At 61.5% G+C, this 56,285-nt stretch carries 53 protein-coding genes and 2 tRNA genes (2 of these 55 only partly in view); 21 read left to right on the forward strand and 34 right to left on the reverse strand.

Going from position 1 to position 56,285, the window contains the following annotated elements; genetic code table 11:
- Both PH603_RS01570 and PH603_RS01575 read left to right on the forward strand, forming a co-directional pair.
- Positions 1 to 359, forward strand: the final stretch of a protein-coding gene (locus PH603_RS01570; RefSeq protein ID WP_289504165.1) for a 2OG-Fe(II) oxygenase. 388 nt of this gene lie to the left of the window's left edge; 359 of the gene's 747 nt are visible here — the last part of the coding sequence; its start codon lies beyond the left edge, outside the window; it ends in the stop codon at positions 357 to 359.
- An 8-nt stretch (positions 360 to 367) separates the two neighbouring features.
- The gene (locus PH603_RS01575) at positions 368 to 1,666 is read left to right on the forward strand and encodes a hypothetical protein (protein ID WP_289504166.1); all 1,299 of its coding nucleotides are present in this window, start codon (positions 368 to 370) and stop codon (positions 1,664 to 1,666) included.
- Positions 1,667 to 1,670: 4 nt separating this feature from the next.
- Here the strand turns inward: PH603_RS01575 and rlmN are convergent, their stop codons facing one another.
- On the reverse strand, positions 1,671 to 2,897 hold the full coding sequence (gene rlmN / locus PH603_RS01580; RefSeq protein ID WP_353507433.1) for a dual-specificity RNA methyltransferase RlmN: 1,227 nt from the start codon (positions 2,895 to 2,897) through the stop codon (positions 1,671 to 1,673).
- Positions 2,898 to 3,073: 176 nt separating this feature from the next.
- Between rlmN and PH603_RS01585 the strand changes: the two genes are divergently transcribed.
- Positions 3,074 to 3,793: a hypothetical protein gene (locus PH603_RS01585; protein ID WP_289504168.1), complete on the forward strand. Its 720-nt coding sequence runs from the start codon at positions 3,074 to 3,076 to the stop codon at positions 3,791 to 3,793.
- An 83-nt stretch (positions 3,794 to 3,876) separates the two neighbouring features.
- Here the strand turns inward: PH603_RS01585 and PH603_RS01590 are convergent, their stop codons facing one another.
- The gene (locus PH603_RS01590; protein ID WP_289504169.1) at positions 3,877 to 5,073 is read right to left on the reverse strand and encodes an acyltransferase family protein; all 1,197 of its coding nucleotides are present in this window, start codon (positions 5,071 to 5,073) and stop codon (positions 3,877 to 3,879) included.
- Positions 5,074 to 5,280: 207 nt separating this feature from the next.
- Between PH603_RS01590 and PH603_RS01595 the strand changes: the two genes are divergently transcribed.
- Positions 5,281 to 6,108 carry a LytTR family DNA-binding domain-containing protein gene (locus tag PH603_RS01595; protein ID WP_289504170.1) on the forward strand — a complete coding sequence of 276 codons (828 nt, stop codon included), beginning with the start codon at positions 5,281 to 5,283 and terminating at the stop codon, positions 6,106 to 6,108.
- Here PH603_RS01595 and PH603_RS01600 read toward each other — a convergent pair.
- On the reverse strand, positions 6,102 to 6,626 hold the full coding sequence (locus PH603_RS01600) for an invasion associated locus B family protein (protein WP_289504171.1): 525 nt from the start codon (positions 6,624 to 6,626) through the stop codon (positions 6,102 to 6,104). The two genes, PH603_RS01595 and PH603_RS01600, sit on opposite strands and share 7 nt — an antisense overlap.
- An 88-nt stretch (positions 6,627 to 6,714) precedes the next feature.
- Positions 6,715 to 7,305, reverse strand: a complete 591-nt coding sequence (locus PH603_RS01605) for an RNA methyltransferase (RefSeq protein ID WP_289504172.1) — start codon at positions 7,303 to 7,305, stop codon at positions 6,715 to 6,717.
- 180 nt (positions 7,306 to 7,485) lie between these two features.
- Between PH603_RS01605 and PH603_RS01610 the strand changes: the two genes are divergently transcribed.
- Complete coding sequence (locus PH603_RS01610; protein WP_289504173.1) at positions 7,486 to 8,061, forward strand: septation protein A; 576 nt, start codon at positions 7,486 to 7,488, stop codon at positions 8,059 to 8,061.
- A 3-nt stretch (positions 8,062 to 8,064) separates the two neighbouring features.
- On the opposite strand, the gene PH603_RS01615 is transcribed toward PH603_RS01610, so the two are convergent.
- The 11 genes from PH603_RS01615 to ccmA all read right to left on the reverse strand — a co-directional run bounded on the left by PH603_RS01615 (position 8,065) and on the right by ccmA (position 15,921).
- On the reverse strand, positions 8,065 to 8,604 hold the full coding sequence (locus tag PH603_RS01615; RefSeq protein ID WP_289504174.1) for an NUDIX hydrolase: 540 nt from the start codon (positions 8,602 to 8,604) through the stop codon (positions 8,065 to 8,067).
- 8 nt (positions 8,605 to 8,612) lie between these two features.
- Positions 8,613 to 8,942: a hypothetical protein gene (locus PH603_RS01620; RefSeq protein ID WP_289504175.1), complete on the reverse strand. Its 330-nt coding sequence runs from the start codon at positions 8,940 to 8,942 to the stop codon at positions 8,613 to 8,615.
- Positions 8,943 to 9,059: 117 nt separating this feature from the next.
- Positions 9,060 to 10,169 carry a c-type cytochrome biogenesis protein CcmI gene (gene ccmI / locus PH603_RS01625; protein WP_289504176.1) on the reverse strand — a complete coding sequence of 370 codons (1,110 nt, stop codon included), beginning with the start codon at positions 10,167 to 10,169 and terminating at the stop codon, positions 9,060 to 9,062.
- The gene (locus PH603_RS01630; RefSeq protein ID WP_289504177.1) at positions 10,166 to 10,642 is read right to left on the reverse strand and encodes a cytochrome c-type biogenesis protein; all 477 of its coding nucleotides are present in this window, start codon (positions 10,640 to 10,642) and stop codon (positions 10,166 to 10,168) included. The genes ccmI and PH603_RS01630 overlap by 4 nt, the downstream gene beginning before the upstream one ends.
- Positions 10,639 to 11,175 (reverse strand): DsbE family thiol:disulfide interchange protein, encoded by a 537-nt coding sequence (locus PH603_RS01635; RefSeq protein ID WP_289504178.1) that lies wholly within the window; start codon positions 11,173 to 11,175, stop codon positions 10,639 to 10,641. Before PH603_RS01635 ends, PH603_RS01630 begins: the two co-directional genes overlap by 4 nt.
- The gene (locus tag PH603_RS01640) at positions 11,172 to 13,145 is read right to left on the reverse strand and encodes a heme lyase CcmF/NrfE family subunit (protein ID WP_289504179.1); all 1,974 of its coding nucleotides are present in this window, start codon (positions 13,143 to 13,145) and stop codon (positions 11,172 to 11,174) included. The genes PH603_RS01635 and PH603_RS01640 overlap by 4 nt, the downstream gene beginning before the upstream one ends.
- Positions 13,142 to 13,627 (reverse strand): cytochrome c maturation protein CcmE, encoded by a 486-nt coding sequence (ccmE, locus tag PH603_RS01645; RefSeq protein WP_289504180.1) that lies wholly within the window; start codon positions 13,625 to 13,627, stop codon positions 13,142 to 13,144. Before ccmE ends, PH603_RS01640 begins: the two co-directional genes overlap by 4 nt.
- Positions 13,628 to 13,801 carry a heme exporter protein CcmD gene (ccmD, locus tag PH603_RS01650; protein WP_289504181.1) on the reverse strand — a complete coding sequence of 58 codons (174 nt, stop codon included), beginning with the start codon at positions 13,799 to 13,801 and terminating at the stop codon, positions 13,628 to 13,630.
- Between the two features lie 2 nt (positions 13,802 to 13,803).
- Positions 13,804 to 14,523: a heme ABC transporter permease gene (locus tag PH603_RS01655; RefSeq protein ID WP_289504182.1), complete on the reverse strand. Its 720-nt coding sequence runs from the start codon at positions 14,521 to 14,523 to the stop codon at positions 13,804 to 13,806.
- Positions 14,524 to 14,578: 55 nt separating this feature from the next.
- A complete protein-coding gene (gene ccmB / locus PH603_RS01660) occupies positions 14,579 to 15,247 on the reverse strand; it encodes a heme exporter protein CcmB (protein WP_289504183.1) in 669 nt (222 codons plus the stop codon).
- The gene (ccmA, locus tag PH603_RS01665; protein ID WP_289504184.1) at positions 15,244 to 15,921 is read right to left on the reverse strand and encodes a heme ABC exporter ATP-binding protein CcmA; all 678 of its coding nucleotides are present in this window, start codon (positions 15,919 to 15,921) and stop codon (positions 15,244 to 15,246) included. The genes ccmB and ccmA overlap by 4 nt, the downstream gene beginning before the upstream one ends.
- A 134-nt stretch (positions 15,922 to 16,055) precedes the next feature.
- Here ccmA and PH603_RS01670 point away from each other — a divergent pair, with 134 nt between their 5' ends.
- Positions 16,056 to 17,525 (forward strand): phospholipase D-like domain-containing protein, encoded by a 1,470-nt coding sequence (locus tag PH603_RS01670; protein ID WP_289504185.1) that lies wholly within the window; start codon positions 16,056 to 16,058, stop codon positions 17,523 to 17,525.
- Between the two features lie 3 nt (positions 17,526 to 17,528).
- Here the strand turns inward: PH603_RS01670 and PH603_RS01675 are convergent, their stop codons facing one another.
- From PH603_RS01675 to PH603_RS01690, 4 genes are all read right to left on the reverse strand, one after another.
- Positions 17,529 to 18,062, reverse strand: a complete 534-nt coding sequence (locus PH603_RS01675) for an Mpo1 family 2-hydroxy fatty acid dioxygenase (protein WP_289504186.1) — start codon at positions 18,060 to 18,062, stop codon at positions 17,529 to 17,531.
- A gap of 58 nt (positions 18,063 to 18,120) precedes the next feature.
- Positions 18,121 to 19,311, reverse strand: coding sequence for a Na+/H+ antiporter NhaA (gene nhaA, locus PH603_RS01680; RefSeq protein ID WP_289504187.1), 1,191 nt, complete (start codon positions 19,309 to 19,311; stop codon positions 18,121 to 18,123).
- Positions 19,312 to 19,405: 94 nt separating this feature from the next.
- The gene (locus PH603_RS01685; protein ID WP_289504188.1) at positions 19,406 to 21,100 is read right to left on the reverse strand and encodes a diguanylate cyclase; all 1,695 of its coding nucleotides are present in this window, start codon (positions 21,098 to 21,100) and stop codon (positions 19,406 to 19,408) included.
- A 202-nt stretch (positions 21,101 to 21,302) separates the two neighbouring features.
- A tRNA-Arg gene (locus PH603_RS01690) sits at positions 21,303 to 21,379 on the reverse strand.
- Between the two features lie 122 nt (positions 21,380 to 21,501).
- On the opposite strand from PH603_RS01690, the gene PH603_RS01695 reads away from it, so the two are divergent.
- From PH603_RS01695 to PH603_RS01705, 3 genes are read left to right on the forward strand one after another with little or no spacing between them, the layout of a single operon-like run.
- Entirely contained in the window at positions 21,502 to 21,978 is a 477-nt protein-coding gene (locus PH603_RS01695; protein ID WP_289504189.1) for a cupin domain-containing protein, read from the forward strand.
- A gap of 49 nt (positions 21,979 to 22,027) precedes the next feature.
- A complete protein-coding gene (locus tag PH603_RS01700) occupies positions 22,028 to 23,587 on the forward strand; it encodes an ATP-binding protein (protein WP_289504190.1) in 1,560 nt (519 codons plus the stop codon).
- Position 23,588: 1 nt separating this feature from the next.
- The gene (locus tag PH603_RS01705) at positions 23,589 to 24,356 is read left to right on the forward strand and encodes a thermonuclease family protein (RefSeq protein WP_289504191.1); all 768 of its coding nucleotides are present in this window, start codon (positions 23,589 to 23,591) and stop codon (positions 24,354 to 24,356) included.
- A 67-nt stretch (positions 24,357 to 24,423) separates the two neighbouring features.
- Here PH603_RS01705 and PH603_RS01710 read toward each other — a convergent pair whose 3' ends face one another.
- The 4 genes from PH603_RS01710 to PH603_RS01725 form a co-directional block, all read right to left on the reverse strand.
- Positions 24,424 to 24,927: a CarD family transcriptional regulator gene (locus tag PH603_RS01710; RefSeq protein ID WP_289504192.1), complete on the reverse strand. Its 504-nt coding sequence runs from the start codon at positions 24,925 to 24,927 to the stop codon at positions 24,424 to 24,426.
- Positions 24,928 to 25,317: 390 nt separating this feature from the next.
- A complete protein-coding gene (gene fdxA, locus PH603_RS01715; RefSeq protein ID WP_289504193.1) occupies positions 25,318 to 25,653 on the reverse strand; it encodes a ferredoxin FdxA in 336 nt (111 codons plus the stop codon).
- Between the two features lie 98 nt (positions 25,654 to 25,751).
- Positions 25,752 to 26,141 (reverse strand): RNA-binding S4 domain-containing protein, encoded by a 390-nt coding sequence (locus PH603_RS01720; protein ID WP_289504194.1) that lies wholly within the window; start codon positions 26,139 to 26,141, stop codon positions 25,752 to 25,754.
- A gap of 9 nt (positions 26,142 to 26,150) precedes the next feature.
- On the reverse strand, positions 26,151 to 29,006 hold the full coding sequence (locus PH603_RS01725; RefSeq protein WP_289504195.1) for a helicase-related protein: 2,856 nt from the start codon (positions 29,004 to 29,006) through the stop codon (positions 26,151 to 26,153).
- Positions 29,007 to 29,233: 227 nt separating this feature from the next.
- On the opposite strand from PH603_RS01725, the gene rpmB reads away from it, so the two are divergent.
- On the forward strand, positions 29,234 to 29,524 hold the full coding sequence (gene rpmB / locus PH603_RS01730; protein WP_289504196.1) for a 50S ribosomal protein L28: 291 nt from the start codon (positions 29,234 to 29,236) through the stop codon (positions 29,522 to 29,524).
- Between the two features lie 92 nt (positions 29,525 to 29,616).
- Here rpmB and PH603_RS01735 read toward each other — a convergent pair whose 3' ends face one another.
- The 3 genes from PH603_RS01735 to cobS are packed head-to-tail and all read right to left on the reverse strand — an operon-like array spanning position 29,617 to position 33,538.
- Positions 29,617 to 30,657 (reverse strand): esterase-like activity of phytase family protein, encoded by a 1,041-nt coding sequence (locus PH603_RS01735; RefSeq protein ID WP_289504197.1) that lies wholly within the window; start codon positions 30,655 to 30,657, stop codon positions 29,617 to 29,619.
- A complete protein-coding gene (gene cobT, locus PH603_RS01740; protein WP_289504198.1) occupies positions 30,654 to 32,519 on the reverse strand; it encodes a cobaltochelatase subunit CobT in 1,866 nt (621 codons plus the stop codon). Before cobT ends, PH603_RS01735 begins: the two co-directional genes overlap by 4 nt.
- A gap of 20 nt (positions 32,520 to 32,539) precedes the next feature.
- Positions 32,540 to 33,538 carry a cobaltochelatase subunit CobS gene (gene cobS, locus PH603_RS01745; protein ID WP_289504199.1) on the reverse strand — a complete coding sequence of 333 codons (999 nt, stop codon included), beginning with the start codon at positions 33,536 to 33,538 and terminating at the stop codon, positions 32,540 to 32,542.
- A 196-nt stretch (positions 33,539 to 33,734) separates the two neighbouring features.
- Between cobS and PH603_RS01750 the strand changes: the two genes are divergently transcribed.
- The 3 genes from PH603_RS01750 to acnA all read left to right on the forward strand — a co-directional run bounded on the left by PH603_RS01750 (position 33,735) and on the right by acnA (position 37,729).
- Complete coding sequence (locus PH603_RS01750; protein WP_353507360.1) at positions 33,735 to 34,007, forward strand: BolA family protein; 273 nt, start codon at positions 33,735 to 33,737, stop codon at positions 34,005 to 34,007.
- 74 nt (positions 34,008 to 34,081) lie between these two features.
- Entirely contained in the window at positions 34,082 to 34,849 is a 768-nt protein-coding gene (locus PH603_RS01755) for a type 2 periplasmic-binding domain-containing protein (protein ID WP_289504200.1), read from the forward strand.
- Positions 34,850 to 35,047: 198 nt separating this feature from the next.
- Complete coding sequence (gene acnA / locus PH603_RS01760; RefSeq protein ID WP_289504201.1) at positions 35,048 to 37,729, forward strand: aconitate hydratase AcnA; 2,682 nt, start codon at positions 35,048 to 35,050, stop codon at positions 37,727 to 37,729.
- Between the two features lie 55 nt (positions 37,730 to 37,784).
- On the opposite strand, the gene PH603_RS01765 is transcribed toward acnA, so the two are convergent.
- Entirely contained in the window at positions 37,785 to 38,288 is a 504-nt protein-coding gene (locus PH603_RS01765) for a PAS domain-containing protein (protein ID WP_289504202.1), read from the reverse strand.
- 149 nt (positions 38,289 to 38,437) lie between these two features.
- On the opposite strand from PH603_RS01765, the gene PH603_RS01770 reads away from it, so the two are divergent.
- Both PH603_RS01770 and PH603_RS01775 read left to right on the forward strand, forming a co-directional pair.
- Positions 38,438 to 39,211 carry a DUF1223 domain-containing protein gene (locus PH603_RS01770; RefSeq protein WP_289504203.1) on the forward strand — a complete coding sequence of 258 codons (774 nt, stop codon included), beginning with the start codon at positions 38,438 to 38,440 and terminating at the stop codon, positions 39,209 to 39,211.
- Positions 39,212 to 39,462: 251 nt separating this feature from the next.
- Complete coding sequence (locus PH603_RS01775; protein ID WP_289504204.1) at positions 39,463 to 41,463, forward strand: DEAD/DEAH box helicase; 2,001 nt, start codon at positions 39,463 to 39,465, stop codon at positions 41,461 to 41,463.
- A 48-nt stretch (positions 41,464 to 41,511) separates the two neighbouring features.
- On the opposite strand, the gene PH603_RS01780 is transcribed toward PH603_RS01775, so the two are convergent.
- The 5 genes from PH603_RS01780 to PH603_RS01800 form a co-directional block, all read right to left on the reverse strand.
- Positions 41,512 to 41,835 carry a hypothetical protein gene (locus PH603_RS01780; protein WP_289504205.1) on the reverse strand — a complete coding sequence of 108 codons (324 nt, stop codon included), beginning with the start codon at positions 41,833 to 41,835 and terminating at the stop codon, positions 41,512 to 41,514.
- Entirely contained in the window at positions 41,832 to 42,878 is a 1,047-nt protein-coding gene (gene queG, locus PH603_RS01785) for a tRNA epoxyqueuosine(34) reductase QueG (RefSeq protein WP_353507434.1), read from the reverse strand. The genes PH603_RS01780 and queG overlap by 4 nt, the downstream gene beginning before the upstream one ends.
- An 18-nt stretch (positions 42,879 to 42,896) precedes the next feature.
- A complete protein-coding gene (locus PH603_RS01790) occupies positions 42,897 to 43,565 on the reverse strand; it encodes a glutathione S-transferase family protein (RefSeq protein WP_289504207.1) in 669 nt (222 codons plus the stop codon).
- Between the two features lie 86 nt (positions 43,566 to 43,651).
- On the reverse strand, positions 43,652 to 48,166 hold the full coding sequence (gene gltB / locus PH603_RS01795; RefSeq protein ID WP_289504208.1) for a glutamate synthase large subunit: 4,515 nt from the start codon (positions 48,164 to 48,166) through the stop codon (positions 43,652 to 43,654).
- Positions 48,167 to 48,181: 15 nt separating this feature from the next.
- Entirely contained in the window at positions 48,182 to 49,621 is a 1,440-nt protein-coding gene (locus tag PH603_RS01800) for an NAD(P)-dependent oxidoreductase (RefSeq protein WP_289504209.1), read from the reverse strand.
- 311 nt (positions 49,622 to 49,932) lie between these two features.
- On the opposite strand from PH603_RS01800, the gene PH603_RS01805 reads away from it, so the two are divergent.
- Positions 49,933 to 50,763, forward strand: coding sequence for an undecaprenyl-diphosphate phosphatase (locus PH603_RS01805; RefSeq protein ID WP_289504210.1), 831 nt, complete (start codon positions 49,933 to 49,935; stop codon positions 50,761 to 50,763).
- Between the two features lie 72 nt (positions 50,764 to 50,835).
- Positions 50,836 to 51,381 carry a hypothetical protein gene (locus PH603_RS01810; RefSeq protein WP_289504211.1) on the forward strand — a complete coding sequence of 182 codons (546 nt, stop codon included), beginning with the start codon at positions 50,836 to 50,838 and terminating at the stop codon, positions 51,379 to 51,381.
- 4 nt (positions 51,382 to 51,385) lie between these two features.
- Here PH603_RS01810 and PH603_RS01815 read toward each other — a convergent pair whose 3' ends face one another.
- On the reverse strand, positions 51,386 to 52,336 hold the full coding sequence (locus tag PH603_RS01815; RefSeq protein ID WP_289504212.1) for a complex I NDUFA9 subunit family protein: 951 nt from the start codon (positions 52,334 to 52,336) through the stop codon (positions 51,386 to 51,388).
- A 137-nt stretch (positions 52,337 to 52,473) separates the two neighbouring features.
- Here PH603_RS01815 and PH603_RS01820 point away from each other — a divergent pair.
- Together PH603_RS01820 and PH603_RS01825 are read left to right on the forward strand one after the other, a co-directional pair.
- Positions 52,474 to 52,560 (forward strand) — tRNA-Leu (locus tag PH603_RS01820).
- Between the two features lie 142 nt (positions 52,561 to 52,702).
- On the forward strand, positions 52,703 to 53,500 hold the full coding sequence (locus PH603_RS01825) for a hypothetical protein (protein ID WP_289504213.1): 798 nt from the start codon (positions 52,703 to 52,705) through the stop codon (positions 53,498 to 53,500).
- A gap of 126 nt (positions 53,501 to 53,626) precedes the next feature.
- Here the strand turns inward: PH603_RS01825 and PH603_RS01830 are convergent, their stop codons facing one another.
- On the reverse strand, positions 53,627 to 54,220 hold the full coding sequence (locus PH603_RS01830; protein ID WP_289504214.1) for a hypothetical protein: 594 nt from the start codon (positions 54,218 to 54,220) through the stop codon (positions 53,627 to 53,629).
- 158 nt (positions 54,221 to 54,378) lie between these two features.
- On the opposite strand from PH603_RS01830, the gene PH603_RS01835 reads away from it, so the two are divergent.
- On the forward strand, positions 54,379 to 54,735 hold the full coding sequence (locus tag PH603_RS01835; RefSeq protein WP_353507435.1) for a YigZ family protein: 357 nt from the start codon (positions 54,379 to 54,381) through the stop codon (positions 54,733 to 54,735).
- A 243-nt stretch (positions 54,736 to 54,978) separates the two neighbouring features.
- Positions 54,979 to 56,285: the 5' portion of a methyl-accepting chemotaxis protein gene (locus PH603_RS01840; protein ID WP_289504216.1), read on the forward strand. The gene runs 481 nt beyond the window's last position; only the first 1,307 of its 1,788 coding nucleotides appear in the window; it begins with the start codon at positions 54,979 to 54,981; its stop codon lies off the right edge, out of view.

Here is a 56,285-nt window from a genome sequence, read left to right on the forward strand (position 1 = left end):
GCCTGATGCGGCAGATAACCGGCCACAGCGATATCGGCTTCGCGGACGCGCAGGTCACCCGGTTTACCGCTGGTGACTTCCTCACCACCCACGATGATGATGTGGACGGCAAGGACCGCCGTGCGGCCTATGTCCTGAACCTGACGCCCAGCTGGCGGGCGGACTGGGGCGGCATCCTCCAGTTCCTTGATGGTGACGGGCATGTCGAGGCCGGCTTCGTGCCGTCTTTCAATGCCCTCAACCTGTTTTCCGTTCCGAAGCTGCATGCCGTGAGTCAGGTCTCGACCTTCTCGCCGGGCGCGCGGCTTTCGGTCACCGGCTGGCTGCGCGCCGGCAAGGACCCGGGACCTGCCCAATGAGTACCGATATGACTGCACACTTCCCTGCCCCGCCCCGCCTGACACGCCCGAAGCTGAAGCGCGCCTTCGTGCATATCGGCACAACAAAGACGGGAACGAGCAGCATCCAGCAGCGGCTTTTCCGCAACCGCGACAATCTGCAGGGCGCCGGCATCCTCTATCCGGCCAACGAAGCCAACCATGTTTTCTTCGCTTCCGCTTTCCGGCTGGAGCCGACCGAAATTTCCAACAACCTGCGCGAAGGGCTGGGGCAGCCGACGGTGCTTGCCCGCCATATCGAGCGGGAGTTTGAAAAACTGGCGGCGGAGCTTGATGCCTTCACCGGCGACACGCTTGTCATCTCCAGCGAATTCCTGTGCGACACGCCCGAGGAAGGTTGCACCGCCATGGCGGCATGGCTTCATGCGGTGGCTGAGGAAATTACCATCGTTTGCTATATCCGCCATCCGGTTTTCCACGCCATTTCATCGGCACAGCAGGTGATCCGCAGTGGCCTGAGGACACTGGAACAGACGGAAGACGAGCTCTATTTCTACAGCCCGTCGAACATCCTGCCCCGCTTCATCGATGCCTTTGGCCGCCCGCGCGTTCTTGTCCGCCCGTTCGAACGGGAGGCCCTTAAGGACGGCGACGTTGTTACGGACTTTCTGGGGATCGTCGGGGAGGATGCAGCCATCCTCACCAATGACGCCCCCGAGGAAGCAAACCCGGCCATGAGCCTTGAAGCCGCGCTCATTGCCGACGCGCTGATGCAGAAGGAAGCCTACCGTCAGGACGGCGACTGGAACCCCAACCGGGCACGGTCGCATGGGTTCAACCTCATTCCCGGTTCGCCCTTTTCCTTCAGCAAGGCCGCCTACAAGCGCCTGACCCAGAAGGCGGCGCCCGACCTGCGTTACCTGAAGAAGGTGTTCGGGGTCACTTTCGCCAAGCTGCCGCCGAAAAGCATCAAGGACCCGAAGCCGGCATGGGGACCGGAAACCATCGAAGGGCTTGCCGACCATATCAACAAGCTGGCGCTTGAGGGCCAGCACGCGCGGGCCAAGGTGTTTTTCCTGAATGCGCGGGAAGCCATGCGCAACGGCAACCGGCAGAAAGCCATGCTCGGCGTGCAACGGGCGCTGGTCTTAAAGCCCGAATTCCCGCAAGCCGCGATGCTGCTGTGCCGGCTGTTGCGTGCGGCTGGCCGCCTTGATGAAGCCATCACGCAGGCAAAGCGCCAGATCGAGCTTCGCCCCGATTTCGAGCCGATGCAGCTTCTGCTTGCCCGGCTGGAAGCCAATGAGGGCGAGGAGGACGCCGGCTGACCGGTCAGCCGGTAACCCAGCCAAGCGCGCTGTCGGACGCTTCCATATGCGGCACATCGGCAGCAGCCGCTGCTGCCTCGCGGTCACGCTCGGCGCGTGACTTTTTCTCGGATGCGGACTTGAGCTGGCCACATGCCGCCATGATATCGCGCCCACGCGGGGTACGGATCGGCGCCGAGATACCGCCCTCGTAAACGATATCCGAAAAGCGCTGGATCTGCGCCCATTCCGAACATTCATAGTCGCTGCCCGGCCACGGGTTGAACGGAATAAGGTTCACCTTGGCCGGCAGCTTGTATTTGCGGATAAGGCGGACGAGTTCTTTCGCATCCGCATCGCTGTCGTTGATGCCTTTCAGCATCGTATATTCGAACGTGATGCGGCGGGCATTGTGGGCGCCGGGGTAATTGGCGCAGGCGGTGAGCACCTGTTCCAGATTATATTTCTTGTTGATCGGCATGATGTCCGAGCGCACGTCATCGCGCACCGCATGGAGGCTGACGGCGAGGTTCACGCCGATTTCCTGCCCCGCGCGTTCCATGTGCGGCACTACGCCTGAGGTGGAAAGCGTGATGCGGCGGCGGGAAAGCTGGATGCCTTCCTCGTCCATCACGATCTCCAGCGCCTTCTTGACGTTGTCGAAATTATAAAGCGGCTCGCCCATACCCATCATCACGATGTTGGTGACCCGGCGGCCTTCGGTGGGATTTTCCCACTCGCCAAGGTCATCGCGCGCCACCATGAGCTGGGCGACGATCTCGGCAGCTGTCAGGTTGCGCACCAGCTTCATTGTGCCGGTATGGCAGAATTTGCAATTGAGCGTGCAGCCGACCTGGCTGGACACACAAAGCGTGCCGCGGTCTTCCTCGGGGATATAAACCGTCTCGGCTTCGTTGCCGTCGGCGAAACGGATCAGATATTTGCGGGTGCCGTCGTTCGAATACTGGGCTTCCACCACTTGCGGCCGGTCGATCACGAAATGATCCGCCATCAGGGCGCGCACGTCTTTCGACACGTTGGTCATGACCTCGAACGAGGTGACCCCGCGGTGATACAGCCAGTGCCACACCTGCGTGGTGCGCATCTTGATCTGCTTTTCGGGAACGCCGATCTCGGCGAGGGCAAGCTTCAGGTCCTCACGGTCGAAACCGAGGATATTGCGCTTGCCTTCCTTGAGGGCGGGATCGGCACGGTCGGCCACAATGGGCTCGACCCCGGACGGGATCTGCATCATCTTCTCTCTCCTGCCTTTCAGACACGTCGGGTCTTCCAGGGCGCTTCGGGCACAGGGGCGTTCCACCCCCGCGCGGGTTCTTAAGGTGCGGGCGGCTTATACGCCTGAGCGGGCGGATTGTAAAGACGTGGCTCCGTCGATACTGTCTACGCGCAATCAATTGGAGTGAAGCGATGAAATCTGCCGCTATCGCAGCCTTTGCAACCATCTTGATTCAACATGCTGTTTCAGCGCAGCAGGACGCTCAAGTGGAAGTTCGCCAAGCCACAGCTGACGAATTGGACCTAGTGCTAGGGCAAACGTTCGGCGGCAGCGCAGCAGGCTTTCATGCAGTTGAATCAAATGTCAAAGAGTTCAGAGATCAAAAGCTTATTGAGCTTGTCGTGAAAGCCAATCCCTATCGGTCGAGCAAAATTGCCTGCCGAATGAAAGAGAGTAGGATATATTTTAATAAACAGGGTCAAATTACAAAAATAGATAAGATTGACTATACTAGAATTTCTCTATCAGAAATTGACGACTGTAGCGTCAAAACGAATTGGTTCTACATTGATGGAGGAATATCTGATCAAGAAGTAAAATATACGATTGATGAATTCATAAAAGTCGTCGGGAAAATGGACAAGCGTGAATTCTGTGATGCCTTATTAGATAAAGACCAAAAATCATTCGTCGGTAACCTGTGCGACTTCAACTGGGAACAGTTCAAAGATGTGGATAGCTCCCAGATATTCGGTGTCCACTGGGCCAAGCCAAAATCAGACAATTCTTCGTGCCGTGGGATTGAGATTAGCGCAGGTGTTCCCAACAGCTACTGGACTATTTATATCGAACCATGTGGAAGTGAGCAGGCTCCTTTCAGCAATTTCCGGGTGCACGTTCACATAGTCTAAGCCTAGGAAAGGGCGAGGGGCCACGGCGAACGCATTCTTCAACGCACCGAAGCCCAATAGCCGCTCAATAATATCCAGTAGATTTATTCTGCAGCACTCTCCGGCAGGTAGCCAGAGATCGGCTCCCTTCGTGCCTCTCGCCCAAACACACCAAACAGCGGGCGGAGGAGCGGGAAGGGGCGGATCAGGTAATGATAGCCGAGCCCGCAGCCGAGCGTGGTGACGGCGACAAGCGCGGTGAATTCGACAGGGGCCGAGAAGCCGTAACCCGACAGCCAGACGGCGGCGATAACGATGATTGTCTGGTGCAGGATATAATAGGGGAAGACCGCACGGGTGAAATAACCGAGCATCGGGTGCGGACGGTTGAGATAGGCCTGCGCAAGACCCAGCAGGCTGAGGATCGCGGCCCACGCATAGATGACCCGCGCCGCACGGGCGATGGCAATAGCCGTGTCATGCCCCGGCATCAGCGCATCCCAGTTGGCCCAGACCGGCGTGAGCATGGCGCCAAGTGCGATGGCGACACAGAGGCAGGCGCGCCACGACCGGGCAATCACCCGCCAGAAGGCGTCACTTTTGGCGACCAGAATGCCATAAGCGAAGATCATGAAATAGTTGGCATGGGCGTTCCAGTCATCCACCAGCGCATGGGTTGTCGGGAACCATTCATCGAGCGTGAAGCGGAAAAGGATGAAGGGCAGTGCGGGCAGGAGAAGGATGCCGCCCCTGTCCATCCATGCCTCGAAACGCCCGCCTTCAAGCTTTGCCGCAATACTGCGGAACACCGGCATCAGGGCAATCGCAATCAGCGAATAAACAAGCAGATAGACGACATACCAGAGATGGTTCCATGTCGGCACGATGACGCTGAAACCCTTATCGGCGCTTAAATACCGCGCCCAGAAATCGAGATAGCCGGGGGTGATCTCGCCCTTCGCCAGAAGCTCGAAATAGGATTGCGGGGTCACGATCACCGCCATCCCGAAAACAACCGGCACAAGGAGCCGGACAATACGTTTGCGGGCGAAGATGGCGGCAGGTGCCTTGTCTGCGGCGAAGCGAAGGGCGACGCCCGAAATGAAGAAAAGCAGCGACAGGCGCCACGGATTGAGAAGCATCATCGCGGGCTCGGCCCAAGGGCCGGCGTGCGGGCTTTTGACGTGCCAGCCCCACGTCACATAATACATGCCGATATGATAGAAGATCAGCAGGCCGAAGGCGATGACGCGCAGCCAATCGAGATCATAGCGACGCGGGGGGTTGGTGATGGCTGTCATGGCTCGGGGCTCCTTGTTTTTTGCACGGAGCCTGCCTTCGATGCTTCATCGTCGCCACCATCCGGGGGTGAACGTCATCGCCGCCGGGACAAGTGGTAAGGCCCATAGCTACCCTTGGGACAAACGGTATCGCCTTCGGGACAAGCGGTAGGATACCCGCGCCATAAGGCTTTGCGGGGCGTGCGGCGCGGCGCTAGACTGCCCGCCATGATGAAACATCTGGCAAAGGGCTATCTGGATCACTTCCGCCGGCACAAGGGCTTTGTGCTGGCCGTGATTGCCATTACCGGCGTTTTTCTGGTGGTGAATGCGAACACGATGGTGAGCGACTATGAAAGCATCGGCCAGCCCATCGACTGGCGCAAACCGGTGCTTTACGAATTCACCAGTGCGCTTGCCATCCTGATCATGCTGCCCGGCATCATCGCCACGGGGGAACGCTGGCCGCCGCGCCGCACGAGCTGGTGGCGGCACCTGCCCGTCTATCTTGCCAGCACCATCGCCTTTTCCGCCGGGCACATAACCCTGATGGTGCTGATGCGCATGGCGGCGTTTCCGCTGCTGTTCGAGGGCAGCTATGACTTTTTCTACCGGGGCCTCGGCGCGCTACCTTATGAATTCTGGAAAGATGCCCGCACCTTCGTGCTGCTGTTCGGCGGTTTCATCCTGTTTGGCGACGCGCTGAAGGCTGCGGCACAGCGGAGCGGCGGCCTGCCGATCGAGCTGAAAAGCGGCGCGACCCGCATCCTTCTCGACCCCGCCGATTTTCTGTTCGCCAAGGGTGCCGCCAACTATGCCGAAATCACCAGCGGTTCGGGCGAAAGCCTTGCGCGCATCACGCTATCCGAGCTGCAGGAAAAACTGGCCGCCGAGGGGGTGCCCGCGGTGCGTATCCACCGGTCCTATATCGTCAACCGCGCGGCAATCCGCACCATCGACCCCATCGCCGGGGGCGACATGAAGCTGACGCTGAAAGACGGGCGCACCCTGCGCGCCAGCCGGCGCTACAGGGCCGAGCTTGAAACTTCTCAGTAACCGCAGGCCTTGCTGATTGCCTTGAAGGCGGCGGTGAAGCCGGACAGCGAATAGGTATCGGTGGTTTTGGTGCCGCGCGACGACATGCCTTCAACCGTGAGGCTGGAGCCGCGCTGCATGGCCGCCACGATCCGGCCGTCATCGGCGGCATCATAGGCCCAGGCGCCGTTGCCATCGACAAAGAGCTTGAAGCTCGTTTTGCCGTCGACCGTGAATTTCACATCCTGCCCCGGTTTCAGCGGATAGCCGACCACGGCATTCACCTCGCCCTTCCGTTTCTGGCCGGGCATGTGGGAAATGGTGATGTAGATATCGCCGCGCCGCGCGCCGGATTTGGAAACAGCGCTCTTTTTCGGCACCGAGATCATGTAGCAGGTCTTGGATTTGCCGCTGACATGCGTCAGCGCGTCCCAGTCGCGATAACTGCCGAGGATGTCGCGCTTTCCCTGGGCCGTGGCCGGCATCGCCGCCGTGGTCACAAGGGTTGCCAGCATCGCCAGCGCGGACATCATACGCATCGTCATTCGCCTTTCTTTGAACAATCCCGGAGGGCTCCCTGCCCCACCCTTATTACGTCTTTGCGTGGCGGACAAGGCCCCGCCCCAATTAACCCTTCGAGCGCTCCACTATGTTGCGCCCGATGCTCGTCTTCACCCCGTCCTCGCGCACGATGCGCCCGCCATGGACATGGGCGCCGCGATCCTCCACCGGCTGTCCCGTCATCACCGGGCGTTCGGCAAAACCGCCAAGCAGGCGGGCGCGGTCATACATCACGATGGCCCCGGCCGTGGCCACATTCAGGCTGAAGGCCGTGGGGATGCGGATAAGCGCACTGCAGCGCGCCACCGTCTCGGGGCTCAGGCTCGTGCGTTCACCGCCGAGGATATAGATAGCCTGTGTGGGATGGCGGAATTCGGGCAGCGCCACGCTTTCATCGGTCATTTCAATGCCGACAAGCTGGCACCCTTGCGGCATCGGCACGTCATCCAGCGTATCGAAGCTGTAAAAGGGGATCTGCTGCCACGATTTCGATGTATCGGTGAAGGGCACGGTCACCGGCTCACCCGTATCGGCGCGCACCTTGGGCCGCACCGCAAAAGCGAAGGCGGCGCCAAAGGCGTGGCCCGTGCGGATCAGGTTGCCGATATTGCCTTCCTTCGACGCACCCTCGATACCGATGCCGAAATAGCCGCGCATCAGCAGCGCTTTCCCCATGCCATCGGGGCATTGTTGGCGTTGCGTCTCGTCTGGCTCTGGCGCATAAAGGGCATCCTTTGGGCGGTGGTTCCTGTTTTTCTAGCCGCAAAGGGCGCTTGGGGGCAAGGCTGCCGGTCCGGGCGCACGTTGAGACGACAGTTGATGAAAGAGACAGCCGGTATGAGCGAGGCGAAATCCACCAACCTTTGGCGCAAGATTCTGACCGACTTCGGGCCGCTGATCCTTTTCTTCGTGGCCTTCAAGTTCGGCGGCATCATGGTGGCGACCGGCGTCTTCATGGCCTCGATGGTGGTGGCGATCATCGCGTCGAAGCTTCTGGATGGCAAAATCCCGCCGATGCTGTGGGTCACCTTCGCCATCGTCATCGTTATGGGGTCGCTGACGCTTTACCTGAACGACGAAACCTTCGTGAAGATGAAGCCGACCATCGTGAACGGCATCTTTGCTGTCATCCTTTTCTTCGGGCTTGTCACCGGGCGGCCACTTCTGAAGACCGTGCTTGCCTCGGGCTTTCCTCCGCTTGCCGAGCGCGGCTGGACCCTGATGACCCGCAACTGGGCCTTCTTCTTTGTCGCGATGGCGGCGATCAATGAAGCCGTCTGGCGCACGCAATCGACCGATACGTGGGTGGATTTCAAGACCTTCGGCTTCCTGCCGCTGACCTTCCTGTTCGCGATCAGCCAGGCGCCGATCCTGAACAAATATCAGATCAAGGAAGACGGCGAAGAGGCGTAAGCCTCAGACATTCTCCCAACCCGGCGGGTTGGTGAAGGGGGCAAAGTCGTCCCGGCCAGCGATTTCCTGAAAATGCCCGAGCGCCCAATGCACGCTCGGGAAGGCAAGATCATCCCACGGGATATCGGCGAGCGTGAAAAGGCCAACCTCAAGGCTTTCAGGGCCGGGCTCAATCGCCGCATCTGTCAGCCGCGCCCGGTAAAACATCTGCACCTGGCTGATGCGCTTCACCGTGTAAACGCCCAGAAGATCGACAATCTCGATCTTCGCGCGGGCTTCTTCCCATGCTTCGCGCATCGCGCCTTCAGCCGGGGTTTCGTGCATTTCAAGGAAACCGGCCGGCAGGGTCCAGCGGCCCTTCTGCGGATGGATCGCGCGGCGGCACAGAAGGATGCTGTCGCCGTGCGTGACAACCGCACCCGCAATGATCTTGGGATTTTCATAAGCGATGAAACCGCAATCGCTGCAGACGAGACGTTCCATCTCATCGCCGTCCGGCACCTTGCGTGTGAAATTGACGGGCGTTCCGGGGGGCGCTGCCATGCTGCCGGTCAGACCCGGATATCGATGATCTGGCCAAGCGGCTGGCGCCGCTCTTCTTCCTGTTTGGCGGAAACGCGGCCAAGCGGTGCTTCGCGCGTCGAGGTACCCGTCAGGGCCTGCACCTTCTGCTTGGCGGCCTGCAGCTCGTCTTCACTTGAAAGCTTGTCGCGCGCAACAAGCGCACGGCCAGAGCCATCCTGCTTCGCCCCGTCATAAGGCGTGCGGACGGTGCTGCGGGCCGCGGTACGGTCCTGCGCATTCTGGTCTGTCTGGATCTGTCCCTGCAGCTGACGTTGGAGCTGTGCTTGCAACTGCAGCGGGGTCTGATCGACTTTCATCGGAAGAAGACCTCGGTTCAACCCTCTTTTCGGGGGATGAGGGCCGTTCGGGCCCATCTTGTGCGGTCGCTTTTGCTGCCGTGATTCCCGGGCCGGGGCAAAGTGCCCTGCCGTGGCTCAAGGCTCTCCGGATTCCTGCAATTTGTCAAGAAGCGCGCGCAAGGATGCCGCATCTTCGCCCGAAACTGCCGCTATTCCCTTCTCCAGAACGGCAATTGCGGCGGCGCGATCACCAAGGGTGAGTCGCGCGCGGGCCAGCATCATCCATCCTGCCGGGTCATTCGGGGCCGACTCGAGCCGCGCTTCAAGCCGCGCCACCATGCTTTCGATGAAGGCCTGCCGCTCCTCTTCGCTCATCTGCGCGAAGGCGGCAACAGCATCGTCGGTCACCGCAGGCGGGCGAGCGCCAAGCTCACGCAGGCGAGCAAGCGCCGCTTCGCGGTAAGGGCCGGGGCGGTCCACACCGTCGACAATCGCCTCGAAGCGCGAAATGGCCGTTGCCTGATCACCGCCCTGCAACGCCGCGAGCCCGCGATAGTAGAAAACCGCCGGATGGCCGGGGACATCCTTTTCAATTTCATTCAGCACCAGCTCGGCCGCTGGCGACACCTGCCCCTGCACAAGCGCCGTCAGGGCTTCAAGCTCATGCAGGCGCCATACATTGGGGCCAGCGGGCTCCATATCGGCGCGGCGGGCAAAAGCATCGGCGGCGGTGCCGAAGTCACCGATGGTGGCCGACACCTGCCCCAGGAATTCAAGCGCTTTGGGATCATCCGGGTCGGTTTTCAGCCTTTCCCTGATCCGCGCGATGGCCTCGGCATAGGTCGGCTCGCCCGGCATCAGCGGCTGGTCCACCAGTCGTTCGCGTTCGGGGATCGCGGCAGGCAGCGTCGGGGCGCCAACGCGCGCATACAGGGCCGCAGCCCCTGCCACCATCACAACACCAAGCGCCAGCTGGAAGCGCCAGCCAGTTGCCTTCGACGGCAAAGCCGTGGCTGCCGACCCGCCGTCCGCCATTTTCAGCAGGCGGCGTTCGATCTCCACTTCGGCGGCCTTCGCGGCGTCAGCGTCAATCAGGCCGCTTGCCACATCTGCCTTCAGCCCGGCGATCTGCGCCTTATAGTGTGCCAGCGGATCGGGCATGGCGTTCGCGGCCTGTGCACGAACCGGCCACAGAAGGAAAAGGGCAGCGACCAGCGCAAGCCCGGCGCAAAGGAACCAGATCATCCGCGCGGCTCCTTCCCGTTCGCCTCAGCGGCTTCAAGAAGCGCTTTCAGCCTGGCTTCCTCGTCCGCACTTAAGGGCGGTGGCGGGGCAGCCCGGCGGCGCATCAGGATACCGGCGGCAACAAGAAGCAGAATGAGAAGCGGCGAGCCCCAGAGGATCAGCGTGCGACCGGCGACCGGCGGCTTCAACAGCACCCAGTCGCCGTAGCGTTCCACAAGATAGACCTTCACAGCATCGGTATCGTCGCCCGCCGCCATGCGCTCGCGGATCAGAACACGTAGGTCCCGCGCGAGGTCGGCGTCCGAATCCTCGATCGACTGGTTCTGGCAAACAAGGCAGCGGACTTCTTTCATCAGCTCGCGCGCCTCGGCTTCTTTGGCCGGGTCATCAAGCGGCACTTCGTCCACATCCACGCCGTAAGCTGGGAGGGCAAAGGTCGCGACAAGCATCAGGCGGGCAAGGAGATGTTTCACCGGGCGGCCTCCACAGCGGGCAGGACACGGGTTTCAAGCGCGTCCCCGACAACCGGGCCCCAGTGACGGTAACGCACCATGCCTTCGCCGTCGATCACGAAGGTTTCGGGCACGCCCGACACGCCCCATTCGATGCCTGCGCGGCCACTTTCGTCCAGCACGACTTTATCGTAAGGATTTCCAAGTTCTTCGAGAAATGCCCGCGCGGCGGCTGGCTTGTCCTTGTAGGCGATGCCGATGATCTGCACCTTGTGCTCGCCCGCCAATGCCATCAGGCTTTCATGCTCGGCCCGGCAGGGCACACACCAGCTGGCGAAGAAATTGACTATGACCGGCACCCCGCGCTTGAGGTCAGCGGGGGTGAGCGGCTCACCGCCTGGCTCCAGCGCATAAAGCGTTAGTGCCGGTGCCGCACGGCCCACAAGCACGCTATCGATTTCGGCGGGGTTGCGATCACCCATCAGCATCGCGCCCATCAGCACGACGAGGGCGACAAAGGCCGCGAGCGGCAGGAAAACCCAGGGGCCTTTCATGCCGTCTTCTCCCGCGCGGCGGCCGCACCCACCCGTGCCCGGCGGTCACTCAGCGACAGCAGCCCGCCCGCCATCATCATCAGCGCGCCGAGCCAGAGGCCCGAAATCGCCGGTTTGAAATAAAGCCTCAGCGACCAGCGACCATCCGCCACCACAGGGCCGATGGCCTCGCCGATCACGGCATACAGATCCCCCGTCACCAGCGGACGGATGGCGGCTTCGGTGGTTTCCATCACCGGATCGCCGAAGGTGCGGTCTTCGGGGGTCAGCACGGTCACAAGGTCACCGTCCTTGCGGACCGTAAGCGTGCCGCGCACGGCGGCATAGTTGGGACCAGCGACCGGCTCTACCTTGTCGAGCGTGAATTCAAAGCCGCCCACCATCGCCGTTTCGCCGGGCGACAGGACGGTCAGCGTTTCGCTCGTCCAGGCTTCGCTGATGGTGATTGCCAGCACCAGCACGCCAAGCCCCATATGGGCGAGCGCCATGCCAAGCGCAGCGCGCGGCAAACGTACGAGCCGTCGGAGGCCCGCGACAGGCCCTTCGAAGAAGCGGACCCGCTGCAAGATTTCAAGCTTGGCGGAAGCAATCAGCCAAAGCCCGAGCGCGAGGCCGAAGGCGCTCATCACATAGCCGCCGGCAGTTGCCCAGATGGTGCCGACGAACACAACAGCCGCGACGATCAGTGCCGGCAGCAGCAGCCGGAAGGCGCGCGACAGGCGCCCGCGTTTCCACGCAAGCAAGGGCCCAAGGCCAAGGGCAACGATCAGCGGGCTCATCAGCACAAGTGCGGCATAATCGAAGAAGGGCGCGCCGACCGATATCTGCGCCCCGCCCGCGGCTTCGACAAAGAGCGGATAGAGCGTGCCGATGAGCACGACCGCCGCGAAGGTGGCGAGGAGGATATTATTGAGGACAAGCGCGCTTTCGCGGCTGACGAGCCCGAAGAGCCCACCGGGGGCGAGCGACGGCGCCCGCATCGCGAATAGCGTCAGCGAGGCACCCACAACAACCGCGAGGAAACCAAGGATGAAGATGCCCCGTGCGGGATCCACCGCGAAGGCATGCACGCTGGTGATGACGCCCGAGCGCACAAGGAAGGTGCCAAGGAGCGAGAAAGAGAAAGCAACAATCGCCAGAAGGATCGTCCAGCTTTTGAGCGCGTCGCGCTTTTCCACCACGATGGCGGAATGCAGAAGGGCGGTCGCCGCGAGCCATGGCATGAAGCTGGCGTTTTCGACCGGGTCCCAGAACCACCAGCCGCCCCAGCCGAGCTCATAATAGGCCCACCATGAACCGAGCGCGATGCCGCCAGTGAGGAAGATCCAGGCCGTCAGAGTCCAGGGCCGCACCCAGCGCGCCCACATCGGGGTCACTTCACGCTCGATCAGTGCGGCGACCGCAAAGGAGAAGGCGACAGAAAGGCCGACATAGCCGAGATAGAGCATCGGTGGATGGAAGGCGAGGCCGGGGTCCTGCAGCAGCGGATTGAGACCGTTACCTTCAAGCGGCGCCGGCGACAGGCGCTCGAACGGGTTCGACGTCACCAGAATGAACAGGAGGAAACCAAGCGACAGCAGCGCCTGCACCGACAGCACCCGTGCGCGGAAAACAAGCGGCAGCTTGCGCCCGAACAGCGAAATGAGGCTGGCGAACAGGGTAAGGATCAGCACCCAGAGGAGGAGGCTGCCTTCATGGTTGCCCCATGTGCCCGCCACCTTATAGAGCATCGGCTTGGCCGTGTGACTGTTGGCTGCGACAACTTTCAGCGAAAAGTCAGAAACGATAAAGCCATGCATGAGGGCGGCGAAGGCGATTGCCACCATCAGGAACTGGGCGACAGCGAAGCGGTCGGCGAGTGCAATGAGGCTCATGTCCCGGCGCTTCAGGCCCACGGGCGGCACGATGCCTGCCATCAGGGCCAGAATGGTGGCGATGACGAGCGCGAAATGGCCGGCTTCAGCGATCATCGGCCCACCGTCTCTGCCGCTGTGGCAACACCTTCGGGGTGCGTGCAGGCGGCGGCATTCTTCGGCATGGTGCCCGGCGGCGCATAGTTTTCGTCATGCTTGGCAAGCACCGTATCGGCGACAAACAGCCCGGCCGTATCGAAGGTGCCTTCGGTCACCACGCCCTGCCCCTCACGGAACAGGTCCGGCAGGATGCCGCGGAAGCTGACCTTCACATCGGCCACACAGTCGGTCACGGTGAAAAGGTTGGTCACGCCGTCATCACCCCGGTGGAAGCTGCCGGTGGCGACAAGGCCACCGAGCTTCAGCCGGTCACCCGGCTTCACGTCATGTTCGGCAATATCGCTCGGCTGCACGAACAAGCTGAGGCTGTTGGAGCCGAGCGCATACAGCACGAGGCCGGTGGCAAGCCCGAGCGTGACAAGCCCGGCGGTGAGCACCACTAGGCGCTGGCTTTTTCGCGTTGTCAGGCCCTTCGCCATTCAGTTTTCCTCACCTTCGGCCATGATCCGTTCGCGCAGGCGCGCCACATCGGCAGCGGCCTGCCGCGCGGCCCGGCGCGTGCGCAGCCAGAGGCCGGCAAGTGCGACTGTCACTATAGCATAGGACGCCCAGACGAAGACGGCATAACCGCCCATATCGAGGAAGTCGGCCATGGTCAGATCCCCCTCAGCGACTGGCGCATCACGGCGGCCTTGCGGCGGTCGATTTCCAGCTTCATGCGGATGAGGAATATCCAGACGAAATAGGCCTGAAAGGCAAGCGCCATGATGAAAAGCGGGGTCAGCATGCTGCCATCGATGGTGGAGCCGCCCATGCGCATCACGCTGGCGGGCTGATGGAGCGTGTTCCACCAGTCGACCGAGAATTTGATGATCGGGATATTCACGACACCGACAAGCGCGAGGATCGATGCGGCGCGGCCCGCCTTTTCCTCATCCTCGATCGCGCGGTCGAGCGCCATATAGCCGAGATAGAGGAAGAACAGCACGAGCACCGAGGTAAGCCGCCCGTCCCACACCCAGAAGGTGCCCCACATAGGCTTGCCCCAGAGGCTGCCAGTGACAAGCGCGAGGGCTGTGAAGGTAGCGCCAATCGGGGCTGCAGCCCGGCCCGCCAGCTGGGCCAGCGGATGGCGCCACACCAGCGCCGTGAAGGCAGCACCCGCCATCACCATATAGGTGAACATCGACATCCAGGCAGCGGGCACATGCAGATACATGATCCGCACGCTTTCGCCCTGCTGGTAATCCGGCGGGCTGGCAACCAGTGCGAGCCAGAGGCCGGGAATGAGCGCCAGTATAGTCACCCACCGGGCCCAGGGCAGGATCCGGTCGGCAAGGGCGCCGAAGCGCGCGGGATTGGCATACTTGTGCATGCGCTTTACCTACATTCCCCGCGTGGCTGCGGCAAGTGCGACATCATGTCTCGCCTCATTCAAGCGAAAGCCGGATCGCGGCGGCGGCGGCCAGCGGCGCAACGGCGAGCGAGACAAGCGTGACCGCCCCGAGCATGGCAAGGTGCGGCAGCGGATCGGCGAAACCGGCGGCGGCTTCCACCGCACCGGTCGCAAAAATCAGCACCGGCACATAAAGGGGCAGCACCAGAAGCGCCATCAGCGCCCCGCCCCGCCGTACGGCAACGGTGAGCGCCGCGCCAATCGCGCCGATCAGGCTGAGGGCGGGTGTGCCGACAAAAAGCGTGATGACAAGCATGCCATAGGCCTTGTCCGGCAGGTTCATCAGGATGCCAAGGAACGGGGTGACCAGCACCAGGGGCACAAGGGTCGCCAGCCAGTGCGCCAGCACCTTGGCCGTCACCACGAAACCGAGCGGCAGGGGCGACAGGGCAAGATCATCAAGACTGCCGTCTTCATAATCGGCCTGAAAAAGCCGGTCGAGCGACAGGAGCGAGGCGAGAAGCGCGAAAAGCCAAAGCATGCCGGGCGCAATGCGGGCGAGCGTCTGGGGGGCCGGGCCAATCGCGAAGGCCGTCAGCGTGACCGCCATCAGGAAGAAGGCGAGGCCGAGCGCTGCCGATCCGCCCTGCGACCAGGCCAGCGCCATATCGCGCCGCACGATGGCGAAGAAGCTGCTGCTCATACCCAGCCCTCCGCGTAGCTGACCCGGCGGGGGGCGTGGGCATCCATATCGAGCCGGTCGCCTTCTGCGGCAATCGGATCGTGGCTTGCCGCGATCACCATGCCACCACGGGCGCGGTGATCGGCAATCAGGGCTTCAAGTGCTGCGCGGTTATCGGTATCGAGCCCGACGGTCGGCTCGTCCATCAGCCACAGCGGGCGCGGGGCGAGGCAGAAGCGCATGAGCGCCGCCCGGTGGCGCTGCCCGCTTGAAAAGCAGCGGATGGGCTCATCCAAGAGATTGACCATGCCGAAACGTTTCGCAGCCGCCACCAGCAAGTCGTCCGGCACATCGTGCCCCATGATGGCGGCCCAGTGGCGACAGGCGGCAGCCAGCGTTTCCACCGGCTTCAGGCCGAACTGGTGCCCCTGATAAATGAGCAAGCCTTGTGCTGCAAGATCGCCGGGGGCCAGCCGCGCCTCCCCCCACGAAAGATGCCCGCCGACCGGTGGCAATAACCCGGCGATAGCGCGAATGAGTGTGGATTTGCCGCTGCCGTTCCGTCCGGCCAGCAGCAGAAAGCCGCCGGGCGCAAGCGTGAAGGAGACACCCTCGAACACGCGGCGGCCACCGCGCACCGCCGAAAGGCCTTCGGCGGCAAGGGTTGCAGGCATGGTGGCAAGGGGTAGGTTCATGGCGGCACGCTAGCCGCAAGTGCAGAAACTGGCAAGGATTTGGCGAAGGCTCGCGACCAGCAGTCAGAAGTTTGCCCTTGCAGGCAGGCGCCGCGCTTTCTAGCTTCGGGCAAAGCCTTTCCGGGAACAAGGGCATGGAAACAGGCACAGCATTATCGGGCGATCCGGTCGCCGGCGGGATCCTTGTCACGCTGGGTGGCCTTGGCGCGCTTGTGATGGCAAGCGTGCATATCCTGCGCACGCGGGATGATGTGCGCTCGGCCGCCGCATGGCTCGGCATCGTCTGGCTTGTGCCTGTTGTAGGCCTTCTTCTGTATCTGTTGTTCGGGATCAACCGGATCCAGCGCCGCGCCGTGATCGAGCGCCGCAAGCGCGGCCTCGCCCCGCGCACCACGGGCCCGACTGACCTCGAAGGCTTGACACTCGCCGACCTTTTGCCCGGTGCCCGCCAGCGCTGGCAGGCCCATGACCGGCTCGCCGCCCGTGTCAGCCGCCAGCCGCTGACCACCGGCAACCGTATCTTGCCGCTAATCGGCGGGCGGGCGGCCTATGCCGAAATGATCGCGGCCATCGACCGCGCCGAGCGCACGGTGGCGCTGACCACCTATATCTTTCAGGCCGATGCCGCCGGCCGCCGTTTCGTCGCTGCCCTGTCGCGCGCCAAGGCGCGGGGTGTGGAAGTGCGGGTGCTGGTCGATGCTGTCGGCAACCTTTATGGCTTCAAGCCGGTCACCGGCCTTCTGAAACGCCGGGGCGTGCCGGTTGCGGCCTTCAATCCGGCGCGCTTCTCGTGGCGGATTGCCTTCTTCAATCTCAGGACCCACCGCAAGCTGCTGATCGTTGATGGTGCCACGGGCTTTGCCGGCGGCATGAATATCCGGCGCGATCATCTGGAAGGACGGGACGGCCAGCCGAAGGTGATGGACACCCATTTCCGGCTGGACGGGCCGATTGTCGCGCAGCTCACCGAAGCCTTTGCCGATGACTGGGCCTTTTCGACCGGTGAAGTACTGGAGGATGCCTGGTATCCACCCGCCGAACCTGCCGAAGCGGGGCATGAGACCGCCCGCGCCATCGCCGACGGGCCCGACGCACGCATGCCCCGTACAGCCACGATCCTTGAAAGCGCTATTGCTTCGGCGCGGCGCCGCGTGCTGATCGTCACCCCCTATTTCCTGCCACCGGCTGGCCTGACCGAAGCCTTGCGGCTTGCTGCCCTGCGCGGGGTGGAGGTCGAGATCGTGGTGCCGTGGAAGAACAACCTGCCGCTTTTCAACATGACAATGCTCGCCGGCATCGCGCCCATTCTGGCAAGCGGTTGCCGCCTGCATCTGGTGCCCGGGCCGTTTGATCATTCGAAGCTGACGGTGATTGACGGCACATGGGCGCTGGTTGGCTCGTCCAACTGGGACGCGCGCTCGCTGCGGCTGAATTTCGAGTTCAATGTGGAAGCTTACGGCGCCGAGCTGGCCGCAATCCTTGAAAAACGGATCGACAGCCGCATCGAAGGCGCCAAACAGATGACGCTTGCCGACCTCAAGGCCCGGCCGGTGACGGCACGGGCTCTCGGTCGCGTTCTGTGGCTGATGAGCCCTTACCTGTAGGCTTTATTCCGCCGCTTGCTGTTCGCCCGCCGGCAGGAAACGGCCCTTGCGGGCTTCGATCTCGGCAAGCAGCCCTTTTTCGAGCCCCAGCCGAAACAGGATTTCGGCAATCAGGAAGGCGGGCGCCATGAAAATCTGGGTGAGGTTGGTGAAAAGCGCCGGACGGCGGCCTTCGAAATAATGACCGACAAACTGGATGATCCAGCCCACCACAAAGAGGACAGCGAAGCTTTTGACCGCAAAGCCGGTGCCATAGCCCGCCAGATGCTCGGCGCCGTAAAGAAGCGCGCCATAGAGAAGCACGGCAACGATGCCAACAAGCGGCGCCATCAGCACATAATAAAGCAGCAGCAAGCCGATCATCAGCCCGGCGAGCGTCAGGGCGCCGACCTCGAATTCCACAAGGCGCACTGGCGCCATCAGCACCATCAGCGAAAAGACGATCATCGGCACGCCCAGATGATGGGTCGCCTCGTTGCGCTTGTCGCGGTGATAGGCCGCATACATGGCAAGCTGATCCAAGAACCATTCACGCATCATCATCCCTCCCCAGATATGGACACGGGGGCAAGGCTAGGCGCGGGGCGGCTGCGAATCAAGCTTTCTCGGCGGCCTTTGGCAAGCTGAGCGCCAGGATCAGATAGCCAAGAAGGCCCGAGGCAAGCGAACCGACGACGATGCCGAGGCGCTCGTCGACAATCGCATCAAGGGCTGCCTGCTCGAACGCCAGCGAGCCGATGAAAAGGCTCATGGTGAAGCCGACGCCGGCGAGCACCGAAACCCCATAGAAGGACCCCCTGTTCGATCCTTCCGGCAGTTTAGCGAGGCCGAGGAGAATGCCAAGCCCGCAAAAGGCGACGATACCCAGCTGCTTTCCGACAAAAAGCCCGGCAGCGATGCCAACCGGAATGGGGTGCAGCAAGGCATCAAGCCCGAGCCCCGCAAAGGCGATACCGCCGTTACAAAAGGCAAACACGGGCAGGATCACATAGGCGACCGCCGCATGCAGGTCTTCCTCGAGGTCCCGCAAGGGGGAATGCTCGGGGTCGGCCGGATTGTTGATCGGGATGAAGAAGGCGAGTACCACACCTGCAAGCGTGGCGTGAACCCCGGATTTCAGGAGCCCGATCCACATCACGGCACCCGCCACGAAATAAAGGCTGCGCGACATCACACCGAACCGGTTGAGGCAGAAAAGCACGGCCACCATCAGGGTCGCGACCGCAAGCGCGGTGAGTGAAATCTGGCTCGTATAGAAAAAGGCGATGATCAGGATGGCGCCAAGGTCATCGAAAATGGCAAGCGAGGTGAGAAACACCTTGAGGGCGAGCGGCACCCGGCTGCCGAACAGCGCGAGGATACCAAGCGCGAACGCAATATCCGTCGCCGCCGGGATGGCCCAGCCCTGCAGGGCAACCGGGTCGTGCCAGTTGAAAAAGGCATAAAGGCCCGCCGGCACCACCATGCCACCAATGGCGCCCAGAAGCGGCAGGATGATGGCGCGGCGATCGGCCAGCTCGCCTTCAACGAATTCTCGCTTCAATTCGAGCCCGACGAGCAGGAAGAAAACAGCCATCAGCCCGTCATTCACCCAAAGAAGAAGTGGTTTATGGATGGCAAGTGCGCCCACCTGCACGGCAACGGGTGTATCGAGAAGGAGGCCATAAGCGGGTGCGAGCGGCGAGTTGGCAGCGATCATGGCGAGCACCGCGGCCCCCATGAGGAGAAGACCCGCTGTCTGTTCCTGTTTCAGGAATGCCTGCAGGAATGCCGCCGCCGATTTCATCCGATCTCCCTCCGTCCAGAAAATATGTCACCGCCATGTGGGGACATCGGGTTGCCTTGCCAAGAGGATGATACGCGAATTTCGACACTATGGTTCAGGCGGCGACCCGGTTTCGACCCGATTGTTTGGCGCGGTACAGGGCCTTGTCAGCGACGCTCAGAAGCTCGTCAACGTTCGCGGCGCTATTGTCGGGGAAGCTGGCAATGCCGATACTGATCGTCACCTGCAGCGGCAAGCCGTGTTCAGAGGTCATGTTGGCGCGCTCGATGCTGAAACGCAGGCGTTCAGCCAGCACTTCGGCTTGCGTCGCACCGGTCTCCGGCATCAGGACAGCAAACTCCTCGCCCCCGATGCGGCCGAGAATATCGGTGGACCGCAGCAGTTTTGCGGCAATCGATGCCACCGCCTTGATCACGATATCGCCCGTCGGGTGGCCGTAACTGTCGTTGACCGCCTTGAAATGGTCGATATCGAAAATCATCAGGCTGAGCGGCCGGCCATACCGCTTGGCCTGCAGGAAAGATTCGGTCGCGCGCTCATTGAAATAGCGGCGGTTGAAACTGCCTGTCATTGCGTCGGTATTGGCAAGGGCCTGCAGCTTTTCCTCATAAACGATGCGATCCCGGATATCGCGAAGGGCACATACATTCAGGCTTTTACCGTCGAATTCGGTTTCGCCCGCTTTGATCTCCACCGGGATGATTGTGCCATCTAGCGCCCGGGCATTCATAGGGACGGCATCGGCGTCGGCACCCGTATAGGCAACGCCATTGACCTCCGGCACGCCAATGTCGCCGGGCAGGATCAGATGAATCGAACACCCGACCAACGTCTTGCCGTCGTTCGAGAAAAGCTTGTTCGCGGCCTGGTTTGCTTCATGAATGAGGCCCTTCGCATCATAGACCATGATAGCCGCACGCGACGTGTTGAGGATGACCTGCAGTTTCCGGCGGTTCGCATGCATCTCGCGGTGCACGGCCTGGAACCGGTAAAGCACGATGCCGCTGAGCAAGGCCACCGCATTCGCGATCAGCGTCAGGAAAGTAAGCCAGCTGTCGCCTTTGCTGGCCGCAAGAGCCGGCTGGACCGAGATTTCCCACCGCCCCCCCGCCACATCCATGCTGGGCGGCATCACCTTTGGCTGAAACAGGTTCTGGTCACCCCAGATCGGCGAAATCTGCCCGTCGTCACCACTCACCGCCCGAAGCGCGAATTTCACGTCACGTGCTGCCGGCGAACGCGCAACGCCCACTGCCAGTTCCTTGATATCGATCACGAGGCTGATGATACCCCAATAGTCGCCGCTCTCTAGGAACACCGGCGTTCTGGCAACAAGGCCAATCCCCCCTTGGACTAGCGGCAGCGGCCCCGAGATAACTGTGGTGCGCGACGCAATGGCGCGCTGAACCTGCGGCCACTGGGTTGAAATATCGGGATAATAGATGCCGATAGCACCTTCGTTGCCCTCAAGGGGATAGACATAATCAAGCCGGTTATCGGGCGCCACGCCGATATTCCGGATATAGCGCCCAGCGCGGAAAACACCCTGCATGGCGGCATGCAGGTCTTCCCGGTTTACATCATCGACAGAGGCGATATAGGCAACAAGACCCGTAGAGAGATAGACGTTGGATTTAAGTTCCGTTTCAAACTTCGACAGGATCGCCACACCGGCGCTGTTAGCTGTGTTTTGCTCCTGCAGACGGGTCCGTTCCCGTTCGCTGCTCGCCAGCGTGTTCACGAGCACCGCAAGCGCAAGCCAAAGGACGAGTGAGGGGACAAAGCGCAAGGCCGTCCGTATCCAGCGTCTTGTTTTCACTTTTCCGATCACTAACAACAGCGGCTTCCCATCGCACGTCGGGCGGAAAATTCACAAGATGCTATGTTTGCACAAGATTCTTCAATAAACGTTAATCATGTTGGCTGAAGGCGTGACATGGTCCTGCACCGATATGGGGCAGCCAGAATGATCGCCAGATTGCGGGAAATATTGGTGACCCCGACAGGATTCGAACCTGTGGCCCCCAGATTAGGAATCTGGTGCTCTATCCAGCTGAGCTACGGGGCCCCATTGCCATGAAGCCGAGGGTCCGTTTACCCTGATCGGGTTCGGGCGTCAACCGCGCCCACCCGGCAGGACGCCAGCGTCCCGCAGGGCTTTCAGCCGGAACCGACAGGGAGAGACGTTCCATGATCTACAGAAAAGCCGGCCGTCTGGCCATCGCCGCCGCAGGCGCACTGTTCTTCGCCGCACCCGCCGCCACCTGCTTCGACGATTCGGTCAATCTCGTGCCGGAAGCCACCGCCAGCGGCGGCAAGCTGCACTATTATCCGAACGCCGAACAGCTGGGTGCCCTTTTTGCCCGCCCCAACGCCGTTAAAAGTGCCGAAGACGGACAGACCACAGAAGACCTGATGGTTTTCATCTCGAAGGGTCGGCAGGTTGACCTCGGCTTCTATGACGCCACTGCATCGCGCTGGGATATCGATCATTATAGCGTCGACGAATTCATGTATTTCCTTGAAGGCGGCGTCACGCTCACCGGAGCTGATGGCAGCGTGACCGAGGTGAAGGCAGGCGACGCCGTTTTCATCGAAAAAGGCTGGAAAGGCGTTTGGGAAACAAGCGGATACCGAAAAATCTATGTGATTTACCAGAATGAGTGAGTAAGCTCCCGTTCAGCAGTGTCCCACGGTCGGCGAGGCAAGGTTTTCAATGGAATTCCGCAGACTGGTCATTCCCGTCTTTCTGGCGATCGGTCTTTCCGTCGCCTCGTTGATGGTGACGGTGATCTATCTGGCAAGTGAAGAGGACGAGATCGCCCTGCAGAATGAGGGACGCTCGCTGAAGCTTGCTGTTGGCAACCTGCGGTCCGAATTCGAAGCCCTTGCCGAAGACTATGCCTGGTGGGACGATTTCGTCATCAACACCTTGATCGAGTACGACAAGGGCTGGATCGACCGCAACGTTGGCGCCACGGTCGACGGCACCCTGCATGTGGATAGTGTGCTGATCGTCGGCTATGCCGGCGCCGACCTTGGCACCTATATCCCGGCCGGTATGCCGAGCCGCCAGGCCTGGATGCAATCGACAGCCGGGCGGGTCATTCTTGCCATTGCGCGCAATTCTGCCCTGCCAACCCGCAGCGGTTTTGTCCGGATCGCAGATGAGTTGTATCTTGTTGTCGTGTCCCCTGTCCTGCCTGTCTCTGAAATGCCGTCATGGCAGGAACTGCCCCCTGACAGGCATGCCACGCTCGTCATGGTTCGCGCCATGCGGGCGGAGGACTGGAGTAACGTAGGCGGGGGCGCCAATATCGATAACCTCAGGCTTGATGACGGCAACTTCAACCAAACTGAACATGTGTTGTACGGCATCGACGATGCACCGATTGCCAGCCTGACCTGGGTCCCGCGAGAGCCGGGCCGGCGCATGCTTCTGAATGCGGCGACCCCCACGGTGACACTGCTGGTCCTCCTGGGGATTGTTGTAGCGCTTTTCGTGCGCCGTGCATCGGCGCTTGTGGACCAGCTTGAATTGGCAAGCAGGGGAAAATCGGATTTTCTGGCCTCCATGAGCCATGAAATCCGCACGCCGATGACCGCGATCCTCGGTTTTACCGATCTGCTGAAGTCCGAAGCCTTCGGGCCGCTTGGCAGCGAGAAGAACCGCGAATATCTGGGGCTTGTCGCCGAAAGCGGCCAGCATCTTCTGGCCATCATCAATGATATTCTGGACCTTTCGAAGCTTGAGGCCGGACGTTTCGAGCTCTCGCCCGATCAGGTCGACCCATCCGAGATTGTGGAAGCCGTGCTTGGCATGTTCGAAGCTGCTGCCCGTACGAAAGAAATCACCTTCGAGGAAAGGTGTGAATTCGCCCAGATCGAATCCGACGCCCGCGTGATGCGACAGGTGCTGATCAATGTGGTGTCCAACGCCCTGAAATTCACACCCACAGGCGGCACCATCAGCATCGCGGGAGAGCTGACCAGCACCCGCTATGCCATCACGGTCACCGATACCGGCTATGGCATGTCGGACGAGGATCTTTCCCGCGCCATGGAGATTTTCGGGCAGGCGGACGATATCCGGGTGCGCCGCCAGCAGGGCACCGGGCTTGGTTTGCCGCTTGTACAGCGCTTCATGCAGCTGATGGGCGGATCGCTCGATATCCAGTCGCGGGTCGGTGAGGGCACGATCGTGCGCCTGAACTTCCCGCTCGCCGGGCTGCCGCGCAAGGGCAAACGCCCGAAAATGACCAAGACAGAAGGCTGAGGTGGTCACAATCATCGTCGCACTTCTCGCCGTCCTTGGCCTTTCCGGCCTGCCGGAGGGCCTGACGTCTTGTGGCGGTGGCCGGGTAACAATGATCACAAGCGGCGATCAGCTCACACTTGAAGACGGCACCAAGGTTCGCCTCGCCCATATCCTTGCGCCCCGTGTCGCAGCGCCCAAAAGCCCCCATGAGGACTGGCCGCACGCAAAGGTCGCGAAAGCAGCGCTTGAACGGCTGGCCCTTGAAAGAACCGTATCCCTTCACTGTGAAAGCAATCGACCCGACCGGCACGGCGCACTTGTCGCCCATGTGGTGCAGGACGGTGAATGGCTGCAGGCCCGACTGGTAGCGGAGGGCGCGGCTTTCGCCTACGCCCGCCCCGGTGAGAAGATCTCGGTTCCCGCGCTCATCGATATGGCAAACACCGCCCGCGACGCCAAGGCCGGCCTCTGGTCGCTGCGGGCCTATGCGCCAACGAGCGCTGAGAATGCGGGTAGTGTAACGGGCCGGTTCGCACTGGTCGAAGGAACGGTCCTGAAGGCCGCAAAGGCCGGCGACAGGCTCTATCTGAATTTCGGTGAGGATTACCGACGCGACTTCACAGTCGAAATCCCCAAACGGCTGGCGGAGCGCATGGCGGCCATTGGCAATGATCCGCTTGCGCTCACCGGGCGCAAGGTGCGGGTCACCGGTTTTGTCGACTGGAAAGGCGGGCCGCACATTGCGCTCACCCACCCCGACCAGCTGGAAACTTTACCTCCGGAATGAAACAAGGCCCGGCCCCAATGAAGGGATGCCGAGCCTTGCTCAGGAGTAAAGCTATGTCTGCCTTATATCAGGCAGCCAGTTCCTTTTCGAGGCGCACGATGGCGGCTGCCTCGTCGATATCCTCAACAGCGGCAAGTTCGCGTGCCAGACGACCAAGGGCCGCTTCATAGATCTGGCGCTCGCTGTAGGACTGTTCGGGCTGGTCGGCACCGCGGTGCAGGTCGCGCACCACTTCGGCGATCGACACAAGGTCGCCCGAATTGATCTTGGCTTCGTATTCTTGGGCGCGGCGGCTCCACATGGTCCGCTTTACCTTGGCCTTGCCCTTCAGCGTCGTGAAGGCTTCCTTCAGGGTCGCTTCGGACGACAGGCGGCGCATGCCACTGCCATCAGCCTTGTTGGTCGGCACACGCAGGGTCATCCGTTCTTTTTCGAAGCGGATCACATAAAGCTCCAGCTTCATGCCTGCGATTTCCTGGCTTTCCAGCTCGACGATGCGGCCAACGCCATGTTTCGGATAGACGATATAATCACCCACAGCAAAGGGATGCTTACTCGGTTTGCTTGCCATAACGGTAATCAGTCCTTTTCCATTATACTGTGCGGCGCTCTCGGTGCCGGGGCAGTTTCCTGCAGTACGGCGCCTTAGGCCGCCGGGTGGATGTCCCGCGATGCTCCACCCGCAGAGGCATCGCCACCCTTGACCGGACTCTGGAACCAAAGCCAGGCATTCGAGCGACGACTTTATGTTTGATTGATGGCACGGACCATCGTGACCCGGGCCGTGAATTGGCTTTAGGGCACTATCGCGGGGGATTGTAACACAAGTTCAACAAAAAAAGTAGCCCCCGCAGGGGCTATTCTTCAAAAAATTCGCAGAATTCCGGGGCTCACGGCGGATTCTGTGCAGTGCAACAGAGATGGCCGCGAATAGTCCTTGCGAGTCAAGCGGCTACAGGAATCAGCTGCCCTGGCCGGGTTTCGGGGACAGGAGATCTTTCTTGCCCGGCTTGCCCTTCCAGTCTTCCGCATCGGCAGGCGCATCGCCTTTCACCGTGATATTCGGCCAGTCTTCGGAATATTTGGCATTGAGCTCCAGCCATTCCTCAAGGCCGTCCTCGGTATCGGGCAGGATCGCCTCGGCCGGGCACTCGGGCTCGCACACACCGCAGTCAATGCATTCATTGGGATTGATGACGAGCATGTTCTCGCCTTCATAGAAGCAGTCGACAGGACAAACCTCGACGCAATCCATGAATTTGCAATTGATGCAGGCCTCGGTAACGACATAGGCCATTGGTGTCTCCTATTCCTCAATCGGCTGCGCGCTCAAATAGTTCAATGCGGTTTAGCGCAAAAAAGCATGCGCCCGCAACGGCCTTTTCACCGGAACACTCAGTCGTCACCCGCGCGCAGGCGGTCCATCGCGCGGCGCTCGGCCTTTGTGGGGCGCCCTGTACCGGCATCCCGGGCCGCGACAGGCGCCGGAATATCGGGGTCATCGCGCTTCGGGGGTGGCGGGCTCAGGTCCTCATACAGGGCTTGGGCTTCCGGGGCCGGGCCACGGCGGACCCCCAGCTCCAGCACCTTGACCGTGAAGAGGCGTTCGCCGCGTGCGAAGGTGAGGATATCGCCAACCTTGACGGTGGCCGCCGCCTTCGCAACATGGCCGCCATTGAGCCGCACCTTGTGGCCGCGGCACGCCTCGGCGGCCAGGCTGCGCGACTTGAAAAAGCGCGCAAACCAGAGCCATTTGTCGAGCCGGAGGCTGGTACCGTCAGCCATCGAGGGGGCCTATTTCTTGCGGGAAAGCTGGTCCTTGAGCCCGGCGAGTGCCGCGAAGGGCGAATCAGGGTCCATCGGCTTTTCCGGACGGGCTTCACGTTTGGGGCCGCGATGGTCGCCGCGCGGCTTGCCGCCCCGCTCGTTCCGCTCGCCTTTGGGGCCGCCGCGATGCTCACCGCCACCATGACGCTTGCCACCCGGGTTCGGTTTGCCGCCACCACGCTTGCGGTCACCGCCTTCAGGACGGGGACGACGCGCCGGTGCCCAGTGGAAGACATAGCGTTCAACCATTTCAGGCTCGGCACCCGCAGCCACCGCTTCAGCAGGCACCTCAGCCGGTACTTCGACCGGCGCAGCGTCTTCGGCCACAGCCGGAGCCGCTTCTTCGCCTTCAGCAACAGGGGCAGCTTCCGCCTCAGCCGCCACGGGGGCCGCCTTCGGCACCACGGGCAGGGAGCGAATCTCGTGACCGTAACCGATAGCCTGCATGACAGCGGCGAAATCTTCGCCCGACAGGCCGACAAGGCCCATGATTTCGGGCGTGACTTCGAACCAGTCACCCGCAGAGCCGAGCGGACGCACGGCATCGGCCAGGCGTTCCATCATGTCCATGCGGACGGCTTTTTTGCCGGCAAGGCGGAAACCGCCGAGATTGTAGAAATCGACCGGGGCTGTTGCTTCGGCCTCAACCCACACCATGCCCGGCGTCGGGATCGGCGGCAGGGCAGCCTGACCCGTTTTCATCGCCCACATCATCAGGCGCAGCTCGGTGGCGTGCGGCTTCAGGAGGAGCGGCATGTAAAGGCTGAAGGCGCCGATGCGGATGCCGAAACGGCGCAGACCCTTGCGGGCATCCTGATCCAGCGACTTGAGATCGGAAGCCACATCAGCGCGGCTCAGTACGCCGAAACCTTCAACGAGGCGGTAAGCGATACCGCGCACCGTGCCCGAAAGCGCTTCGGCGCCTTCCGGAGCCTCGATTTCGCCGTTCAGTTCACGGGCAAGATTGACCAGCGGACCGAGCTTGTCGGTCACCCGCTCATCAAGCCATTCCTGCGTCTTCGACAGCACGAGATCGGCATTGTCGCCGTCCAGAAGGACATCGCGCGCCAGTTTTGCCCGCGGCGCGAACATCGCACCCGAATCATGAACCGTCGCAACGACCGCCCCTTCCCACAAGAGGCGCGGGAAAGCGAGGCCTTCGGAAAAGTCGAGGGAAAGCGTCTTGTAGCCTACATTGGCAAAGAGCTTGGCCCGGCGGGTCATCTCGGCGCCGAGGGCTGCTTGCGCTGCCGCTTCGAGGGTGCGCTGATCGCTCCCTGCTGCACCCGGTTCCGCCTTGAAGGAGAAGCCATGAAGTTCGCCGATGTCATGTCCTTCGACAGACACCTGATTGGTCTCGTTATCGATGCTCACGCTGAGTTCGCCCCTTTGCCTGAGCGAGCGCATCAGGACGGCGGTGCGCCTGTCCACAAAGCGCTGGGTTAATTGTTCATGCAGGGCGTCGGAAAGTTTGTCTTCCACCCCGCGCGTCACATGGGCCCAATGGGCCGCGTCCGCGAGCCAGCTTTTCTTGTGGGAAATATAGGTCCACACCCGAATGCTGGCGATGCGACCGGCCAAGGTATCTATGTCGCCTACGATATTGTCAAGGCGCTTCACCTCCCGCGCGATCCAGTCATGCGGGATGGTACCGGTTTCCCCCATCAGGGCTTCATACAGTCGCCGCACCAGATGCAGGTGGTCATCCATGTGAAGTTTGCGGAAATCCGGGACCTGACAGGCGTCCCAGAGCGCCCGGACAGCCGCCTCGCTCTTGGCGAGCCCGCTGATTGCCGGATCGGCCGCCAGCGCCTTCAGGGTGCGCACATCAACCGCATCATGGGCCCGCATCAGCCCTTCGATGCGCGGCGGCGCTTCAAGCGACCATGTCAGGGATTCGATTGAGGAAAAGTCGAGTCGGTGGTTGCGCCATACGATCCGGCGGACGGGTTCGAACGCGTGATCCTCGATCCGCGAGATCATGCCAGGGTCCATGCCATCGGTGCCGGAAAGCGTCGAGAAGGTGCCGTCTTTTTCAAACCGGCCAGCCCGACCGGCGATCTGGGCGGCCTCGGCGGGCGACAGGTGACGGAAGATGCGGCCATCGAATTTGGTGAGCCCCGCGAAGGCCACATGGCCGATATCCATATTAAGGCCCATGCCGATGGCATCGGTGGCGATCAGATAATCGACCTCGCCCGACTGGTACATGCCGACCTGCGCGTTGCGGGTGCGGGGGGAAAGGCCACCCATGACGATGGCAACCCCGCCCTTCTGGCGCCGGGCAAGCTCGGCAAGGCCGTACACATCCGCCGCCGAAAAGCCGACGACGGCGGAGCGGCGCTGCAGCCGCTGCAGGCGCTGCGGCTTGGCGTAGGAAAGCGTCGACAGCCGGGGCCGGCTGATGATTTCCGCGTCCGGCACCAGCTGCTGGATCAGCGGCCGCATGGTATCGGAGCCGAGAAGCAGCGTTTCCGATAGCCCGCGCGTATAAAGAAGGTGTTCGGTGAAAACATGGCCGCGCTCGGGGTCCGCCGCCATCTGGATCTCGTCGATCGCCACGAACTCGACCCCCGCATCGCGCGGCATGGCCTCGGCAGTACAGAGAAAATAGCGCGCGCCCTGCGGCACGATCCGCTCTTCGCCGGTCACAAGCGCCACGCGGGATTTGCCCTTGATCGCGACGACCCGGTCGTAAACCTCGCGCGCCAGAAGTCTCAGCGGAAAGCCCATGGCGCCCGAGGCGTGCGCCAGCATGCGTTCCACGGCATAGTGCGTCTTGCCGGTATTGGTGGGGCCAAGGACGGCCTTGATGATACTCACGCTTCAGGCCCCTCACTGCCGTTCTTGTGGCTGATATAAGGGCGATTGCCCAGCGCGCCAAGCCCGCAGTGGCGCTTTTCGGCCCGGCAAATGGCAGGGCAACGCTTGACTCTTGGCCGCTTTTCTCGTATCCCCCGCGCACTGCTTGCTATCAATGGCGGGCAGATCATAACGATTCCCGGGTTTTGGGCTTTGCCCTCCCCGGCAGAAAAACAAGGATAACGATCATGTCGCGCGTATGCGAACTTACCGGCAAGAAAGTAATGACCGGCAACAACGTGAGCCACGCTCACAACAAAACCCGTCGCCGTTTCCTGCCGAACCTCGTGCAAGCTACCCTGATTTCCGATGCCCTCGGCCGTTCCGTGTCCCTGCGCATCTCGACCCACGCCCTGCGTTCGGTCGAACACAATCATGGCCTCGACAACTTCCTCCTGAAGCAGCGCGATGCCAATCTCTCGCCCAAAGCCCAGAAGCTGAAGGCAGAGATCAAGAAGAAAGCCGCTGCTGCCGCCTGAGGGGTCAGCGAAGCAAGGCTTCCGTAATGAAGCGCCGCGAGGGGAAACCTTCGCGGCGTTTTCATTTTAGGGGTGAGGTGGCAGCCCGGTGCTCAGTCTTCGCGCAGGCGAAAGACAAGGAGGATCGTGCGCTGCAGGATGTTCAGATTGTCGTCTGAAATCATATAGACGATGGTGTTGCCGGCCTCATCGGTGCCGATATCAAGGCCTTCCATATTATCGACGGCGAGCGGCGGCACGAAGGTCGCCAGTTCTTCGCCTTCCATGGTGGCGCCCGGCTGGATCGTTTCGGCCTTGATGCGCACAAGCTTGGCGCCGATCCCGTCCATCTGGTTGAAACGGCGCATCAGCACAAGGATATCGCCGTTCGGCATCGTGGCTGCGTCGGTCGGCGCGTAATTGAGCGGCGGGCGGAAATAAAGCCGTTCGGTTGCCGTGGGGCCGATCAGGAAGGCGCGCAGGCGCCCTTCGGTATCCAGCCCGTTTTCAATGAAGGCCAGAAGCCGGGTGCGGTCCTGCATCCAGGCGATGGCTTCAAGCCCGCCATTATCGGACACACCCGCAAAATCGAGCTTCTTCATGCGGTCCGGCCACCAGCTGGTGCCGCCGGGCTCGCTGATATATTCGATCCGGTGCAGCCCTTCATAACCGACGAGATAACCAAGCGGGGCGCGCACCACGCTTTCGGAATCGGCGGCCTTGTCGGAAAGTGCCGTCACATCGGGCCGCGGGCGCTGCCAGATGATCGCGGGATCGGTGAAGGGCGCGGCTTCGTTTGAGGGGTCAAAGAAAGCCTCGAGCCACAGCCCCTTGTCGCTGAGCGAGCGGAAACGGAAAGCGCCGCGCGGCGATGGGTCGATCAGCAATGTCGAATAGCCGCCAAACTGCCAGTGCTCGGCCTTCAGGGTCCAGCCGGCGAGATAGTCGAGCTTGCCGACAGATTTGACCGACGGGTCCTTCGAATTCAGCGGGATCGGCGTGGTGACAAGATCGATCTTCTGGCCGAAGCTCCGGGTGATGGCGGGGCGTTCCTCGCGCGCCGCTACCTCGTCGCCCTTCATCAGCTTGCCGGCGACGGCGCCGACAGCGGCGACAAGCGCCAAACCGGCGATGGCAATATGACGCGCACTCACCGCCGCATCGCTCCGCGCGGGGTGGGGACAACCTCCTCAAAAAGGGCGGCAAGCTGCTCTGTCATGGCTCCTCCAAGCTGTTCGGCATCCAGAATAGTCACAGCTCTTTGATAATATCGTGTCACATCGTGGCCGATACCAATCGCAATCAGTTCCACGGGCGAGCGTTCCTCGATCCAGCGGATCACCTGCCGCAGGTGCTTTTCAAGATAGGTGCCGCTGTTGGCCGAAAGCGTGCTGTCGTCCACCGGGGCACCATCCGAGATCACCATCAGGATGCGGCGGTCTTCGGGCCGGGCGATCAGGCGGTTATGCGCCCAGAGGAGCGCTTCACCGTCGATATTCTCCTTCAGGAGCCCCTCGCGCATCATCAGGCCAAGGTTGCGGCGCGCCCGGCGGAGCGGCGTATCGGCCGTTTTATAAATGATGTGCCGAAGATCATTCAGGCGGCCTGGATTCTGCGGACGACCGGCGGTGAGCCATTCCTCGCGCGACTGGCCGCCCTTCCAGGCCTTGGTGGTGAAGCCCAGGATTTCGACCGCGACGCCACAGCGTTCCAGCGTGCGGGCCAGGATATCGGCGGAAATGGCGGCGATGGAAATGGGCCGTCCGCGCATCGAACCGGAGTTATCAATGAGGAGCGTGACAACCGTATCCTTGAAATCGGTATCGGATTCGAGCTTGTAGGAAAGCGGCTGCGTGGGGTTGGTGACCACACGCGACAGGCGCCCGGCATCAAGGATGCCTTCCTCAAGATCGAACTGCCAGTGACGGCGCTGCTGCGCCAGCAGGCGACGCTGCAAACGGTTGGCGAGCCGCGAAACGGCGCGCGACAGGTGCGCCATCTGCTGGTCGAGGTAGCGCCGCAGCCGGTCGAGCTCTTCCGTATCGCAAAGGTCTTCTGCACGGATCGTTTCGTCGTAGGCTGCGGTGTAGACTTCATAGAAGGCCGCATCGGTCAGTTCCTCGAGCGGACGATTGGGCCGCCACGGGATCGAGGATTCACGCCGGCCTTCCCCCGATTCGCTGGCCTCGCCTTCGGTGTCCTCGACCGCAGCGTCACCGTCGTCATCGCCCTCGGCGCTGTCTTCACCGTCGGATTCACCGCGTTCCGACCCTGCGGCCTCGTCGCCTTCGGCCTCTTCGGTATCGCCGCCCGGCTGTTCGGCGGCAGAAGCGGAGGCATCGTCGCCGCCATCCTCGTCGCGGTCCTCGAAATCATTCTCGCCGGGCGTATCACCCAGAAGTTCCGAAATCAGCGTGCGGGCAATCACCGAAGCCTTCTGCTGGTCGCCGATCCGCTCGGCAAGCTTGTCGAGATGGTGGCCAACCGCCGCCTCGATGAGCGGACGCAGGGTGGCGACCGATCCGTCAACCGAAAGCGGGGCTTCTTCCCCCGTCAGGCGTTCGCGCACCAGAAGGCCGACAACCGCCGCCATATGCGCCTTGGCATCCTCAGCCGGGCGGCCAAGGCCAGCCGCCAGCGCCCGCTTTTCGGCAAGGGCAGTGAGGTTCACCCCCATGCCGTCCATCCGGCGGCTGCCGATGGCCTCATAGCGGGCAGTTTCAACGCTATCGAAAATGGCGCGGGCAAGGCTGCCGGTCGGTGCCAGCCGCGCGTGCATCACCGGGTTATGGAACCGGTGGCGCAGCGAAAGCGCGTCAGCCACGCCCCGGATTTCGGCGATATCGCGGTCGGCGGCTTGGGCAGGCAGGTGCGGCAGGCGCATTTCACCGCCCGAAAGACCGGGATGATCGGCAACGAAGCGCACGGAAAGCCCCTTGTCTTCGGCAACCGCACGGGCGGTCGCCGCGACGGCGCTTTCAAAGGCTTCGATCTTCTTGCGGCTGTCGTCGGGCATGGTGGCGGGGTGCCCCTGACTTACATCCGGCGCACGGCGTTCGCAGCCGATTCCGGCAGATCCTGCCCGAAGGCGCGCTGGTAATATTCGGCGACGATGGTACGTTCGGCTTCATCGCATTTGTTGAGGAAGCTGACCCGGAAGGCAAAGCCCACGTCATCGAAAATGCGGGTATTCTGCGCCCACGAAAGCACCGTCCGCGGGCTCATGACCGTGGAAATATCCCCGGCGATGAAGCCTGCCCGGCTCATGTCTGCCACATGCACCATATTCGAGATCATGCGCTGGCCTTCTTCCGTCTGGAAGCCCGGCTCCTTCTTCAGGATGATTTCGGTTTCGATATCATGTTCCAGATAATTGAGGGTCGCGACGATGTTCCAGCGGTCCATCTGGCCCTGGTTGATCTGCTGCGTGCCATGATAAAGCCCGGTCGTATCGCCAAGCCCGATGGTGTTCGAGGTGGCGAAAATGCGGAAGGCCGGATGCGGGCGAATCACGCGGTTCTGGTCGAGAAGCGTCAGCTTGCCTTCAACTTCGAGCACGCGCTGGATCACGAACATCACATCCGGGCGGCCGGCATCATATTCATCGAACACGATGGCGCAGGGGTTCTGGAGCGCCCACGGCAGGATGCCTTCCTGGAACTCGGTGACCTGCTTGCCGTCCTTGAGGACGATGGCGTCCTTGCCGACAAGATCGATCCGGCTGATATGGCTGTCAAGGTTGACACGGATGGTCGGCCAGTTGAGGCGCGCCGCGACCTGCTCGATATGCGTCGACTTGCCTGTCCCGTGATAGCCCTGGATCATCACCCGGCGGTTATGGGCGAAGCCCGCGAGGATGGCGAGCGTGGTTTCCCGGTCGAACACATAGCTTTCGTCGATATCCGGCACATGCTCGCTTCTTTCCGAAAAGGCGGGCACAACAAGATTGCTATCGATCCCGAACGCGTCGCGGACTTTCACTTCGGTATCGGGCATCCGGAGGGGCGGGAGCAAATCGGCCGCATTGGCGGTCATGGAATCTTCCTTCATCTCACTATCAATTCGTCGGCCATTATAACACAGGCCTTTAACGGCACGGCGGGGACGCCTATATCTCTCGTGACAATCTCACCAGCCGTAACTCTCGGGCGCCAATGTCGCCCGGAGGACCGCAAGAAACAAGTCTTTCGTGAGAGGCGCGGCAAGAGGGCGCAGGGCAAGGAGTAAAGCAATGGGCGAGGTTTCGGACGCGATCATGGAAAAACTGTCGGCGGCACTGTCGCCGAAGGTTATCGATGTGATCAACCAATCGGAAATGCACAAGGGCCACTCGGGCTATTCGGACGGTGAAAGCCATTTCGCTGTGAAAATCGTCTCGGATATTTTCGAGGGCAAAAGCCGTCTGGCCCGCCAGCGGCTGGTGATGGACGCCCTGAAGGCCGAGCTTGCAGGCCCCCTGCATGCCCTGTCGATCGACGCGAAAACGCCGGCTGAAGCTGGCTGATTATCTCTTTTGCAACCCCTGATCATGTTCCCTATACTGCGGGAACAGTAGGCAGGATCGGGGGTCTGCAAAGATTGAAGAGCTGTTTCAAGTCTGTGCTGGCAGGGCTTCTCCTTGCCTGTTCGTTCGTCGCCAGCGCCGATGAGGCGATCATCATGTCCGGGCAGCAGATGCACGGCCTGTTGGGTGACGATGAAAATCTTCCCTATAACCGTCTTCTGGCGCGGCTGACGGAGGGCTTCGACCGGCCTGTCAAGCCGGCGGTGTTGCCCGGCTATCGCGGCGTCCGCGACTGGCAGGATGGCCGCACCCAATGCTATTTTGGTACCATCAGCGTGGAAGATCACCAGATGGTGCCGGGCTTCAACATGCCTGCCGAAAAATGGGCCAAGATCCTTTTTTCCCGCCCCTTCAACCTCATGAAGGTCCATGTGATGTCTGTGCCCGGATCCGTACCGGTCACGAACGCAGAAGAGTTGCTCGGCAGGTCCGTGGCGGTCGACCAGATCCTGTTTTTCGACCTCGCCAACCATTCCTCCATGCCCAAAGTGGCACGGCTCGTCAAATCGCCGACCTTTGTGGAATCGCTCAATCTCCTGCTCGCCGGCCGGGTCGAGCACACGATCGTTTATGACAATGACGCCGCCATCTATCTGGATGCGAACTCGACGGCCCGGTTCGCCTATGATCCGTCCTTTGCATTGCTCGCTTTCGAAGAAAGTGTGACCTGCTGGCCCGGGGACGGCATGGAGGCTTTTATCGCGCATATCGACCGCCGCATTACCGAGCTCGAAGCATCCGGCGAGCTTGATCTTTACACGCCCCGTCTCGACCGCGATTGACGCCCTATCGACCCCGATTGTCTTGAAGGCCACAGAGCCGGAAATTTTTGGCAAGTTTGTGCCGGTAATCGGGAGTCTTTGTTGCAATTGGCCATGGGTTGGGCGATAAGGCACTGATTTCAGGGCTGGCCGGGCGGATTCGCCCAGAATCCCTTACGGGCCGAGCCTTCCTGTCCCCATTGATGGAGGTCCTTTTCCATGTCCCATCCGCGTCTTGATACCCTCGGTACGCGCCGCAAACTTAAGGTCGGCGACAAGTCTTACGACATTTTCAGCCTCAAGGCCGCTGCCGAGAAAGTCGGCGATGTGAGCCGCCTGCCCTACACGCTCAAGGTTCTCCTTGAAAACCTGCTGCGCTACGAAGATGGCACCACGGTCAAAACCGCGGACATCCAGGCGCTCGTCGACTGGCAGAAGACCCGGAAAAGCACCCACGAGATCGAATATCGCCCGGCCCGCGTGCTGATGCAGGATTTCACCGGCGTTCCGGCCGTTGTGGACCTTGCGGCCATGCGCGACGCGATGAAATCGCTCGGCGGCGACCCGAAGAAGATCAACCCGCTGGCCCAGTGCGACCTCGTCATCGACCACTCGGTGATGGTGGACAAGTTCGGCACCCAGATGGCGTTCAAACAGAACGTGGATCTCGAGATGGAGCGCAATAACGAGCGCTACGAGTTCCTGCGCTGGGGCCAGAACAGCCTTGATAACTTCTCGGCCGTACCGCCCGGCACCGGCATCTGCCACCAGATCAATGTCGAATATCTGGCGCAAACGGTCTGGACCACCGATGAAGACGGCGTGACCTTCGCTTACCCCGACACCTGTGTCGGCACCGACAGCCACACCACCATGGTGAACGGCCTTGCGGTTCTCGGCTGGGGCGTGGGCGGGATCGAGGCCGAAGCTGCCATGCTCGGCCAGCCGGTTTCGATGCTGATCCCCGAAGTTGTCGGCTTCAAGCTGACCGGCAAGCTGAAGGAAGGCATCACCGCGACCGATCTCGTGCTGACCGTCACCCAGATGCTGCGCGCCAAGGGCGTGGTCGGCAAGTTTGTGGAATTCTACGGCAACGGCCTTGACGAACTGACCATCGCCGACCAGTCGACGATCGCCAACATGGCCCCGGAATACGGCGCCACCTGCGGCTTCTTCCCGATCTCGGCCCAGACGCTGAATTACCTGCGTTTCACCGGCCGTTCGGACGCAACCGTGGCCCTCGTCGAGGCCTATGCCAAGGAACAGGGCATGTGGCGCGACAGCTCGACCCCCGAGCCGGTCTTCACCGACACGCTCGAACTTGATATCTCGACCGTCGTTCCCTCGCTCGCCGGCCCCAAGCGCCCGCAGGACCGTGTGGAACTGACCGGCGTTGTTCAGGGCTTCTCGAAAGTCCTCGAAGCCGCTGGCAAACTTTCCGACACCAAGGAATATGCGGTTGAAGGCGAAAGCTTCACCCTGAAGCAAGGCCATGTCTGCATCGCCGCCATCACGAGCTGCACCAACACCTCGAACCCGGGCGTGCTGATTGCTGCCGGCCTTGTCGCCAAGAAAGCGCACGAGCTTGGCCTGAAGCGCAAGCCTTGGGTGAAAACCTCGCTCGCACCCGGCTCGCAGGTCGTGACCGACTATCTCGCCAAGGCGGGCCTCACCGAGCATCTCGATGCGCTCGGCTTCAACCTCGTTGGTTATGGCTGCACCACCTGTATCGGTAACTCGGGTCCGCTTGATGAGCCGATCTCGAAGTCGATCAACGGCAACGACCTCGTTTGCGCGTCGGTCCTTTCGGGCAACCGTAACTTCGAAGGCCGCGTGAGCCCGGACCTGAAGGCCAACTATCTGGCCTCGCCGCCGCTCGTTGTGGCTTATGCCATCGCCGGTTCGATCCTGACCGACATCACCAAAGAGCCGGTCGGCACCTCGAAAGACGGCAAGCCGGTTTACCTGAAGGACATCTGGCCGACCAATCAGGAAGTCCATGATGCCATCGCCAAGTCGCTGACCCGCGAAATGTTCATCGAACGCTATTCGAACGTGTTCGAAGGCACCCCCGAATGGCAGGCCATTCCGGTGGCCGAGGGCGAAACCTACGACTGGAACAACAAGTCGACCTACGTCCAGCATCCGCCCTACTTCCAGGGCATGAGCCAGACGCCGGGCGAAATCCACGACATCAAGGGTGCCCGCCCGCTCGCCATCCTCGGCGACAGCATCACCACCGACCACATCAGCCCCGCAGGCTCGATCAAGGCGGCAAGCCCCGCCGGCAAGTATCTGCAGGAACATGGTGTGGCCGTGGCGGACTTCAACAGCTATGGCTCGCGCCGTGGCAACCATGAAGTGATGATGCGCGGCACCTTCGCCAACATCCGTCTGCGCAATGAAATGGCGCCGGGCACTGAAGGCGGCTGGACCACGCACTATCCCTCGGGCGAAGTGATGTCCATCTATGATGCCTCGATGCAGTATCAGGATGCCGGTATTCCGCTCGTCGTTGTCGGCGGCAAGGAATATGGCACCGGCTCGTCGCGCGACTGGGCTGCCAAAGGCACCAACCTTCTCGGCGTCAAGGCTGTGATCGTGGAAAGCTTCGAGCGTATCCACCGTTCGAACCTCGTTGGCATGGGCGTCCTGCCGCTGCAGTTCAAGGACGGCATGACCCGCGAAACGCTCGGCCTCAAAGGCACCGAAACGTTCGATATCACCGGCATCGAAGGCAATATCACCCCGCGTCAGGACGTGGATGTGACCATCACCTTCGCCGATGGCACCACGAAAGCCATCAAGGTTCTGTGCCGCATCGATACCGCGAACGAAGTGGAATATTACCGCCACGGCGGCATCCTGCACTTCGTTCTCCGGAACCTTGCTGCCGCCTGATCAGGCGCACAAACGCAATCATCAGAAAGGCCGCCTCCGAGCGGCCTTTTTCATGTCATTCGCTGAAAGCCCGGACAGTTGGGCGCTGGCGGAAAAACGAGTAAAGGAAAGTGATACGGCCTTCGCTGTCCATCACCGGCAGGTCAAGCACATGCAGGGCGGCATGTTCCCGTCCCTCGAACGGCACGATCCCCTCGACCCGGCCATAAACGCCGCCGGCCCTGATCGCACCGAAATGCCCGTGGAAATCAGGAAAGACGATCCCAGGCACGGTCGAGAAATTGCCGCCCGCGCGGATAAGCCCGCCGAAAATCTCGGCGGCACGCTGGCCCACCAGCTTGAATTTCAGATCACCACTTTCAAGGATTTCCGACACGATCATTGAATCGTGCCAGCCGCCGAAATCGCGAAAGCCGAGATCGCGGCGCCGCGGCACGCTGCCATCGGCCTTCAGCCAGCGCTGGACAGGCGCGTGATAGGGCGCCAGAAACGGGTTGGTTTCGTAGTCGCCAAGTTCGGCCAGTGGCCGTACTTGCGCACGAAAGGATGCCGGTTCCATAAATCAGCCTCAGTCTTCCGGCTCAGAATTGCACCACGACCCCATCTGCCAATCTACATGAATCACGAAAGCGTCACAATCACCCATGGAACCGAACCCTCACACACTGGTGATTCGCAAGTGACGCAGGCTTTGCATAGGTTGGGCGCATGAAAGCCATGTATCGTATCCGTCGTATCCTTCGTGCCGCCGCCTGTGCGGGCCTTGCCGTCACCGCGACCGCAGCCACCCTGCCTGCCGCTGCGGAAGGCCCCTCGCCCACCGTTGTTGAGCTTTTCACGAGCCAGGGTTGCTCGTCCTGCCCGCCGGCGGACGCGGCCCTTGCCTCGCTGCGCGATCATCCGGATATCCTGACGCTTACCTGGCCCGTCGACTACTGGGACAGGCTCGGCTGGCAGGACACTTTCGCCGAACCCAACAATGCCGTGCGCCAGACCGCCTATAACAAGCGCCTTGGCCGTGGCGGCGTCTATACGCCCCAGATGGTGTTCGACGGCGTTGATGAATGCGTGGGGTCGGACCGCACCCATATCCGTGACCTTCTGGAGAAACTGAAGGCCGGCCAGCAAACGCATGTCCCTGTCGCCCTGAAAGCGAACGGCGATGATCTTACCGTGGATTTGCCGGCCACCGAGACGGGCGCGGAAATCGCCGTCCGGCTCGTCTGGTATCTGTCCGACGCCACGGTTGAAATCGGTGACGGCGAGAATGCGGGCCGCACGCTTCATTATACGAATGTGGTGCGCGGCAGCGATATCATCGCCGACTGGAAGGGCGATGCCCGCCAGCTGAAACTTGACCTTGCTGCCGGCCGGGCGCTCGGCGCGGATCATGCCGCCATCCTTCTGCAGAAGGGCTATGGGCACGGGCCGATTGTGGGTTCGGCCAGCATTGAAATTGCCGCCCCTGCAGCCAATCCTTGACATCGGCGGCTGATTCCGTCATAAGCCGCCGCGGCGACAATGACCGGCCCAATGAGGGGCTGGCTAAAAGACCGGGCCGTTATCCGGTTTTTCATTTGAACGATGTTTCCGTGCGACGAGCGCACAGGTCCTGTCAGTGGCCCCAACGAGTGGGCGTCTTTCCGGTCCCGGCGAAATAGAGTTCCCGCCAATTTGGACCGGCGCTGGACAAAAGTTTCCACGCCATAGAGAAGAAAAAGACAGGACAAGCCATGAGCGATTTTACCTCGCTGGGCCTGGCTGCGCCTTTGCTGCGCGCCGTGGAAGCCCAGGGTTACACCACTCCGACCGCCATTCAGACCGAAACCATTCCGGCCCTGATGGAAGGCCGCGACCTGATCGGTATTGCCGAAACCGGCGGCGGCAAGACCGCTGCATTCGTACTGCCGCTTCTTGAGAAGCTGGTTGCCGAAGACAAGCGCGCCATGCGCATGATGCCGCGCGCGCTGATCCTTGCGCCTACCCGCGAACTTGCCAAGCAGATCAACGATGCGATCCGCGACCTGGCCAAATTCGTCAAGATCCGCACCTGCGCCATCTATGGCGGCGACAGCTACCGCACCCAGATCGCCTTCCTCGAGCGCGGCGTCGACATCCTTGTCGCGACCCCCGGCCGCCTGATCGACCATATGAAGCGCGGCACCGTGTGGCTCGATGACTGCCACACCTTCATTCTCGATGAAGCCGACCGCATGCTCGACATGGGCTTCCTTGATGACGTGCGTGCCGTTGCCGGCAAGATGCCGCAGGAACACCAGGCCGTCATGTTCTCGGCCACCATGTCGGACGAAATCCGTGCGCTGACCGAAAGCCTCCTCGAAAACCCGCATGAAGTATCGATCGAGCGCACCACGCTGGTGGCAGACGCTGTCGAACACCGCGCGCTCTTCACCACCAAGGGCGACAAGCCGAAGCTGCTGCTTCACCTCATCGACCGAGAAGAAGCAAGCCGCGTGATCGTGTTCGTGCGTACCAAGGCGCAGGCTGACGAGATCGCCGATTTCCTGAACGACAACGACTTCGCGGCGGATTCGCTGCATGGTGACAAGAAACAGCGCGAGCGCGAGCGCACCATCCGTTCGTTCAAGACCGACCGCTTCTCCTATCTTGTGGCCACCGACGTTGCAGCCCGCGGGCTGGACGTGAAGGACGTGACCCATGTGATCAACATGGACACCCCGATCGACCCCGAAGCCTATGTTCACCGCGTTGGCCGTACTGGTCGTGGCGGCGCCTCGGGCAAGGCCTTCACCATGGTTGACCGTGGCGAGTTCGGCCTGCTGCGTGCGATCGAACGCCTGATCGGTGCAACGCTTGAAACCGATAGCGATCACCCGTTCGAGCTGGTCATCGACAAGTCGAAAGGCCCCAAGAAAAGCTTCAAGAAAGACGGCTACAAGCGCGACGGTTTCCGCAAGGATGGCCCGCGCCGCGACTTCAAACCGCGCGGTGACCGTTTTGGCGGCGAAAAGCGCGAGTACAAGCCGCGTGAAGACCGCTTCGGTGGCGAAAAGCGTGAATGGAAGCCGCGCGAAGATCGCGACGAAGGCCAGAAGCGCGAGTGGAAGCCCCGCGAAGACCGTTTTGGCGGCGAGAAACGCGAGTGGAAACCGCGTGAGGACCGCTTCGAAGGAGGCAAACGCGACTTCAAACCCCGCGAGGACCGCTTTGACGGCGAGAAGAAGCCTTACCAACGCCGTGAAGACGGTTTTGAAGGCGGTAAACGCCCGTTCAAGGACCGCGAAGACCGTTTCGGCGGTGAAAAGCGCGAGTTCCGTGGCCGTGACGACCGCAATGGCGGCGAAAAACGCGAATACCGCAAGCGTGATGACCGCGATGGCGGTGAAAAGCGTGAGTGGAAGCCCCGCGAAGACCGCTTCAGCGGCGAGAAGCGCGATTTCAAACCCCGCGGCGAGCGTTCGTTCGACAAGCGCGACGGTGAGAAACGCGGCTTTGGCAAGCGTGAGGGTGGCTTCGAAAAACGCGAAGGCGGTTTCGAGAAGCGCGAGCGCGGTGAGCGCACCGAGCGTCCGGCCCGCGTAATGTCGGATGCCGAATTCCGCGCCAAGCCGCGCGGCAACGGTGCCGAGCGCCGTGCCGAGCGTGACGCTGCCAAGGCGAAGGGCGCACCGACCCGTCGCAAGGCTGCTCCGGCGAAAGCCGATTTTGCCAAGAAGGGCGGTTACGCGCCCCTGAAACGCCGCGCCGGCTGAGTGCCCTAACAGACCTCAGCTATCGAGCGCGCGACAAAGGCGCCCCGGTCACCTGACCGCGGGCGCCTTTGTCGCGTTGGCCGCCGTTCCGGGGAGCAGATCGAACTTCGCCCCAAAGAGCGGCGATCGGAAAATACCAACGCGAACGTCGTACCCCGGCTTCACAAAGAAGGGCACCAGCGTCTCGATCACCCGTTCTTCGCCGTTATCGAACCGCACCTTGATGGCGCGCAGGCCGCGGGCGTCCAGATCCTCTGTCGAGACAACAACAGCATGGATCACCATCGTGGGCTCCGTCGGCACCCGGCTGCCCCAGTAAACAACCGCCCCAAGGGCCGCGAGCACCAGCATCGCAATCTGCAATTTCTTCATGAGTTTTCCCCCTCCAGTTCCTTCACTGCCCAGCGGGCGGCATCCGCCACCACTTCCGCCGGGTCATTTTCCAACTCTTTGGCCTTCGGCAGCAGGCTTGCGTCCCCCGAATTACCGGCGGCGACCAGCACGTTCCGGACGAACCTGTCGCGCCCGATCCGTTTGATCGGGCTGCCGGCAAACACCTGCCGGAAGCCAGCGTCATCAAGCTCGATAAGGTCCGCGAGGCGCGGGGCGGCCAGTTCCACCCGCGCGTGATAGCCCGCCTCGCGCGCCACACTTGCAAACTTGTTCCAGGGGCAGGCGGCAAGGCAATCGTCGCAGCCATAGATGCGGTTGCCCATCGCCTTTCTGAATTCTTCCGGGATCGGTCCCTTGTGTTCGATCGTCAGGTAGCTGATGCAGCGCCGCGCATCGATCTTGCCCGGCGCCGTGAAGGCTTCCGTCGGGCAGGCCTCAAGGCAGGCCGTGCAGGCGCCGCAGTGATCCTTGTGGGGTGTGTCTTCGCCGAGCATCATATCGGTGAGGATGGCGCCGAGGAAAAGCCAACTGCCAAACTCACGCGAGACAAGATTTGTGTGCTTGCCCTGCCAGCCGAGCCCGGCCTGCGCCGCCAGCGGCTTTTCAGCCACCGGGGCGGTGTCCACAAACACCTTGAGCCCGCAGCCATAGCGTTCCCCCATCCAGCGGCCGAGTGCTTTCAGGCGGCTTTTGACGATATCATGGTAATCCTTACCCCGCGCATAGACCGAGATATTGCCGTGGGTTGGATGATCGAGCAGCGTTCGCGGATCGGTCTTCGGGGCATAATTCATGGCGAGCATCACGGCCCCCTTCGCCCCGTCCCAAAGGTTTGCGGGCGTCAGCCGTTCCTCGATCCTGTCCTTCAGCCAGTCCATGCTGCCCTGGCGGCCATCGGCCACGAAGGCCAGGAGCCCTTCGCGCACCGCAGCCGTGGTTTCTGCGCGGGTGAAACCAACGGCATCAAAGCCGAGAGACTTCGCCTGCACGATGATTTCGGACCGGACGACTTCTGGCGATATGTCAACCGCCCGAGGCACTTAGAAATCCAATTGGTCGTAATGTTTGGGGGGCAGGATACCACCGACCCGGTCGGACAGGAGCGTGCGCACAGCGCGGCGGCCTTTCACACGCATGTACCAGTCTTTGGCTTCGGGCCAGTCTTCCCAGACGATGTCGCCGAAATAATCGATGACGCTGATATGCGCCACCGCCGCCGCGTCCGCCATCGAATAGCGGTTGCCGGCCAGATAATGGCGGCGCTCGGCCAGATGGCCGATGTAGCGCATGTGGATTTTCAGGTTATGCGAGGCGCAGCGGATGGCTTCGCTGTCGGGTTCCCCCATGCCGAGGAAACGCTTGTTCAGCTTTTCCTGCACGGTGAGGCGCGTCACCTCGGTCCCGAGCTTGGTATGGAACCAGCCGGTCAGGCGGCGCATCTCGGCGCGTTCCTCGGCGGTGCCATCCAGAAGGGTCGGCGACGGGACCGATTCTTCCAGATATTCGGCAATCGCCATGGTGCCGGCGAGTGTCGCGCCATTATCAAGGACAAGCACCGGCACCTCGCCCGCAGGATTGAGCTGCAGGAAAGCGGGACGGCGCTCCCAATCCTTCTCGAGGCGGAGTTCAAAATCGATCCGCTTCTCGGCAAGCATCAGGCGGATGAAGCGGGCGGCAGGGCTTAGCCAATGGTGATACAGGACAGGCATAACGCCCTTCATATCGCATGAAAAAAAGGCCGCCAATCGGAATCGGCGGCCTCAAGTGGGGGACTAGAAAAGGATTGGCCCGATCATCAGGCCACGGCCTCCGCCGTATCGGCCTCGGGCGCGAGCGGGACCTCGAGCCTTGAGACCATCTCTTTCGGCACAACCATCCAGAATCGGCCGAGTTTCGCTTCCCAGTTCGAGAGGATGGTGGCGCCCCAGCGGGAGCCGGCCTCGCGAACATGGTCTTCGATCATCCCCTTGAGGCGCGCCTCGTATTCAGGATGTTCGACCCGGTGCAGAAGGACGGTGTCCGGATTGATGAATTCATCAAGCATGTTCATCTCGTCATAGACATAGGCGAGACCACCGGTCATGCCGGCGCCGAAGTTTTCGCCCACCGGCCCGAGGATGACAGCCGTGCCGCCGGTCATATATTCGCAGCCGTTGGCACCACAGCCTTCAACCACGACCTCGGCCCCCGAGTTGCGGACAGCGAAGCGTTCGCCCGCCTGGCCCGCAGCGTAAAGCTTGCCGGCAGTGGCACCGTAAAGGACGGTGTTGCCGATGATCGTGTTGTCGCGCGCTGTGATGCCGGACCGGTTCGACGGGCGCACCACGATGGTGCCGCCCGAAAGGCCCTTGCCGACATAGTCGTTGGCGTCGCCGGAGACGACAATCTTCAGGCCCTGCACCGCGAAGGCACCAAGCGACTGACCGGCCGAACCGCGCAGGCGCACGGTCACATGATCGGGCTTCAGGCCGAACATGCCGAATTTGCGGGTGATCTCGCTCGAGAAGCGGGTACCGACCGCGCGGTGCGTGTTCTGCACCGAATAGGTCAGCTGCATCTTCTCGCCGCGGCTGAACACGGCAGCCGCATCCTCGAGCATGCGGGCATCGAGGCTGTCCGGCACCGGATTGCGGCCTTCCATCGTGCAGATGGTGCGCTCGTGACGGCCACCGACCTGCACCAGGAGCGGGTTGAGATCGAGGTCATCAAGGTGCGCGGCACCACGGCTGACCTGATGGAGCATATCGGTGCGACCGATGATGTCCTCAAGCTTCTCGACCCCGAGGGTGGCAAGAATTTCGCGCACTTCCTCGGCGATGAAGCTGAAGAGGTTGACAACCTTGTCGGCGGTGCCGGTGAATTTCTGGCGCAGCGCATCATCCTGCGTGCACACGCCCACGGGACAAGTGTTTGAATGGCACTGGCGCACCATGATACAGCCCATGGCGACAAGGGACGCTGTGCCCACACCATATTCCTCGGCACCGAGCATCGCGGCCATCACAACGTCGCGGCCCGTGCGGATGCCGCCATCGGTCCTGAGCTTCACGCGGTGGCGCAGGCCGTTGAGCGTGAGCACCTGATTGACCTCGGCGAGGCCGATTTCCCACGGCGTGCCGGCATATTTGATGCTCGTCTGCGGGCTCGCACCCGTACCGCCCGAATGGCCGGCGACAAGGATCACGTCGGCATGCGCCTTGGCGACACCGGCAGCAATCGTGCCGATCCCGGCCGACGACACCAGCTTCACGCACACCTTGGCGCGCGGGTTGATCTGTTTCAGGTCATAGATGAGCTGGGCCAGATCCTCGATCGAATAGATGTCATGGTGCGGCGGCGGCGAGATGAGCGTCACCCCCGGCGTGGCATGACGGAGCCGCGCGATCATTTCCGTGACCTTGAAGCCCGGCAGCTGGCCGCCCTCGCCCGGCTTGGCGCCCTGGGCGATCTTGATTTCCAGCTCCTCGCAGGCATTCAGATATTCAGCCGTCACACCGAAGCGGCCAGAGGCCACCTGCTTGATCGGGCTGTTGGCATTGTCGCCATTATCATAGGGCTTGTAGCGCTTCTGGTCCTCGCCGCCCTCGCCCGACACCGACTTGGCGCCGATGCGGTTCATGGCGATGGCGAGCGTTTCGTGCGCTTCAGGCGACAGCGCACCGACCGACATGCCGGGGGTCAGGAACCGCTTGCGGATCTGGGTGATGCTCTCGACCGATTCGAGCGCGATGCCCGTATCCGGCCGGCGGAAATCGAGAAGATCGCGCAGGTTCAACGGCGGCAAGCTGCCAAGGCCCTTCGAATAGGTCAGATATTTGGCGTAATTGTCGTCCGTCACTGCGGTCTGCAACAGGTGAATGAGCTGGCCATCGAAGGCATGCAGCTCGCCGTCGCGGCGGAAGCGATAGAGCCCGCCGACCGGCAGCGCTGCCACATCCTCCTGGAATGCCTTTGCATGCTGCTCCAACACCTTCTGTTGAACGCCTGCGAGGCCGATCCCCGAAATTTTCGACGGCATGCCGGGGAAAAACTCGGCCACCAGCGAACGCGAAAGCCCCAGCGCCTCGAAATTATAACCGCCCCGATAGCTCGAGATGATCGAGATGCCCATTTTCGACAGGATCTTCAGAAGACCCTGATCGATGGCATCGCGGGCACGGACGAGACATTCATCAAGTCCCATATCGCCAAAGATGCCCTTGGCGTGACGCTCGGCAACCGCATCCTGCGTGAGGTAGGCGTTGATCGTGGTGGCACCCGAGCCGATCAGCACAGCGAAATAATGGGTGTCCATACATTCAGCCGAGCGCACATTGAGGCTGGTGAAGGTACGCAGACCATTTTTCACAAGATGCGTATGCACACCGGCGGTCGCCAGAATCATCGGCACCGGAGCGCGTGTCTCGTTGATAAATTCATCGGTCAGGAAGATATGGGCACGGCCTTCGCGCACGGCTTCCTCTGCCTCGCGGCGGATACGGTCGATGGCGGCCTTCAGCGCACCCGGGCCTTCGTCCACACCGAAGGTGCAGTCGATCACCTGGGCTGTTTCGCCGAAATGCTCGATCACCGCATTCCATTCGCGGTTGGTCATCACCGGGCTGTCCAGCACCAGCGCGCCCGCCTGCGTGTGGCCGGCATCCAGCACGTTATTGAAGTTGCCGAAACGCGTTTTCAGGCTCATCACCCGGTATTCGCGCAAACTGTCGATCGGCGGGTTGGTCACCTGGCTGAAATTCTGGCGGAAGAAATGCGCAAGGTTCCGGTATTTGGACGACAGCACGGCAAGCGGCGTGTCATCGCCCATCGAACCGATGGCTTCCTTCTTGTCCGCCACCTGCGGGTGGAGGATCAGCTCGATATCCTCGTGCGTGACGCCCGCCGCCACCTGGCGGCGCTTCAGGTCCTGCCCCTTGTAAAGCGACAGGGGCGCCTCGGGGCCACGGTAGCCCGGCAGGTCCTCGATGGACTTGATGTCCTTCACCCACTCCTCGAACGGCTGGCTGGCGGCCAGTTTGTCCTTGATCTCGCGGTCGTGGTAGAAACGGCCTTCCTCAAGGTCGAGGGCAATCATCTGGCCCGGCCCCAAGCGGCCTTTCTCGCGCACACTTTCTTCCGGGACAACTACCATGCCGGCTTCCGAACCGACGATCAGGAGGTCGTCGGACGTCAGCGTGAAACGCATGGGGCGAAGGCCGGCGCGGTCAAGCCCCGCGATCACCCAGCGCCCGTCGGTGCAGGCAAGAGCGGCCGGGCCGTCCCACGGCTCCATCACCGAGTTCGTGTAAGCATACATGGCGCGGTGCGCTTCGGGCATCACGCCCTTCTTGGACCAGGCTTCGGGCACCAGCATGGTTTTCACCATCGGCGCGATCCGGCCGGCGCGCACCATCACCTCGAACACGGCATCAAGCGCTGCCGAATCCGATGCACCGTGCGGGATCACCGGCTTGATGTCTTCCGAGTGGTCGCCAAACGCGATGCCGGCCATGCGGATCTGGTGGCTTTTCATCCAGTTGGTGTTGCCGCGGATCGTGTTGATCTCGCCGTTGTGTGCCAGCATGCGGAACGGCTGCGCGAGCCACCACTGCGGGAAGGTGTTTGTCGAATAGCGCTGGTGATAGATCGCGAAGGACGACACGAAAAGATCGTCGTTCAGATCGGGATAGAAGGTCGAAAGCTGCTCGGCAAGGAACAGGCCCTTATAGATGATCGAGCGGCACGACAGCGAACAGATATAGAAGTCCGGCACCTGCGCGGCGATAGCCGCCTTTTCGATGCGGCGGCGGATAACATAAAGCTCGCGCTCGAAATCGTCGTCATTCAGGCCCTTCGAATTGGCGATCATGATCTGTTCGATTTCGGGGCGCGTGGCTTCGGCCTTCGGGCCGATCACGCCGGTATCCACCGGCACCTGACGCCAGCCATAGATGGTGTAGCCGAAATTCAGGATCTCGGTTTCAACGATGGTGCGGCACACTTCCTGCGCCGACTGGTCGATACGCGGCAGGAAGACCATGCCGACGGCGATCTTGCCGACGATAGCGTCATGCCCCGTGGCGCGCACATGCTGGCGGAAAAATTCCTGCGGGATTTCGACATGGATACCGGCGCCGTCGCCGGTCTTGCCGTCGGCGTCCACAGCGCCCCGGTGCCAGATGGCCTTCAGGGCTTCGATGCCCTTGAGGACAACATCACGGCGCGGGCGGCCATCGATAGCCGCGATAAGGCCGACGCCGCAGCTCGAATGCTCGTCGACGGGATCATAAAGGCCAACGGGGCCGGGGACATGTTCGTTATAGATTTGCATTGTCTTCTGTCCTCATCACTCGGCAGCAACGGCGGCGGCTTTCGCCTGCTCGCGCAGATAGGTCTTCATGGCAGTAGCAGCATCGCGCCCGTCGCGGATCGCCCACACAACGAGCGAGGCACCGCGTACGATATCGCCAGCGGCAAACACGCCCGGCAGGCTCGTCATCATGCTGCGCTGGTCAACCGTGACCGTACCCCAGCGGGTGACGCGCAGTTCGGGCGCACCAAACAGGCTCGGCAGGTCTTCGGGCTCGAAGCCAAGCGCCAGGATCGCGAGATCGCAGTCCACATTGAAGCTTTCATTCGGCACACGCTCGGGTGCCGAGCGACCGGTGGCATCGGGCGCACCAAGGCGCATCTTGTAGGCGCGCACGGCTTCTACCTTGTCCGAACCTGTGAAGGCCTCGGGGCCAGTCAACCACACAAACTCGACGCCTTCTTCCTCGGCATTCGCCACTTCGCGGGCCGAGCCCGGCATATTGTCGCGGTCACGGCGATAGAGGCATTTGACCGACTTTGCACCCTGGCGCACGGCGGTACGCACGCAGTCCATCGCGGTATCGCCGCCGCCGATGACAACAACATTCTTGCCTTCGGCGTTCAGCGAGCCATCGTCATAGGCTGCAACCTTGTCGCCCAGCCCGACTTTGTTGGACGCGATCAGATAATCAAGCGCCGGCACGATGTTCGACAAGCCCACTCCTGGCACCTTCAGCGCACGGGCACGGTACACACCGGTTGCCACCAGCAGCGCATCGTGACGGGCGCGAAGTTCGGAAAGGGTGGCATCGCGGCCAACCTCAAAATCCAGATGGAAGGTGATACCCGATTGTTCGAGCCGCCCGGTGCGGCGCGCCACAACATCCTTTTCAAGCTTGAAGCCGGGGATACCATAGATAAGGAGGCCGCCGGCGCGGTCGTGCCGGTCATAGATATGAACCTGATAGCCGGCCTTACGCAGCTCCTCGGCCGCCGCTAGCCCCGCCGGACCAGCGCCGATGATACCGACCGACTGGTCGCGCTCCACCGGCGGCTCGATCGGCTTGATCCAGCCCTGTTCCCACGCGTTATCGGTGATATAGCGCTCCACCGAACCGATGGTGACGGAATCGAAATCGGCCTCGATCACGCAATTGCCCTCGCAAAGGCGATCCTGCGGGCAGATACGGCCACAGATTTCAGGCATATTGTTGGTGGCGGACGCCACTTCATAGGCTTCCTGCAGCCGGTCCTCGGCCGTCAGGCGCAGCCAATCGGGGATATTGTTCCCCAAGGGGCAATGGATATGGCAATAGGGCACCCCGCACTGCGAGCAGCGGCTGGCCTGATCCTTGGCGCCGGCGGGTACGAACCTTTCATAGATTTCCCTGAAGTCACGCTTGCGGTCGTCCGCGGTGCGCTTTTCAGGCATCTGCTGGTCGATCGTGACAAATTTGAGCATGTCTTCGGCCATCGGGTCCGTTCCTCTGGTAGCAACCGTCATTAACAGGATTCGCGGCGCGTAATTTTATGTGCCTATGAATCGGTGCGCCCGCACTATATGTTCAAAATTTCCAAAACTCACGCAAAAAATCAGCGATAGGTCAAATATGTTGACCTTATTATTATAGCACACTCAGCACGCGCTGCCAACCGACCCAAATACAAGTGTTTTTTAGTACCGAATTGCGACTATATTGAAAGATGCCCTCCAGCAAACGGCTTGCTATAAGGCGTTTGGGGCTGGCGCAGGGGGTGCCACCCGCAGCCGGGAGCCTTGTTCGCGTGACCATCCTGCATCTGATTCTCCTGTCGCTCGTCCAGGGCATCACCGAATTCCTGCCGATTTCCTCATCCGGTCACCTGATCCTGCTGCCGATCGTGACGGGGATGGAAGACCAGGGCCTTCTGATGGATGTCAGCGTGCATGTGGGCACGCTTGCAGCCGTCCTCCTCTATTTCCGGGAAGATACAAAAGGCCTGACGCTCGCGGCCCTTGGCGCCATCGGCATTGCCCCGGCCCGCCGCGCCATCGAGGGCACGCAGTATGCGAAGCTTTTCTGGGCGCTGGTCCTTGCCACCATCCCGACCGTGATCATCGGCGGCATCTTCGCGGTCAGTGGCATCGAGGAAGCCCTGCGCTCGGCAAGCGTCATCGCCGCCACCTCGATCCTTTTCGGCATCCTTCTTTACTGGGCCGACAAACGCGGCGGCACCCACCTTGATATGGCAGCGATGAAGCTGAAACCGGCGCTCATCATCGGTTTCGCGCAAGTGCTGGCGCTCATTCCCGGCACCAGCCGCGCCGGCATCACCATGACCGCCGCCCGTTACCTTGGTTTCAACCGGGTTGATGCGGCGCGCTTCTCGATGCTTCTGTCGATCCCGACGATCCTTGCCGCCGGCACGCTTGGCGCCCTGAAGCTTGTGTCCGACGGCAATCCGCTCGCCCTCACCGATGCCGCCATCGGGGCCGGGCTATCGTGCCTTGCGGCCCTTGTCGCCATCCATTTCCTGATGCGCTGGCTGACCCACGCCACCATGACGATCTTCGTCGCCTACCGCGTCGGCCTCGGCCTCGCGCTGTTTGCCATGATCGGCGCGGGCTGGCTTTAAAAGAGGCAATTGCGCGCCCTTGCGGCTTGGATATAGTGATTGTCATCTGTGATTTCGTTTGGGGGAACTAGTATGAAATCAAAGCATTACCTGACATTCGCCGCTGCCGCATTTTTCACCCTTCCGGCGCTTGCAGCGCCTGTCAGCGTCAGTGACGGCGCACTCGGCTTCGCAGTCAATTTCCCGGAAGCCCCGAAGAAAGAGGCCGCCGAGCCCTGTGACGGCATCGACGGTTGCACCTTCACGCGCTGGGAGATCAGCCGTTTTGACCGCGAAAAGGAAGATTGTTCCTTCAAGGTTACGGTAGGCCAGTTCGGCTTCCCGGCTGATGGCCAGTTCGACAATCCCGTTGGGCTACTCAACTATACGGTCGAAAGCACCCTGCGCGAGGACACTGAAATCCTGAGCGAATCCGATCTTTCGTCGGGCCGCGTCTTCGGGCGCGAGGTATTGGCCAACAGTTCCTATGACTATTTTGGCCCTGCCCCGGCCTTGACCCGCCAGCATCTGAAGGTGCTGATCCGCGGCAACAAACTTTACATCGCTGAAGCCGAGTGCGACCGCAATGCACCCGCGGCAGAAGCACGGGCCTTCCTGTCGTCCTTCCGTCTTTACTAGGCTATCAGCCAAACTGCCCCATCGCCCGATACTGCGTCATATAGCGCGGCAGGATGCTGGCGATGGGTTGGGGCTCGATCCCGAGCGCCGCAAACCCTGCTGCCCCCTTGGCGACGACATTATCGACCGCCAGCAGCTTCAACTGGTCGCGGGTAAGCGGCGGGGTCGGCAGCCGCTCCAGAAAGAGCGCCTGCAGGCGGGCGAGCCCCATGGGCACGGGGATGAGCGGCCGGTAAAGTCCCGTTTCCTCCATCATATGCGTCAGCATGGTGCGCATCGTCATCACCTCCGGGCCGCCCAGCTCGAAAGTCTTGCCTGCAACGGCAGCGTCACCCTTCAGGCCGCGGTCAAGCACCGCCGTGATGGCAGCCGCCACGTCCGTCACCACCACCGGCTGGAACCGGGTGCCAAGCCCCGGCAGCGGCAGGAACGGCAGCATCCGCGCCATGCGGGCAAACCGGTTGAAGAAACCGTCTTCCGGCCCGATCACAAGGCTCGGTCGCAGGATTGTAGCATTCGGAAAGGCGGCAAGGGCTTCCTGCTCCCCCCGCCATTTGGTGCGCGCGTAGCTCGACGGCGAATGGTCGTTCGCACCGATCGCCGACACATGGACAAAGGCCTTCGTGCCGGCCTCTGCCGCCGCACGTGCAATGATACCCGGTGCATCCGCCTGCACCCCTTCGAACCGCTGGTGGCCACTTTCATAGAGGATACCGACAAGATTGACGGCCGCATCAGCACCGGCAAGCTCGCGGGCAACCAACGCCGGGCGGGTCACATTCGCCGCCACCAGATCGATCTGGCCAACATCGCCGAGCGTTTTGAGGTAAAGCGCTGCATTGGGGTGGCGCACCGCCACCCGCACCCGCCACCCGGCCTCGGCCAGCCGTTCGACCAGATAGCGTCCGATAAAGCCCGAGCCGCCAAACACAGTCACGCTTTTCTGCCGGTTCATCCGCGCCTCCTTCGCTGCATCCGCTCATTATATACGCAAGTGCCGGCATATCGGAGTGTGACAGTGCAAAGATTTTACCACAGACGCTTGACACGCCCCCCTGAGGCACGCTACATCCCCGCCACCAAATCACCTGTGCCCAGGTGGCGGAATTGGTAGACGCGCTAGCTTCAGGTGCTAGTGACCGTACGGTCGTGGGGGTTCGAGTCCCTTCCTGGGCACCAATCAAAAGGCCCGGTTCCTTACAAATGGAACCGGGCCTTTTGCTTTTTCCGGGCTAAGGCCTTGGTCCATTTCGCCAAAAAGGCATGTTTCTTGAAAGCGCCGGTTGCGGGTTCGGGGCGCAGTACAGGGAAAGGTCTTTCCATGACTTCCATTGCCGGCGCGTCCTCCGCCTACAATATGCCTTTTGATCGCAGCATCTTCTCGAACCCGGAGATGCGTCCCCATCTTGAAGACTATTATGAAGCCAGCTATGCCCCAATGCGCGAGCGTATTGCCGGCATGAAAGAGGCCGAAGCGAACGGCGAAGCGACGCGCACGATTGCGTTTGAGGACGGCCAGATCGGGACCGAGCTCAGTGCCGAGCAATATGAGAGCATGATCCCGAGCTTCGACAAATGGCTGGAGATGCAGCAGAATTTCTCCGCCTTCGACATGCTGGAGCAAAGCGGCGACATGCTGGCGCACGCCGAGGCAGCGGCAGCGCGCGCCGAGCGGGACCTGAACCCCGATCTTCCCTCCGGCGTCCGTACGGTCTTTTCGGACGGGGACCGCATTCTTGGCTATATCAACAAGGATGGCAGTCTTGTCACCCATGAGGGCGGCGAGGCGCTGCAATCGCTGGCTGCCGGTGCCGACGCGCTCAACCTGACCGGCGAGGCGAGAATTGCCTATCTGACCAAAAACGGAACGGCAATGCTTTCCCGCCAGCATGCCAACCTTGCAACCACAAGCTATAGCGACGCGACCATGCCTACCCGCCGCGAGTTTGCAGCCAAGTGGTATCCCGATCATGATGTCGACGCGGCCTATGAAAGCATGCTTGAGGACATCCGCACCTCGCTTGCCGGGCGCCAGTCCTGGCACAAACAGCAAATGAGCAATATCGCCGAAATGCGTGCCTATCTGATCAGCAGCATGCAGGAAGCAGAAGTCTCCTGATCCTTGATGTTGTGCCAGACGTCTTCTATGGCGTGACTTATAAAAGCGAAGGCCCGGGTCCAGCAGTTGTGAACCCGGGCCTTTCGGTTTAGCCATTCGCCTGCAGCTCCCGGCAGGCAAAAGGGTCTAGAGGGCTTTCTCGGCCTTTTTCTCCAGTTCTTTCTGGCGCTTTTTGGCAACCATGGCCTTGTCGAGGATCGCGTCACGTTCCTTCAGAAGGTCCATGGAAGATTGGCTCATGGGATCTTTCGTGATGGAATCCCCGCCGGCCGCCGGTGCAACAGCTGCTGTCACCTGGGGTGCCAGCGCATCGGCCCGCTCTGTGTAACGCTTGGTGGCCTTGTCGAGCACCTTGCCGACCTCACGGGTGCCGGAGCGGATTTCGGTCAGCTGTGCCTCGGCCATCTTGCGGTCCGACGCTTCAGATGTGCCGGCGGCCCGTGCATCGCTCAGGGCATTCGAGTAGCAGTTCTGCGCGGCCTCAACGCCTTGCAGCGTTTCCTGCATGGTCCGCGTTTCTTCTCTCAGCTGGGCGTCAGGGGTCCCGGCAGGGGACGCATGCTCTGCCCCCAAACCTTCAACATTGCTATGGCAGTCGCCATAGTATTTGGGCTGGAAACCGGCTTTGTCGTCTCTATCACCGGCTACGGCACCACTCTGGACAAACGAGGCCGACGTGAACAGGACAGCGATGGCCAAAGACTTGCTGTATGTCATCATGACAGGCTCCTTTTGTGTGATCCCCGAGAGGGCTGCGATAGAAGCACGGCAATACGGCGAATTTATGGTGCAGGGTGCATTTCTCGCCCTTTGCGTGCATGAGCGTTGCCATGGCCCAGATGTTTGACAAGGGCGGTCAGCCAACCGATAAGGCTGGCATGCTGATATTCGATGGCATCATCACCGACCGCGGGTCGAAATATGCGGTATCGGGCGGCCCGTGTGGCTCGGTCGATGAAGCGCGTGCCTTCATCAAGGAACTGACCCGCCAGAAGAAATTCGCCAAAGCCACCCACAATACATGGGCCTTCCTCGGCGACGAGGGGCCGGTGAAGAATGACGACGGCGAAAGCGGCGCGGGCATGGTGATTGTCCGCATGCTGGAACGCGAAGGCCTGAAGGGCCATATCGTTGTCGTCACCCGCTGGTATGGCGGCAAGCATCTGGGCGGAGACCGCTTCCGCCATGTACAGGATGCCGTGCGCCACTATCTGGATCATGCCTTCGGCACCTGAAAGGCCGGTTTCCCCCCAAGCTTCGCAGGCATAGGGTGAAAAATACGCGTTATGCGGTAGTGTTTACCGTCGGTTAGCGAATTGCAATCTATAGTTCCTTCATGGCAGGCCCCGGACGGACCCTCCCCCGCCCGGCATTACCCTTGGAAGGCAGATCCTATGCGACTGGATATTAAGGGATTTCTCCCCCACTCTCGGCACGGTGCAGATGAAATCGTCGAGTCGCTCTCCCGTTCAAAGGCCATGATCTCCTTCACACCCGATGGCACAATCATCGGGGCCAACCCCTTGTTCCTTGAAACAATGGGCTACGGGCTGGATGAAATTGTCGGCCAGCACCACCGGATGTTTGTGGCAGCGGACTATGCAAAAAGCGACGAATACCGCCGTTTCTGGGCCGATCTCGCGGAAGGCCGGCACAATACGGCAACGTTCCGCCGCTTCGCCAAGGGAGGCCGGCAATTGTGGCTGCAGGCCATCTACCTGCCCGTGCGCGATACCAAAGGCCATGTTTACAAGATCGTGAAATTCGCGACCGACGAGACTGCCGCCCAGAACCGCAACCTTGACGTTGCCGGCAAGCTTGCCGCGCTTGACCGCGCGCAGGCCATCATCGAGTTCGAACTGGATGGCACCATCATCACCGCGAACCGGAATTTCCTTGATACCGTCGGATACAACCTGGACGAAATCGCCGGACGCCACCACCGCATGTTTGTGGACCGCGCAGACGCGGAAAGCGCCGCATACGGCGAATTCTGGCAACAGCTGCAGCGCGGCGAGTTTGTCTCGGGCGAGTTCCGTCGAACCGGCAAGGGCGGCCGCGAAATCTGGCTGCAAGCCACCTATAACCCCATTCTCGGGGCCGATGGCACGCCCATACGGGTCGTGAAATTCGCGAGCGATATCACCGCCCAGAAGCTTGAAAATGCGGAAATCGCCGGCAAGTTGGCTGCCATTGGCAAAACGCAGGCGGTGATCGAATTCACGCCGGACGGCACCATCCTCACGGCCAACGAAAATTTCCTCAAAACAGTCGGCTATGGCCTTGATGAGATCACGGGCCAGCATCACCGCATGTTCGTGGACCCGTCCGAAAGCGCGGGGGCAAGTTACCGTGCCTTCTGGGAACAGCTTGCCACCGGCCAGCACCAGACCGGCCGCTTCCGCCGCATTGCGAAGGACGGTCGTGAAATCTGGCTGCAGGCCACCTATACGCCCATCGTCAGCCCTTCGGGGCAGGTCCTGAAGGTTGTCAAATTTGCCGCCGACATCACCCAGCGCGTGATGGACCGCCGCACACAGGAACGTGTCAGCGCCCTGATTGAAGCCAATCTTGACCGGATTATCGGGGCCGTTGGCGAAGCCGACACCAAGGCTGGGGTCGCATCAGGCGCGTCGGACGAGACGGAAGACACCGTGCGGGCAGTGGCCGCCGCGGTTGAGGAACTTGATGCCTCGATCCAGGAAATTGCCTCCAGCATCAGCCGGGCAACCCGTGCGGTCGACCAGACCTTCAGCCAGATGCAGGACGCGACCGACGCGACCCA

This window comes from Gimibacter soli, from assembly GCF_028463845.1.
GTDB classification, from domain to species: Bacteria; Pseudomonadota; Alphaproteobacteria; order Sphingomonadales; family Kordiimonadaceae; genus Gimibacter; species Gimibacter soli.

Excerpts from the sequence above, each read along its gene's own strand:
- acnA (WP_289504201.1), top strand. The coding sequence starts at position 35,048 with ATGTCCCATCCGCGTCTTGATACCCTCGGTACGCGCCGCAAACTTAAG.
- gltB (WP_289504208.1), bottom strand. The coding sequence starts at position 48,166 with ATGCAAATCTATAACGAACATGTCCCCGGCCCCGTTGGCCTTTATGAT.
- PH603_RS01610 (WP_289504173.1), top strand. The coding sequence starts at position 7,486 with ATGAGCGAGGCGAAATCCACCAACCTTTGGCGCAAGATTCTGACCGAC.
- ccmE (WP_289504180.1), bottom strand. The coding sequence starts at position 13,627 with ATGGCGAAGGGCCTGACAACGCGAAAAAGCCAGCGCCTAGTGGTGCTC.
- PH603_RS01790 (WP_289504207.1), bottom strand. The coding sequence starts at position 43,565 with ATGCCTGTCCTGTATCACCATTGGCTAAGCCCTGCCGCCCGCTTCATC.
- PH603_RS01695 (WP_289504189.1), top strand. The coding sequence starts at position 21,502 with ATGATCTACAGAAAAGCCGGCCGTCTGGCCATCGCCGCCGCAGGCGCA.
- PH603_RS01670 (WP_289504185.1), top strand. The coding sequence starts at position 16,056 with ATGGAAACAGGCACAGCATTATCGGGCGATCCGGTCGCCGGCGGGATC.
- PH603_RS01800 (WP_289504209.1), bottom strand. The coding sequence starts at position 49,621 with ATGGCCGAAGACATGCTCAAATTTGTCACGATCGACCAGCAGATGCCT.
- PH603_RS01780 (WP_289504205.1), bottom strand. The coding sequence starts at position 41,835 with ATGAAGAAATTGCAGATTGCGATGCTGGTGCTCGCGGCCCTTGGGGCG.
- PH603_RS01750 (WP_353507360.1), top strand. The coding sequence starts at position 33,735 with ATGGGCGAGGTTTCGGACGCGATCATGGAAAAACTGTCGGCGGCACTG.
- PH603_RS01675 (WP_289504186.1), bottom strand. The coding sequence starts at position 18,062 with ATGCGTGAATGGTTCTTGGATCAGCTTGCCATGTATGCGGCCTATCAC.
- PH603_RS01815 (WP_289504212.1), bottom strand. The coding sequence starts at position 52,336 with ATGAACCGGCAGAAAAGCGTGACTGTGTTTGGCGGCTCGGGCTTTATC.
- PH603_RS01710 (WP_289504192.1), bottom strand. The coding sequence starts at position 24,927 with ATGGCAAGCAAACCGAGTAAGCATCCCTTTGCTGTGGGTGATTATATC.
- PH603_RS01590 (WP_289504169.1), bottom strand. The coding sequence starts at position 5,073 with ATGACAGCCATCACCAACCCCCCGCGTCGCTATGATCTCGATTGGCTG.
- PH603_RS01770 (WP_289504203.1), top strand. The coding sequence starts at position 38,438 with ATGAAAGCCATGTATCGTATCCGTCGTATCCTTCGTGCCGCCGCCTGT.
- fdxA (WP_289504193.1), bottom strand. The coding sequence starts at position 25,653 with ATGGCCTATGTCGTTACCGAGGCCTGCATCAATTGCAAATTCATGGAT.
- PH603_RS01655 (WP_289504182.1), bottom strand. The coding sequence starts at position 14,523 with ATGCACAAGTATGCCAATCCCGCGCGCTTCGGCGCCCTTGCCGACCGG.
- PH603_RS01575 (WP_289504166.1), top strand. The coding sequence starts at position 368 with ATGACTGCACACTTCCCTGCCCCGCCCCGCCTGACACGCCCGAAGCTG.
- PH603_RS01700 (WP_289504190.1), top strand. The coding sequence starts at position 22,028 with ATGGAATTCCGCAGACTGGTCATTCCCGTCTTTCTGGCGATCGGTCTT.
- PH603_RS01615 (WP_289504174.1), bottom strand. The coding sequence starts at position 8,604 with ATGGCAGCGCCCCCCGGAACGCCCGTCAATTTCACACGCAAGGTGCCG.
- PH603_RS01720 (WP_289504194.1), bottom strand. The coding sequence starts at position 26,141 with ATGGCTGACGGTACCAGCCTCCGGCTCGACAAATGGCTCTGGTTTGCG.
- ccmA (WP_289504184.1), bottom strand. The coding sequence starts at position 15,921 with ATGAACCTACCCCTTGCCACCATGCCTGCAACCCTTGCCGCCGAAGGC.
- PH603_RS01810 (WP_289504211.1), top strand. The coding sequence starts at position 50,836 with ATGAAATCAAAGCATTACCTGACATTCGCCGCTGCCGCATTTTTCACC.
- PH603_RS01830 (WP_289504214.1), bottom strand. The coding sequence starts at position 54,220 with ATGATGACATACAGCAAGTCTTTGGCCATCGCTGTCCTGTTCACGTCG.
- PH603_RS01600 (WP_289504171.1), bottom strand. The coding sequence starts at position 6,626 with ATGCGTATGATGTCCGCGCTGGCGATGCTGGCAACCCTTGTGACCACG.
- PH603_RS01635 (WP_289504178.1), bottom strand. The coding sequence starts at position 11,175 with ATGAAAGGCCCCTGGGTTTTCCTGCCGCTCGCGGCCTTTGTCGCCCTC.
- cobS (WP_289504199.1), bottom strand. The coding sequence starts at position 33,538 with ATGACCGCCAATGCGGCCGATTTGCTCCCGCCCCTCCGGATGCCCGAT.
- cobT (WP_289504198.1), bottom strand. The coding sequence starts at position 32,519 with ATGCCCGACGACAGCCGCAAGAAGATCGAAGCCTTTGAAAGCGCCGTC.
- nhaA (WP_289504187.1), bottom strand. The coding sequence starts at position 19,311 with ATGAAATCGGCGGCGGCATTCCTGCAGGCATTCCTGAAACAGGAACAG.
- PH603_RS01585 (WP_289504168.1), top strand. The coding sequence starts at position 3,074 with ATGAAATCTGCCGCTATCGCAGCCTTTGCAACCATCTTGATTCAACAT.
- PH603_RS01765 (WP_289504202.1), bottom strand. The coding sequence starts at position 38,288 with ATGGAACCGGCATCCTTTCGTGCGCAAGTACGGCCACTGGCCGAACTT.
- PH603_RS01835 (WP_353507435.1), top strand. The coding sequence starts at position 54,379 with ATGCTGATATTCGATGGCATCATCACCGACCGCGGGTCGAAATATGCG.
- PH603_RS01595 (WP_289504170.1), top strand. The coding sequence starts at position 5,281 with ATGATGAAACATCTGGCAAAGGGCTATCTGGATCACTTCCGCCGGCAC.
- PH603_RS01640 (WP_289504179.1), bottom strand. The coding sequence starts at position 13,145 with ATGATCGCTGAAGCCGGCCATTTCGCGCTCGTCATCGCCACCATTCTG.
- PH603_RS01620 (WP_289504175.1), bottom strand. The coding sequence starts at position 8,942 with ATGAAAGTCGATCAGACCCCGCTGCAGTTGCAAGCACAGCTCCAACGT.
- rlmN (WP_353507433.1), bottom strand. The coding sequence starts at position 2,897 with ATGCAGATCCCGTCCGGGGTCGAGCCCATTGTGGCCGACCGTGCCGAT.
- ccmD (WP_289504181.1), bottom strand. The coding sequence starts at position 13,801 with ATGGCCGACTTCCTCGATATGGGCGGTTATGCCGTCTTCGTCTGGGCG.
- PH603_RS01825 (WP_289504213.1), top strand. The coding sequence starts at position 52,703 with ATGACTTCCATTGCCGGCGCGTCCTCCGCCTACAATATGCCTTTTGAT.
- ccmB (WP_289504183.1), bottom strand. The coding sequence starts at position 15,247 with ATGAGCAGCAGCTTCTTCGCCATCGTGCGGCGCGATATGGCGCTGGCC.
- ccmI (WP_289504176.1), bottom strand. The coding sequence starts at position 10,169 with ATGATCTGGTTCCTTTGCGCCGGGCTTGCGCTGGTCGCTGCCCTTTTC.
- PH603_RS01605 (WP_289504172.1), bottom strand. The coding sequence starts at position 7,305 with ATGCGCGGCTATTTCGGCATCGGTATCGAGGGTGCGTCGAAGGAAGGC.
- rpmB (WP_289504196.1), top strand. The coding sequence starts at position 29,234 with ATGTCGCGCGTATGCGAACTTACCGGCAAGAAAGTAATGACCGGCAAC.
- PH603_RS01775 (WP_289504204.1), top strand. The coding sequence starts at position 39,463 with ATGAGCGATTTTACCTCGCTGGGCCTGGCTGCGCCTTTGCTGCGCGCC.